This is a genomic window from Pedobacter sp. MC2016-15 (genome assembly GCF_026239695.1).
Taxonomy (GTDB): domain Bacteria; phylum Bacteroidota; class Bacteroidia; order Sphingobacteriales; family Sphingobacteriaceae; genus Pedobacter.
This window is the reverse complement of sequence record NZ_JAPIVS010000001.1, coordinates 461,372-519,042: the sequence shown is the minus strand read 5'-3', so window position 1 is coordinate 519,042 and position 57,671 is coordinate 461,372. Positions and strand designations below refer to the sequence as shown.

The 57,671-nt window shown below is 43.6% G+C and carries 51 protein-coding genes, 1 tRNA gene and 1 riboswitch (2 of these 53 running past the window's edge); of the genes, 38 read left to right on the top strand and 14 right to left on the bottom strand.

Annotated elements, in window-relative coordinates; genetic code table 11:
* Together OQY15_RS02385 and OQY15_RS02380 are read left to right on the top strand one after the other, a co-directional pair.
* Positions 1 to 1,354, top strand: the 3' portion of a protein-coding gene (locus OQY15_RS02385; RefSeq protein ID WP_265787242.1) for a hypothetical protein. 272 nt of this gene lie to the left of the window's left edge; only the last 1,354 of its 1,626 coding nucleotides appear in the window; the start codon falls outside the window, past its left edge; the stop codon is at positions 1,352 to 1,354.
* A gap of 16 nt (positions 1,355 to 1,370) precedes the next feature.
* Entirely contained in the window at positions 1,371 to 2,057 is a 687-nt protein-coding gene (locus OQY15_RS02380) for a hypothetical protein (RefSeq protein ID WP_265787240.1), read from the top strand.
* Here the strand turns inward: OQY15_RS02380 and OQY15_RS02375 are convergent.
* Complete coding sequence (locus OQY15_RS02375) at positions 2,040 to 5,423, bottom strand: DEAD/DEAH box helicase (RefSeq protein WP_265787238.1); 3,384 nt, start codon at positions 5,421 to 5,423, stop codon at positions 2,040 to 2,042. The genes OQY15_RS02380 and OQY15_RS02375 overlap by 18 nt on opposite strands.
* Before the next feature lie 181 nt (positions 5,424 to 5,604).
* On the opposite strand from OQY15_RS02375, the gene OQY15_RS02370 reads away from it, so the two are divergent.
* The 4 genes from OQY15_RS02370 to OQY15_RS02355 all read left to right on the top strand — a co-directional run bounded on the left by OQY15_RS02370 (position 5,605) and on the right by OQY15_RS02355 (position 8,236).
* Positions 5,605 to 5,675: transfer RNA gene (locus OQY15_RS02370), tRNA-Cys, on the top strand.
* A gap of 579 nt (positions 5,676 to 6,254) precedes the next feature.
* On the top strand, positions 6,255 to 6,782 hold the full coding sequence (locus tag OQY15_RS02365; protein ID WP_265787236.1) for a sigma-70 family RNA polymerase sigma factor: 528 nt from the start codon (positions 6,255 to 6,257) through the stop codon (positions 6,780 to 6,782).
* 31 nt (positions 6,783 to 6,813) lie between these two features.
* Complete coding sequence (locus OQY15_RS02360; protein WP_265787234.1) at positions 6,814 to 7,467, top strand: DUF4142 domain-containing protein; 654 nt, start codon at positions 6,814 to 6,816, stop codon at positions 7,465 to 7,467.
* Positions 7,468 to 7,609: 142 nt separating this feature from the next.
* Positions 7,610 to 8,236, top strand: coding sequence for an HAD-IA family hydrolase (locus OQY15_RS02355; protein WP_265787232.1), 627 nt, complete (start codon positions 7,610 to 7,612; stop codon positions 8,234 to 8,236).
* Between the two features lie 48 nt (positions 8,237 to 8,284).
* Here OQY15_RS02355 and OQY15_RS02350 read toward each other — a convergent pair whose 3' ends face one another.
* Positions 8,285 to 8,419 (bottom strand): alanyl-tRNA synthetase, encoded by a 135-nt coding sequence (locus tag OQY15_RS02350; RefSeq protein ID WP_265787230.1) that lies wholly within the window; start codon positions 8,417 to 8,419, stop codon positions 8,285 to 8,287.
* A 154-nt stretch (positions 8,420 to 8,573) separates the two neighbouring features.
* Between OQY15_RS02350 and OQY15_RS02345 the strand changes: the two genes are divergently transcribed.
* From OQY15_RS02345 to OQY15_RS02330, 4 genes are all read left to right on the top strand, one after another.
* Positions 8,574 to 8,759: a hypothetical protein gene (locus OQY15_RS02345; RefSeq protein WP_265787228.1), complete on the top strand. Its 186-nt coding sequence runs from the start codon at positions 8,574 to 8,576 to the stop codon at positions 8,757 to 8,759.
* 205 nt (positions 8,760 to 8,964) lie between these two features.
* A complete protein-coding gene (locus OQY15_RS02340; protein WP_265787226.1) occupies positions 8,965 to 9,189 on the top strand; it encodes a CDGSH iron-sulfur domain-containing protein in 225 nt (74 codons plus the stop codon).
* A gap of 184 nt (positions 9,190 to 9,373) precedes the next feature.
* Positions 9,374 to 11,275, top strand: coding sequence for a family 20 glycosylhydrolase (locus OQY15_RS02335; protein ID WP_265787224.1), 1,902 nt, complete (start codon positions 9,374 to 9,376; stop codon positions 11,273 to 11,275).
* Between the two features lie 27 nt (positions 11,276 to 11,302).
* Positions 11,303 to 13,606, top strand: a complete 2,304-nt coding sequence (locus tag OQY15_RS02330; RefSeq protein ID WP_265787222.1) for a family 20 glycosylhydrolase — start codon at positions 11,303 to 11,305, stop codon at positions 13,604 to 13,606.
* Positions 13,607 to 13,848: 242 nt separating this feature from the next.
* On the opposite strand, the gene OQY15_RS02325 is transcribed toward OQY15_RS02330, so the two are convergent.
* Together OQY15_RS02325 and OQY15_RS02320 are read right to left on the bottom strand one after the other, a co-directional pair.
* The gene (locus OQY15_RS02325; RefSeq protein ID WP_265787220.1) at positions 13,849 to 14,625 is read right to left on the bottom strand and encodes a DUF1080 domain-containing protein; all 777 of its coding nucleotides are present in this window, start codon (positions 14,623 to 14,625) and stop codon (positions 13,849 to 13,851) included.
* A gap of 72 nt (positions 14,626 to 14,697) precedes the next feature.
* A complete protein-coding gene (locus OQY15_RS02320; protein WP_265787218.1) occupies positions 14,698 to 15,612 on the bottom strand; it encodes a carbohydrate kinase in 915 nt (304 codons plus the stop codon).
* 229 nt (positions 15,613 to 15,841) lie between these two features.
* Between OQY15_RS02320 and OQY15_RS02315 the strand changes: the two genes are divergently transcribed.
* Together OQY15_RS02315 and OQY15_RS02310 are read left to right on the top strand one after the other, a co-directional pair.
* Positions 15,842 to 18,886: a SusC/RagA family TonB-linked outer membrane protein gene (locus OQY15_RS02315; RefSeq protein ID WP_265787216.1), complete on the top strand. Its 3,045-nt coding sequence runs from the start codon at positions 15,842 to 15,844 to the stop codon at positions 18,884 to 18,886.
* A 17-nt stretch (positions 18,887 to 18,903) separates the two neighbouring features.
* Complete coding sequence (locus tag OQY15_RS02310; RefSeq protein WP_265787214.1) at positions 18,904 to 20,415, top strand: RagB/SusD family nutrient uptake outer membrane protein; 1,512 nt, start codon at positions 18,904 to 18,906, stop codon at positions 20,413 to 20,415.
* Between the two features lie 57 nt (positions 20,416 to 20,472).
* Here OQY15_RS02310 and OQY15_RS02305 read toward each other — a convergent pair whose 3' ends face one another.
* From OQY15_RS02305 to OQY15_RS02290, 4 genes are read right to left on the bottom strand one after another with little or no spacing between them, the layout of a single operon-like run.
* The gene (locus OQY15_RS02305) at positions 20,473 to 21,126 is read right to left on the bottom strand and encodes a response regulator transcription factor (protein ID WP_265787212.1); all 654 of its coding nucleotides are present in this window, start codon (positions 21,124 to 21,126) and stop codon (positions 20,473 to 20,475) included.
* 3 nt (positions 21,127 to 21,129) lie between these two features.
* Entirely contained in the window at positions 21,130 to 21,915 is a 786-nt protein-coding gene (locus tag OQY15_RS02300; RefSeq protein WP_265787210.1) for an ATP-binding protein, read from the bottom strand.
* Positions 21,882 to 22,541, bottom strand: coding sequence for a hypothetical protein (locus tag OQY15_RS02295; RefSeq protein WP_265787208.1), 660 nt, complete (start codon positions 22,539 to 22,541; stop codon positions 21,882 to 21,884). The genes OQY15_RS02300 and OQY15_RS02295 overlap by 34 nt, the downstream gene beginning before the upstream one ends.
* A complete protein-coding gene (locus tag OQY15_RS02290) occupies positions 22,542 to 23,147 on the bottom strand; it encodes a hypothetical protein (RefSeq protein ID WP_265787206.1) in 606 nt (201 codons plus the stop codon).
* A gap of 213 nt (positions 23,148 to 23,360) precedes the next feature.
* On the opposite strand from OQY15_RS02290, the gene OQY15_RS02285 reads away from it, so the two are divergent.
* Together OQY15_RS02285 and OQY15_RS02280 are read left to right on the top strand one after the other, a co-directional pair.
* Positions 23,361 to 24,161, top strand: coding sequence for a HipA family kinase (locus OQY15_RS02285; protein ID WP_265787204.1), 801 nt, complete (start codon positions 23,361 to 23,363; stop codon positions 24,159 to 24,161).
* Complete coding sequence (locus OQY15_RS02280; RefSeq protein ID WP_265787202.1) at positions 24,139 to 24,522, top strand: DUF3037 domain-containing protein; 384 nt, start codon at positions 24,139 to 24,141, stop codon at positions 24,520 to 24,522. Before OQY15_RS02285 ends, OQY15_RS02280 begins: the two co-directional genes overlap by 23 nt.
* A 58-nt stretch (positions 24,523 to 24,580) precedes the next feature.
* On the opposite strand, the gene OQY15_RS02275 is transcribed toward OQY15_RS02280, so the two are convergent.
* Entirely contained in the window at positions 24,581 to 27,085 is a 2,505-nt protein-coding gene (locus tag OQY15_RS02275) for a M1 family metallopeptidase (RefSeq protein WP_265787200.1), read from the bottom strand.
* Between the two features lie 234 nt (positions 27,086 to 27,319).
* On the opposite strand from OQY15_RS02275, the gene sufB reads away from it, so the two are divergent.
* The 8 genes from sufB (at position 27,320) to OQY15_RS02235 (ending at position 36,604) form a co-directional block, all read left to right on the top strand.
* Complete coding sequence (gene sufB, locus OQY15_RS02270) at positions 27,320 to 28,765, top strand: Fe-S cluster assembly protein SufB (RefSeq protein WP_265787198.1); 1,446 nt, start codon at positions 27,320 to 27,322, stop codon at positions 28,763 to 28,765.
* Between the two features lie 21 nt (positions 28,766 to 28,786).
* Positions 28,787 to 29,560, top strand: coding sequence for a Fe-S cluster assembly ATPase SufC (gene sufC, locus OQY15_RS02265; RefSeq protein WP_265787196.1), 774 nt, complete (start codon positions 28,787 to 28,789; stop codon positions 29,558 to 29,560).
* A gap of 1 nt (position 29,561) precedes the next feature.
* The gene (gene sufD / locus OQY15_RS02260) at positions 29,562 to 30,893 is read left to right on the top strand and encodes a Fe-S cluster assembly protein SufD (protein WP_265787194.1); all 1,332 of its coding nucleotides are present in this window, start codon (positions 29,562 to 29,564) and stop codon (positions 30,891 to 30,893) included.
* Positions 30,894 to 30,904: 11 nt separating this feature from the next.
* Positions 30,905 to 32,128: a cysteine desulfurase gene (locus OQY15_RS02255; RefSeq protein ID WP_265787192.1), complete on the top strand. Its 1,224-nt coding sequence runs from the start codon at positions 30,905 to 30,907 to the stop codon at positions 32,126 to 32,128.
* 6 nt (positions 32,129 to 32,134) lie between these two features.
* Positions 32,135 to 32,557 carry a SufE family protein gene (locus OQY15_RS02250; RefSeq protein ID WP_265787190.1) on the top strand — a complete coding sequence of 141 codons (423 nt, stop codon included), beginning with the start codon at positions 32,135 to 32,137 and terminating at the stop codon, positions 32,555 to 32,557.
* 8 nt (positions 32,558 to 32,565) lie between these two features.
* Complete coding sequence (locus OQY15_RS02245; protein ID WP_265787188.1) at positions 32,566 to 32,877, top strand: DUF59 domain-containing protein; 312 nt, start codon at positions 32,566 to 32,568, stop codon at positions 32,875 to 32,877.
* Positions 32,877 to 33,512, top strand: coding sequence for a MarR family transcriptional regulator (locus tag OQY15_RS02240; protein ID WP_265787186.1), 636 nt, complete (start codon positions 32,877 to 32,879; stop codon positions 33,510 to 33,512). Before OQY15_RS02245 ends, OQY15_RS02240 begins: the two co-directional genes overlap by 1 nt.
* Positions 33,513 to 33,619: 107 nt before the next feature.
* Complete coding sequence (locus tag OQY15_RS02235) at positions 33,620 to 36,604, top strand: lantibiotic dehydratase (protein WP_265787184.1); 2,985 nt, start codon at positions 33,620 to 33,622, stop codon at positions 36,602 to 36,604.
* Here OQY15_RS02235 and OQY15_RS02230 read toward each other — a convergent pair.
* Both OQY15_RS02230 and OQY15_RS02225 read right to left on the bottom strand, forming a co-directional pair.
* Positions 36,588 to 37,307 (bottom strand): LytTR family DNA-binding domain-containing protein, encoded by a 720-nt coding sequence (locus OQY15_RS02230; RefSeq protein WP_265787182.1) that lies wholly within the window; start codon positions 37,305 to 37,307, stop codon positions 36,588 to 36,590. The genes OQY15_RS02235 and OQY15_RS02230 overlap by 17 nt on opposite strands.
* 5 nt (positions 37,308 to 37,312) lie before the next feature.
* Positions 37,313 to 38,380: a histidine kinase gene (locus tag OQY15_RS02225; RefSeq protein WP_265787180.1), complete on the bottom strand. Its 1,068-nt coding sequence runs from the start codon at positions 38,378 to 38,380 to the stop codon at positions 37,313 to 37,315.
* 117 nt (positions 38,381 to 38,497) lie between these two features.
* Between OQY15_RS02225 and OQY15_RS02220 the strand changes: the two genes are divergently transcribed.
* Together OQY15_RS02220 and OQY15_RS02215 are read left to right on the top strand one after the other, a co-directional pair.
* Positions 38,498 to 38,650, top strand: coding sequence for a hypothetical protein (locus tag OQY15_RS02220; RefSeq protein ID WP_265787178.1), 153 nt, complete (start codon positions 38,498 to 38,500; stop codon positions 38,648 to 38,650).
* A gap of 114 nt (positions 38,651 to 38,764) precedes the next feature.
* Positions 38,765 to 39,439 (top strand): lipid-binding SYLF domain-containing protein, encoded by a 675-nt coding sequence (locus OQY15_RS02215; RefSeq protein ID WP_265787175.1) that lies wholly within the window; start codon positions 38,765 to 38,767, stop codon positions 39,437 to 39,439.
* Between the two features lie 7 nt (positions 39,440 to 39,446).
* Here OQY15_RS02215 and OQY15_RS02210 read toward each other — a convergent pair whose 3' ends face one another.
* On the bottom strand, positions 39,447 to 40,343 hold the full coding sequence (locus OQY15_RS02210) for a helix-turn-helix domain-containing protein (RefSeq protein ID WP_265787173.1): 897 nt from the start codon (positions 40,341 to 40,343) through the stop codon (positions 39,447 to 39,449).
* Positions 40,344 to 40,483: 140 nt separating this feature from the next.
* On the opposite strand from OQY15_RS02210, the gene OQY15_RS02205 reads away from it, so the two are divergent.
* The 7 genes from OQY15_RS02205 to OQY15_RS02175 all read left to right on the top strand — a co-directional run bounded on the left by OQY15_RS02205 (position 40,484) and on the right by OQY15_RS02175 (position 47,693).
* Positions 40,484 to 40,813, top strand: a complete 330-nt coding sequence (locus tag OQY15_RS02205; protein WP_265787171.1) for an L-rhamnose mutarotase — start codon at positions 40,484 to 40,486, stop codon at positions 40,811 to 40,813.
* A 4-nt stretch (positions 40,814 to 40,817) separates the two neighbouring features.
* Positions 40,818 to 42,482, top strand: a complete 1,665-nt coding sequence (locus OQY15_RS02200; RefSeq protein ID WP_265787169.1) for an altronate dehydratase family protein — start codon at positions 40,818 to 40,820, stop codon at positions 42,480 to 42,482.
* 27 nt (positions 42,483 to 42,509) lie between these two features.
* Positions 42,510 to 43,274 (top strand): SDR family oxidoreductase, encoded by a 765-nt coding sequence (locus OQY15_RS02195; protein ID WP_265787166.1) that lies wholly within the window; start codon positions 42,510 to 42,512, stop codon positions 43,272 to 43,274.
* Between the two features lie 6 nt (positions 43,275 to 43,280).
* On the top strand, positions 43,281 to 44,141 hold the full coding sequence (locus tag OQY15_RS02190) for a fumarylacetoacetate hydrolase family protein (protein WP_265787164.1): 861 nt from the start codon (positions 43,281 to 43,283) through the stop codon (positions 44,139 to 44,141).
* A 1-nt stretch (position 44,142) separates the two neighbouring features.
* The gene (locus tag OQY15_RS02185) at positions 44,143 to 44,928 is read left to right on the top strand and encodes an SDR family oxidoreductase (RefSeq protein ID WP_265787162.1); all 786 of its coding nucleotides are present in this window, start codon (positions 44,143 to 44,145) and stop codon (positions 44,926 to 44,928) included.
* 18 nt (positions 44,929 to 44,946) lie between these two features.
* Positions 44,947 to 45,315, top strand: a complete 369-nt coding sequence (locus tag OQY15_RS02180) for a hypothetical protein (protein WP_265787156.1) — start codon at positions 44,947 to 44,949, stop codon at positions 45,313 to 45,315.
* Positions 45,316 to 45,386: 71 nt separating this feature from the next.
* Complete coding sequence (locus OQY15_RS02175; RefSeq protein WP_265787154.1) at positions 45,387 to 47,693, top strand: TonB-dependent receptor; 2,307 nt, start codon at positions 45,387 to 45,389, stop codon at positions 47,691 to 47,693.
* Positions 47,694 to 47,747: 54 nt separating this feature from the next.
* On the opposite strand, the gene OQY15_RS02170 is transcribed toward OQY15_RS02175, so the two are convergent.
* Positions 47,748 to 48,119 (bottom strand): VOC family protein, encoded by a 372-nt coding sequence (locus OQY15_RS02170; RefSeq protein ID WP_265787152.1) that lies wholly within the window; start codon positions 48,117 to 48,119, stop codon positions 47,748 to 47,750.
* Between the two features lie 449 nt (positions 48,120 to 48,568).
* Here OQY15_RS02170 and OQY15_RS02165 point away from each other — a divergent pair, with 449 nt between their 5' ends.
* Positions 48,569 to 49,780: a Myo-inositol-1-phosphate synthase gene (locus OQY15_RS02165; protein WP_265787150.1), complete on the top strand. Its 1,212-nt coding sequence runs from the start codon at positions 48,569 to 48,571 to the stop codon at positions 49,778 to 49,780.
* Between the two features lie 66 nt (positions 49,781 to 49,846).
* Here the strand turns inward: OQY15_RS02165 and OQY15_RS02160 are convergent, their stop codons facing one another.
* Positions 49,847 to 51,079 carry a TlpA disulfide reductase family protein gene (locus OQY15_RS02160; RefSeq protein WP_265787148.1) on the bottom strand — a complete coding sequence of 411 codons (1,233 nt, stop codon included), beginning with the start codon at positions 51,077 to 51,079 and terminating at the stop codon, positions 49,847 to 49,849.
* 164 nt (positions 51,080 to 51,243) lie between these two features.
* On the opposite strand from OQY15_RS02160, the gene OQY15_RS02155 reads away from it, so the two are divergent.
* From OQY15_RS02155 to OQY15_RS02130, 6 genes are all read left to right on the top strand, one after another.
* Positions 51,244 to 52,440, top strand: a complete 1,197-nt coding sequence (locus OQY15_RS02155) for a hypothetical protein (RefSeq protein ID WP_265787146.1) — start codon at positions 51,244 to 51,246, stop codon at positions 52,438 to 52,440.
* Positions 52,441 to 52,518: 78 nt separating this feature from the next.
* Complete coding sequence (locus OQY15_RS02150; protein WP_265787144.1) at positions 52,519 to 54,009, top strand: cobyric acid synthase; 1,491 nt, start codon at positions 52,519 to 52,521, stop codon at positions 54,007 to 54,009.
* Between the two features lie 4 nt (positions 54,010 to 54,013).
* Entirely contained in the window at positions 54,014 to 55,024 is a 1,011-nt protein-coding gene (locus OQY15_RS02145) for a threonine-phosphate decarboxylase (protein WP_265787142.1), read from the top strand.
* On the top strand, positions 55,009 to 55,944 hold the full coding sequence (gene cbiB, locus OQY15_RS02140; protein ID WP_265787140.1) for an adenosylcobinamide-phosphate synthase CbiB: 936 nt from the start codon (positions 55,009 to 55,011) through the stop codon (positions 55,942 to 55,944). The genes OQY15_RS02145 and cbiB overlap by 16 nt, the downstream gene beginning before the upstream one ends.
* 8 nt (positions 55,945 to 55,952) lie before the next feature.
* A complete protein-coding gene (locus OQY15_RS02135) occupies positions 55,953 to 56,492 on the top strand; it encodes an AAA family ATPase (RefSeq protein WP_265787138.1) in 540 nt (179 codons plus the stop codon).
* Positions 56,493 to 56,526: 34 nt separating this feature from the next.
* A riboswitch (cobalamin riboswitch) is annotated at positions 56,527 to 56,714 on the top strand.
* Between the two features lie 25 nt (positions 56,715 to 56,739).
* A protein-coding gene (locus OQY15_RS02130; RefSeq protein WP_265787136.1) for an ABC transporter substrate-binding protein crosses the window boundary here: on the top strand, positions 56,740 to 57,671 show its 5' portion. It continues 238 nt past the right edge of the window; only the first 932 of its 1,170 coding nucleotides appear in the window; its start codon is at positions 56,740 to 56,742; its stop codon lies off the right edge, out of view.

The following is a 57,671-nucleotide window of genomic DNA, read 5'->3' as shown; positions in this document are numbered from 1 at the left end:
ATTTGGTGTAATCAGGCATTATCTCGACTGGTCGAAACTCGAATCGGAAGAAGGAAAGTATACCTTCAACCCTGCGCATTCCGGAGATTGGAATTATGACATGATCTATAAATGGTGTCATGCTGAAGGGATTGATCTGCTTGCCGATATAAAAACTGTACCCGAATGGTTGCTGGAAAGCTATCCTGAAGACAAAAGGGACGGGGAGAATGTACCGGCTCCCTATGGTTTGAACAAAAGTAATCCCGCTTCATACATCAAACAGGCAAAGCTGGCTTTCCAGTTTGCAGCGAGATATGGCCGTAACAAATCAGTACCGGCATCGCTGGTGAAAGTGAATGCTACACCACGCTGGGCAGATGATCCACCTAATTTTGTGAGAATTGGCCTCGGCTATATCAACTATATCGAGTGTGACAACGAACGCGATAAGACCTGGAAGGGGCCGCAGGCACTGCAAAGCGCGGAGGAATATGCCGCAAACATGTCTGCCTTTTACGATGGACATATGGGTAAACTCGGGAAAAACGTGGGTGTTAAAACCGCAGATCCAACGATGAAGGTTGTCATGGGAGGGCTTTCCAATCCTGATCCCAAATATGTGATCAAAATGATTGAATGGTGTAAAAAAAACAGAGGTATGAACGCTGATGGTACAGTAAACCTCTGTTTTGATGTGATCAATTATCACGCCTATAACAATGATGCACTCTCCAGCGGGGATGCTGAAGTGGGAAAAGCACCGGAACTTTCACAGGCGGCGAGGTTAGCGGACGAGTTTGTGGCTATGGCAAAGAAATACGCCAATGGCATGGAAGTCTGGAATACCGAATCCGGGTACGATCTGAATCAGAAGAGTCCGCAAAGGGCTATTGCGATAGGCAAAAAACCGGTAGCCATTACGCAGGCCGACTGGATTCTGCGTTCCGCCTTTTTGTATGTGAGACACGGGCTGAGCCGCAGTTATTTTTATATGCTGGACGATGTGGATGAGAAGAGTGAAACGCAGTACAGCAGCTCCGGACTGGCAGAAGGACATAAAAAACGCCCGGTTACGGACTATTTCACACAGACAAAAAAGCTGATGGGTAATTTCCAGTTTAAGGAAAATTTAAGCACCGACCCGGTTGTTGATGTTTATGGTTTGAATGACCGGAAAATATTTGTGATGTTTGTACCCGACGAGAAGGACAGGAAGGCCGCCTATAAGCTGGACCTGGCTGGTGCCACTTCCGCTACGGTTTACACACTTGTGCCCGGAGCTGAGAAGATGTCTTCGAAAGTCGTGGCCACCCCAAAAGGGATATTAGAAATAACACTTACAGAAACGCCCGTTTTTGTAGAGAAAAATTAACAGGGCAGCAGAATGAATGGATAAGTCGGAAGTAGAATACGTATTGATCACAGTGAAGTCGGGCACAGAAGAAGCCCTGGACATCAAAATTTATAAAAATGGTATCCTGGCAAGAAGAGGATGCGGCGGCTTACCCGGAGTAACAATTTCAGGAATGAGCTTTACTCATAGCTCTGCCTATTTCGATCAGCTGATGCAAAGTGTGTCGCAGCAGATACTGGACGAAAATATCAACCATGAGGAAGAGATTAAAACCGGTTCTCTGGAATACCTGATTGCTTTTTATGGGCAAAGTGCGAATGGCGACCAGGGGGAGCGGGCAGAGTGGACAAAATCCACAGGATTGCGCTTCTTTATGGATGAAGGCACAAGTTTCAGGCACAACCTGCTCGGCTTTGCCGATGGATTTGCGATAGAAGCAATGAAACTCACAAACTCCTGGTACTTTGACATCGTGATGCTTGCACTGGAAAACATGCGTTCCGATGCACTTCCTGAACAAACGCTGGTAAATGCCCCAAAAACAGAGGAGGGACTGAACAAGGATTTTCAGAGTTATTTCGAACAGATCAGCAAAAAGGAATTACCAGAATTTATCAAAGATAAAAGGTATACAGATCATCATGGCAAAGCGCATCAGATGGCGATTGAGATTGAAGGGCAGTCGATCAGTTATAAATTTGGATCAACTGAACAAGTTTAAAAGCTCCTTTTTGGTCAGTGATTTCAGCATGGAACCATCCGTTTGTATGAGGTCGCTGACCAGCTCTTTTTTCGTTTCCTGAAGTTTCATGATTTTCTCTTCGATCGTATCCGGACAGATCAGCCGTACGGCGACGACATTCTTTTTCTGTCCTATCCGGTAACTGCGGTCTATGGCCTGATTCTCCACAGCAGGATTCCACCATGGATCTACGAGGTACACATAATCAGCCTCGGTAAGATTCAGTCCTGTACCTCCCGCTTTGAGGCTGATCAGAAAAACACGTACATCTGCATTGTTGCGGAAGTTCTCTACCTTGCCTTCGCGGTTTTTGGTTTGCCCTGTCAGGTATTCAAAAGGAATTTCCCTGTTCTGCAGTTCCTTTCGGATGAGGTCCAGCATGGATACAAACTGTGAGAAAACCAGTATCTTATGTTGAGGAGAGTGGCTCTCTATTTCTTCCATCAGGGTATCGATCTTGGAAGATGAAAGCCCATGCAGCAGATTGTCGCCCAGCAGGGCAGGAGAGTTACAGATTTGCCTCAGCTGAGTAAGTCCTTTGAGCATATGCAGGGTATGTTTTGGCAAATCCTCTTCCTTTTCGCCCATCAGAAAACGGATGTACTCGTTTTTGCAGGCATCATACGCGTTCTTCTGTTCGGTACCCATCTCGCAGTAGATGACCATCTCCGTCTTCTCCGGCAGCTCTGCGGCAACTTCCTTCTTCGTTCTGCGAAGGACAAAAGGACTGACCTTTTTCTTTAGTGCTATGGCCCGGCTGTTATCTTTAAAGATATCAATGGGTTTGGAATAATGATCCCTGAAAAATTGTTTGCTGCCGAGCAGACCCGGACAGGCAAAGGAAAGCTGCCCGTAAAGGTCGAAGGTGTTATTTTCAACAGGTGTACCTGTCATGGTGATTTTATTGCGCGACTGCAACAGGCGCACGGCATTGTAACGCAGGGAATCCGGGTTTTTTATGGTCTGTGACTCGTCCAGGAATACATAATTAAAATGATACTTTTTGAGCCAGCCAATATCGTATAACAAGGTTCCGTAGGAGGTAAGTATAACTTCGTAATCATCAAAGAGAGAAATATCTTTAATCCTGTCGGCACCATAGATGGTATATACTTTCAGGTCGGGTGCAAACCTTGCAATCTCCGACTGCCAGTTAAAGATCAGGGTAGTGGGCACAACCACGAGATTGGTATTCTGATGGTTTTTCCGGCGCTGCGAGAGAATAAACGCAATGATCTGTATGGTCTTTCCAAGTCCCATGTCATCTGCAAGACATCCCCCGAAACCAAATTCGTCCAGGAAGTTGAGCCAGTTCAGACCTTCCTTCTGGTAATCACGGAGTTCTGCATTCAGCTCCGCTGGAACCTCCAATTGCCCGACCTGCCTGAAATTCTTAATCCTGGCTTTATAAGTTGCCAGTTCCATTCTTACCTCAGCCGAGAGAACCTCTTTGTCGTACAGCTCTGCAATGCCCGAGAAATTCACTTTAGGTGTGCGCAGGGTATCATCCACAATTTCTGCAGCAGTAAAATAAGCGGTAAACTTATCTATCCATTCCTGAGGGAGGATGCCCATTGTTCCATCTCCCAGCTGAATAAATTTGTTTTTATTGCGGATGGACTTGTGCAGGTGTTTCAGTGAGACTTTCTGCGTACCAAACTTTACTTCGAAGGTACTGTCAAACCAGTTGAGGCCACTTCTGACTTCGATGGTAATCTTTACCGGGTTGGGATTGATGTTGTTTCCTTTGAGCTGGTTGAAACCGAGCACGGTAATCTGCTGGTCCTGCCATTCCTCAAACACGGATAAAAACCAGCCTTCATCAAGGAAGCGATTTTTATGGAGATACAGTGCTTCTCCGTCAAGCTGCTCAGAAAAATGGGGATGCTGACGGCTCAGCATGGTGATAAATCGGAGTTCATCCTCTTTATCCCTAGCTACGGAAAAAACATTGCCCGACTGATCGGTAGCGTAGATCTGTTTACGCGACAATACAGGGATTTCTACTTTGCCATATTTCATCACCGGGGTGATCAGCACATAGTTTTCGGAGTCTGACAGGTAGATGATTTTCTCTATTGAATGATCAAAGTCACTCTCTTCCAACTGTTCCGGTGTCGCAGGTTTCAGGTAGGAATAGCTGACGTTGATGCGGTTTTCAAGTTTTGAAATGATATCGTCCTGGAAAACACTGAACCTGGATTCATGGATCACGAGGTGATTATTGTGCTGTCTGAAGAAATCGATCACTTTAAGAAAATCGGCATGGTCAATCAGGTGCATTGTTCCATCGTAAAGGATGAAATACTTAAACTTGATATTGAGCAGGGCCAGGTCATAAGCTTTACCTTCAAGTACAACTTCAGCTCTGACAGTGTAGAAGTTCTTTTCCAGTGAAACATACAGGTTGATCTCTATCCTGTTATTCCTGACTTTAACAGGCAGTACCGAGCTGACGGTCAGGTTAGGGGAGATTTTTGCATCATGGTAGTAGCAATCCAGCTGTAGGGGGTTGTTGACCAGTGCTTTCAGGCTCTCAATTTCGATTTCTGCTTTCTCTGACTCATAATTTTGCTGAAACCTGGTAAGGGCGGTATAGAATTTCAGTTCTTCCATACTTTCCGTACGCCAGAGGAAATCCATTGTGTTGAGCTGCTGCAGCGGGTTTTTTAACTTCCCGTTGTTAGTTACTGTACATTCGAGCAGCTCTGCCTGGAAATGGTTGTAATATCTGTGTTGTTTGAGTACGAGTATTTTTTTTTTACTTTCATCACCCTTGCTGAGCCAGGGCGCGGTGTTGTCCGGGAGCAGCATTTCCCTGAGTTGGGTATTGCTATCAGGACTTATGGGGAGGAGATCCTTAACCAGGCAAATGATCTCATATTTTTTTTGCTTGTATTCCAGACCAAAGAAATTCTCCGGTTTCTTCTCATTTTCCAGTCCGTATGCTGTTGCAAATGCCCTGATTTTTTCCATGCGTAATTTTTCATCAAAAAATATACGGATTTCCTGTCTTTGCATCAGGTTGAATAATACCCGTACCTGGTGTTCGCAGAGCAATTGTTTGCCGGATGCACATCTGCAGGAGAGCATGATGGTATCCTGGTGTTGCCTGACAGATACCTGCGGAAAAAGAATCTGACTGCCGGGATCAGTAAAAGATGCAAAGTCGACAAAAATATTTTCCGGTTGGAGATCAAGAAAACCCTGAACTTTGGTGTCTACGGGCCCTGCACTATGCCTGAGTATTTCTACAGCATTCAAATCGTTGATTTTGAAATTGTTCCAGATAAAAGTATCAGGATTGCGGTTTGGAGATTCAGGAAAAATTGGCTTTTTCGGCATAGCTTGGCATCTAAGATAAGCCTTTCCCCGGAATGCTTAAAATCAGAATTAAATATTATTTGAAAATAAATACTACTATTTAAGTAGACATTATTATATTTGCTGTCAGTCGGGAATTTAAAGATTGTTGCTTTGCTGTAAACAGCATTATTGATTAAGCATTCTTTTAATTCTTTAAAATAGTCATGTGGCCGAGTGGTTAGGTATGGGTCTGCAAAACCTTTAACGGCGGTTCGATTCCGTCCATGACGTCAACTGTCAGCTTTGACAGAAAAGCATTAGATTTTTGGTTAGATCTAAGTTTTGTTTTGTTCATACCCCAGATTGGATAGTCTGGGGTATTTTTTTTTTGCAGCAAATGCTGGAGCAACTCTGCGTTTACCCCGGGAATTGCTGAGTTGACGTAATTTAATTTGATTAAACTGTTTACTTGCCTACGTTTGCAAGCAAGCTAGAATCAGATAAGTTATCTTACCGGTACTTGTTAAAGATTTTGCTCTCAAATTGGTGTGTTTGATATACTGGAGGGGATGAATATCCCCTTCAGGTATTTTTAAAGGTCCCTTTTCTAACCAAAAAATCTATTTCCCTCCAATGATCATGGCACGGTTATGTTCATGGTATAATTTAGACGTTTGACGTACTATTTTGTCGGTGAGTGTCCGTTATTTAAGACTGCCTAACATTTCCGAATAATAACACAGCACATATATGTGTAATAAAATTTGGCATATTGCTTTTGTTGACATTTTTGGTGATAATATTCAACAATTTGGCAGTTTTGGTATGTGCTTTGTAAACTTTCAGGTATCTAACTTGAAAAACAAAACTATGAGCACAAACGACTTCAACTACCAGCTTTACAGTTATAAAGACTCCCTGCAATCATTTGCAATATCTTTCACAAGAGATATTGAAGATGCAAATGACCTGGTTCAGGACACGATGTTAAAGGCAATCAATTACTCTACTCATTTTAAAGAGGGGACCAATTTTAAAGCTTGGCTGTACACAATTATGAAGAATACTTTCATCAATAATTATCGCAGAGCTACCAAAACAAATTCGATCATGACTGTTACTGATGAAATCACATCAGATAAACTGCATCACAGCGCAAGCGTCAATGATAGTGAAGGTAAGTTTGTGATGGAGGATATCTATAAAGCACTGGCAAAGTTACAGCCTGAGTATTATATTCCTTTTTTAAAGTATTTTGAAGGTTTCAAATATTACGAAATAGCAGAACAATTGGATATTCCAATCGGAACAGTAAAAACCAGGATACATGTTGCGAGACAACTGCTCAAAAAAAGTCTGAAAATGCACTATCATACTTTCTTACCAAAAGTAGCCTAATCTTTCCAATCCGCTATTAGCAAAAACATTTATGACTAAAACTAAAAATTTATATCTACTGGGCAGTATTGCGCTTTTTATGGCAGCATGCAGTTCCTCTGGTTCAGAAAATAAAGACGGTACCAGTACTTTATCCGGCGATACTGCAATTACAACAGTTTCTAAGGATCAGGCGAAAAATGATTCTTCGCGCTTACAGCCTTCAGAAACTGGCTTTATACAGCAGGTGGCAACTGGTAGCCTTATGGAAGTAGAGGCCGGAAGTCTGACCACTCAGAAAAGTAAGAGTCAGAAGGTGGTGGATTTTGCTAAAATGATGGTGACGGAACATAATTCTTTGAATAAAGAATTGAAAGAATTAGCACGTGGGCTGGGCATACAGCTGCCGGAAGCCTTGCCCTCGTCTGAGCAAAGTAACCTGGCGGCGCTGCGTCAGCTGCAGGCGAATGAATATGACCAGACTTATATGGATCTGGCAGTAAAGGATCATGCGAAAACCATTGATCTTTTTAACGGGGCTGTCAACTTCAAAAATGAAAAGCTCCGCGCCTTCGCGGAGAGGACACTTCCGGTTTTGCAACATCATAACGAGATGGCAATAGGAATCGATTCTGTAATCAGGGTGAAAAAGCCTGACAGCAGGGGCGACGACTTACCTAACGTAGATAAAAAACATAAAAACTAGTAGTTATTCTTATGTACAAGAAAAGGAGAGACAATATGATGTCTCTCCTTTTTTTGTATACAATAATGACAAACTTATACATTTATTTTCGGGACAATTGGCTAAGTTTACGATTATAAAATAACCTATAGATAAAATTACTATGGAATATCCGGAACCTAAGATCATTTTTTTTGACATTGGTGGTGTACTCTTAACCAATGGATGGGGCAACGACTCCCGTAAACTGGCGGCAAAAAAGTTTAATCTTGACTATGATGAGTTGAATACGCTCCATAATTATATTTTTAACGTTTTTGAGATTGGAAATATCACATTAGACGAATATCTGGATACCGTAATTTTTAATCATCCGAGAGAGTTTACCAGAGAAGATTTCAAGGAATTTGTGTTCTCGAGATCTGTAGAATTGCCGGGATTACTCAAATGGCTCAAGGAATGGAAGAAAAAAAATGGTTTCAGGATCATTTCCATTAACAATGAGGGTAAAGAACTGAATACTTACCGCGTAAAAAAATTCAAACTGCACGAATGTTTTGATGCTTTTGTCTCTTCATGTGACGTGAAGATGCGGAAGCCAGATCCAAATATCTTTACGCTTGCACTTGGAATTGCCCAGGCAAGACCTCAGCAGTGTTACTATTTTGATGACAGGATTTTCCAGGTAGAAACGGCAAAACGTATGGGAATGCATGCTTATCACCATACGAGTTTCGAAGAAACGAAAGCGATTCTGGAAAGTATATCGGTGGAAGCTGCCAAAGCTTAAAACGAAAGTATAAAGGAGAGAAGGTGCCTGCGTCCAGGCGCCTTTTTTTTATTTGAATACCCAGTAGCCCAGGGCCAGCCAGATCAGGCCTTTTACTAAAAAGAACATGAATCCCCAGAAGCCGATCCTTTTGATCCACTTGATGAAAATGTCCTTTTTTGAATCCTTATGTTCTGTATTCATAACGTTGTAAAAATAAACAAAAACTTGATATAGGCCTGCCGAAAAAAAATAATGATTCTTTTTTAATAAGAAAACGATTTAGTAATTTATTTTTTCAGAACAGCAAACTTTATGGCACAGCACTTGTTTTAATTCTATAAAAAACATCATTACAATGAAAGATCAGATAAAAATTCAGAGTGCAAGCGACAAATTTCTGCAAGAGACCTTATTTATCGGAGATCAGATGCAAAATCAGTACAATTCTACTTCATCATCGTTCAAAAATAACGACAATTTGAAGCGAGTATTGCCTTCGTCGTTGCAGAAGAAAATCAATCCAAGGTTGATGATTCTTTAAAGCCGAATGATCTGTTAGCGTCTTCTCTACACCATAATGGATGTAAGAACGAAAAAGGAGTTTCCAAGGATGCTCCTTTTTTTTGCGCCTGATTTTAGGATGTCTTGCCGGGTGATATGGCTCTCTTAGAGGAATGTTTCTAAATTGGAATCAGATTCCCGGGATTTGCAGCTTTGTTTTAGCTTTGCAGGAAACAAAAATATAGATGTCTACAACAAAACTAACCATTAATAATAACGGATCAGTGAAGATAGAGGGCGATTTTGAAATCGTTGACAAAGATGGTAACGCGTATGGCTTACAGGGCAGAACGGTATTGAGTATCTGCCGTTGCGGTATGTCGCAGAATAAGCCTTTCTGCGATGGTGCACACAAAGGTCATTTTGAGCACGAAGCTGTTGCCTTTGACCTTCCTCCAAAGAAAGTTTAAATTAAAATTTTAAGCCGTTTCCTTTAGCACGAAACGGCTTTTTTTTGCTTACGCAAAAAAGAATACCTCTTTTCTTCCCGCATGTGAAGGTGATAGGCAAAACTTATTAAAAAATTTAAAAAGAATAGGTTTTGCAAGAACTTTTGGCTTATTTCGGTTAACCTAAACCGAATAACCAAAAGATATGCGTAGATTTTCTCATTATTTCCTTCTGATTTTCATTTTTACAGCCAGCTTGCAGCAGCTAAAAGCTGCAGAACCACGCAGGGTACATTTAATTCCGGAACCAGTATCGGTTACAGAACAAAGCGGAGAATTTACGCTGGATAAATCTGTTACCCTTGAGCTGAAATCTAAAAATAAGGAACTGCAGCAAAGCCTGAAATGGTTTTCCGGCAAAGTTCAGCGTGCTACAGGCATTGATATCAGCAAATCAAGTGGCACGAAGAGAATCAGCATTCTGCTGAATACTGAAGTGGATACAGAAATAGGAAAAGAGGGGTATCGCTTAAAGGTGAGCCCACAGCAAATCACCTTAACTGCAAATACTGCTGCAGGTGCATTTTATGGGTTGCAGACGATCATCCAGCTGCTGCCTTCAGACATCGAAGCTAAACAGCAGAAAGCGGGGCTGGTATGGACTATCCCGGCTTTAGAGGTGACAGACTACCCGCGATTTGGATGGAGGGGTTTAATGCTGGATGTGAGTCGCCATTTCTTTACTAAAGAAGAAGTAAAAGCTTTTATTGATGAGATGGTGAAGTATAAATACAATACTTTTCACTGGCACCTGACGGACGACCAGGGTTGGAGGATCGAAATCAAAAGCCTACCTGAGTTAACAAAAAAAGGTGCCTACAGTGTGAAGAGAACGGGTCGGTGGGGAACTTTCCTGCCTGCCCTGGCGAATGAAGAATCTACTTATGGTGGCTTTTACACGCAGGAAGATATCAAAGAGGTGGTAAAGTATGCGCAGGACAGATACGTAACGATTCTTCCGGAAATTGATGTTCCGGGACACAGCCTGGCGATGATCACTACTTACCCTTCGCTGAGCAGTACACGCAAGCAGTACAGTGTAAACTCAGGTTGGAGAACGGACCCGCAGGATGACAATGCTCTCGATCCCTCAAATGAAGAGGTTTACAAAAAACTGGATAAGGTTTTTACGGAGGTAGCTAAGCTTTTTCCATCGCCATATATTCATGTGGGTGGTGATGAAGCATATAAGGGTTACTGGGAGAAAAATCCTGACTGCCAGAAACTAATGGCGAAAGAGGGGCTCAAAGATGTAGAAGAGCTGCAAAGTTATTTTATCAAGAGGCTGGAAAAGATCTTGCAGTCGAAAGGTAAAAAACTGATTGGCTGGGATGAGATCTTACAGGGGGGACTGGCGCCTGAAGCTACAGTGATGAGCTGGAGGGGGATGAACGGTGGTATAGAAGCTGCAAAGATGAACCACCCTGTCGTGATGACGCCCTGGGATTATGTGTATCTTGATCTTTATCAGGGGGATCCTCTGGCAGAGCCTGATACCTACGGATTGTGCCGCCTGAGTGACAGTTATAATTATGAACCTGTGCCGGAGGGGATTGATGAAAAACTAATCCTTGGGGGACAGGGAAATCTATGGACTGAATCTGTGCCTACCTACAGGCATATGGAATATATGATCTGGCCGCGCTCGATCGCATTGTCTGAGGTATACTGGAGTCCGAAGTCGAAAAAGAACTGGCCGGATTTTATGAGTCGTCTGGAAAATGAGTTTACGCGTCTGGATGCCGCGGATATCAATTACTCGAAAAGTTGCTATAATGTGGTATTTAAACCAACTAAGCAAGGTCGTAATGACGTATCCTTAACGATGGCGACTGAGGTGCCCGGGCTGGAAATCTATTACACCTTTGATAACACGAATCCTGATTTGCATGCGCCGAAGTATGATGGAAAGGTGCTTAATTTCCCTATGGGAGCTTCACAGATTAACGCGGTTACTTATCGTAATGGCAAACCTATCGGCAAACAGATCAATATTAAAAAGGAAGAGCTGATCAAAAGGAGCGAAGCTGCACGCCACGTATATTAATTGCAGACATTTAAATCAATCTTACAAATGAAGTTTTATTATTACCGTAAAACGCTTTGCCTTGCCCTGATACTGGCGGGTAGTTTTACTCAGTTTGCCCTTGCTCAGGAAGCAGATCCTAAGTTCGCATTAATTCCTTATCCTTCATCGCTGACCGAGGGTAAAGGTAGTTTTACCATTTCCTCCAGTACGGCAATTGTGTCCGCGGACCGCCGTTTTGACAATGAAGCTGCACAGTTGAACCTGCTGATTAAACAATACCTGAAAACACCACTGAAGCAGTTGAAGTCGGCCACTGCCGGGAAATCGATACTGCTGAAATACGATGGCTCAATTACTGCTCCGGAAGGATACCGCCTTGCGGTAACTGCCGGCGGGATTGTACTATCAGCGAAGGAACCTGCAGGTGCTTTCAGAGCAATAGAGACTTTAAGGCAGCTGCTTCCGGCTGAGGAACGCAGTGCGAAGGGTTTGAAGTCGGTATCAGTGCCGGCGGTGACAATCGCTGATCAGCCTGCATATGCATGGCGTGGGATGCACCTGGATGTTTCCAGACACTTTTTTTCTGTAGCGTATGTGAAGAAGTTTATTGATCTTTTAGCGCTGTATAAATTCAATAAATTGCATCTCCACCTCACGGACGACCAGGGCTGGAGGATCGAGATCAAAAAATATCCTAAGCTGACTGAAGAAGGGGCATGGCGAACTTTTAACAACCAGGATTCTGCGGTAATGGTAAAATCAAAGAACAATCCTGATTTTGTGATTGATCCGAAACATATTGTCCAAAAAAGGGGTAAAACGCTGTACGGAGGGTTTTATACACAGGAGCAGATGAAGGGTATCGTGGCTTATGCATTATCAAAACATATTGATATCATTCCTGAAATTGATATGCCGGGGCATATGATGGCAGCGATCAACAGCTATCCTTTTCTGACGGCAAACGGGGAGAACAAATGGGGCAAGCTGTTTACAACGCCTATTTGTCCCTGTAAGGAAACAACCTTCGAGTTCGCAGAGAATGTGTTTACAGAGATCATGGAGATCTTCCCGGGCAAATATATCCATATCGGCGGTGATGAAGTGGACCGCAGTTCCTGGGAGCAGGCGGAGAGCTGTAAGGAGCTGATGGCGAAAAACAACATTAAAACTACTGCTGAACTGCAGAGTTATTTCATCAACAGGATGGAGAAGTTCTTCAATTCCAAGGGGAGAAAACTGATCGGCTGGGACGAGATATTGGAGGATGGGATCAGCTCTACTGCGGTAGTGATGTACTGGCGCTCCTGGGTGCCTTACGCTCCGGTGAAAGCGGCAAAGAATGGTAATCAGGTGGTGATGTCACCAGGAAACCCTTTGTATTTTGATAATGAGCCGGATCGTAATTCACTATATGAAGTTTATCACTTTAACCCTGTTCCGGCTAAACTGACTGCGGCAGAAGCAAAGGGGATTATCGGTGCACAGGCAAATACCTGGTCGGAAAGAATTCCCTCTGAAAACCGCGCAGATTATATGATCTTCCCAAGGATGACGGCGCTGGCAGAAGTATTGTGGAGCAACAAAGACCGTTATGAAAACTATATGCAGCGTCTGAAACTGCAGTTCCCGCGCCTGGATGCGCTGGGAGTGAGTTATCGCCTGCCGGATATTTCTGGTTTGGTGGAACGAAATGTGTTTATTGACGAAACTGTTTTGAATCCGGTAAAGCCTTTGTCTGATATGAAATTCCGCTACACTACTGATGGTACACTGCCGGAACTGAGTTCTGCAGCACTGGACGGACCATTGAAGATCAATAAAAATATGGCTGTCAGGCTTGCAGCATTTACGACTGGGGGTAGAAGGAGTGATATCTACGACCTGCAGTATACACAGCAGGATCTTGCGGCTCCGGTAAATACTTTTGTCTCTAAGCCCGGGTTAAGCTGTAATTACTTTCCGGGGGAGTTTAAAAATGCAAAATCCATTAGCGGCGAACCGAAGGCGGTATTTACGGTGAAAAACATTGTGGTGCCCGCTGAAGCCAATGCACCAGCATTCTGTCTGAAATACCAGGGGTATCTGGATATTCCTGCTGATGGGATATATAGCTTTTATCTGAATTGTGATGATGGGGGGATCCTTAAAATTGCGGGCAGAGAAGTGATTGATAATGATGGTCCGCATGGTCCTTTTGAGAAGAGCGGACAGGTAGCGCTGAGGAAAGGTTTGCAGCCGGTTGCACTGGATTTTATTGAAGGCGGTGGGGGGTATACCCTCAAGCTTAAGTACAGTTTTAACGGTTCGGAGCCGGTAGAGGTTCCTTCATCCTGGTGGAAACATTAGTTATCTTCAGACTATCCTTAACTTTAGGATTACTTTAACTTGCTCCACAGGTGATCTTTACGTTTACTTTAACTTGCTCCTTAGAAGATCTTTAGGATTACAAGATCTTCAGCATTACAAGATCTTAGTTTACACACAAAAAAGAGTTAAGCCTCATCCCGACTGCATTAATTTGCTGCGCAAAAGAACGCTAGGTCGGGATGAGGCTTAACTCTTTTTTTGAGTTCGGAGCCGGAAACTTCTTAAAGTTCGCGGATCCAGATATTGCGGAAGCTCACTGGTTCACTCTTATCACCATGAGACTGCAGTTTGATAGGGAGAGGGCCGTGTGCCTGGCGATATGCAGCAGGACCTACGTATTGTGTCGGGCCTTTGAGCTCAAAGTTATTTTGTACCAGGACACCGTTGAAGAAGATCGTTACTCTTGCAGGAGTATTCACAGAACTGTCAGCTTTAAAAGTTGGAGCCGTCCAGATCACATCGTAAGTTTGCCATTCACCAGGTTTCCTGGAAGGATTAACGAGAGGAGTAGTTTGCTTATAGATACTTCCTGCCATACCGTTCGTGTAGGTTTTGTTATCAAAGTTATCCAGGATCTGCAGTTCATATCCCAGGTCGCCTTTACCCATCGATGCGAGGAACAAACCACTGTTTCCTCTGGCCTGTCCAGTTCCCGTGATATTCTGAGGAACGCGCCATTCCAGGTGCAACTGGTAATTGCCGAAGGACTGCTTGGTTTCAATGTTTCCGGTTTTTTTGTCGACAGTAAATACGCCATTGGCTACGGTCCATTTTGCAGCTTGTGACCTGTCGTCTGTCATTACCCATTTGTTCAGGTTTTTGCCATCGAAAAGCACAATAGCATCGGATGGGGCTTCAGTATTGGTTTTTGCTGCAGTAACCTTCTTAGGTACCGGAGTGTAGAATTCTGTATCCTCGTGTTTGGCCTGTGCTTTTGCCGTACTGAAGGCAAATGCTGCCAGGCAGGCTGAGGCAATGATTGTTTTGTGTAGATGCATGTTCAAAAAAATTAGTTTATAAAGGGTTTCAGGATGAAAGATAAGACTATTAATGTAATTAACTACCTTCATTTATCGATTTTGCTGATGCTGGCTGATAAAATGGTTAAGGTCCGCCAAAGTGTAATCGGGACAACCTCCTGGCTGACTGGCGATAAAAGCTCCGGTAGCCAATGCATAGTCCAGCGTTTCGCTGATTGGGGCTTTTGTAAGTTTTTTGTAGAGGAAGGCAGCGAGGAAAGAATCACCAGCACCTATCGTATCAGCCACCGTAACCGGGTAGGCCTTGCCGGAATAGGAGCTCTCGCCATCGTAATAGCTGGCGCCGTCGCCTCCTTTTGTGACAATAATATCTTTGAGCTGAAATTTTTGCTGCAGGTGGCTGATGGTCTTCTTTTCATTACTGCTGCCATCACAGAACCATTCGCTGAAAATCGCAAGTTCATCATTGTTCAACTTTAGCATGTCTGCTTTGGATAAGAGCAGCGCTGAGGTCTCTTTTGAATAATGTGGTGCCCGCAGGTTGATGTCCAGCACTTTGAATTTTGCTGTATCCAGTATTTCCAGAAGCGTCTCACGGGATTTGAGGTTGCGTGCTGCGAGGCTGCCAAAGACAAAGGCATCTGCCTGAGCGGCAAGGGCCAGGATTTCGGGGCTGGAGGCAATAAAATCCCAGGCGGCATCGGGCAGGATGTCGTAAACCACTTCATGGTTGCCGGTCACTTTTGCCACGACTTCTCCGGTGGGATAGTCAGGGTCAATTTGTAATAGTTTTGTGGGCAGGCCTTTGTGCCGGGAGAATTCAATCAGTTCCGTACCTGCTTTATCATCACCCACGCGGCTGATGAGCTGGCTTTCTGCGCCTGTGCGGTTAAGGTGATAGGCCACGTTCATAGGGGCACCGCCAGCGGTTCGTCCTGCAGGGAGGTTGTCCCAGAGGATTTCGCCAAAGCATACAATTTTTGGGGTATTTGGTTTGCTCGTCATATTAATCCAAAATAGGGAAATATTATTTATAAATTAGAATGCGTTATATGAAATAGTTGTGTATATTTAGCTATTACTATTAACCAGATAACTGTATGAAGAAATGCTTTAATCGCAAGGTCGCCCGACCAGATGCCTTTCACGTCATGCCATCCTTCCCATTTTTAAAAACCCGATCCCAAGAAACAGAAAGAATCCGATTAATTTTTTAACCTAACCAAATTTACTTATGAATGCGTTTGTACGACAAAAGTGCGGTGCCTCTGATGGCAGACCGCAGTATTTTCTATGGCAAAAAATCTTCCTTTTTTGCTTCCTCTCCTTGTCCCTTAATTTTTCATCCTATGCTCAAACGATTTTGCGCGGGGTAGTGTCTGACAACGAAAAAAATCCTCTGCCCGGAGCGACCATCGCTGTGGCGGGTGGCTCGGCCAAAGCAATGACAGATGTGGACGGAAAGTTCAGTATCACAGTGCCGGCAACCGCAAAACAACTGGTTGTGAGTTATGTAGGACTGCAATCCCAAACAGTGGATATTAACGGTAAAACCACAATCAATGTTGTGCTGACAGCGGGTACTGAGCTGGAGGTGGTCACCGTTGTGGGCTACGGATCAGTGAAAAAGAGTGATGCTACAGGTGCCGCGGCTACGCTGGCAGCCAAAGATTTTAATAAAGGTCCGCTAACAGCTCCTGATCAGCTGATCCAGGGTAAAGTTGCTGGTGTGCAGATGATCAACAACAGTGGTCAGCCGGGTGGATCTACCACCGTGCGTATCCGCGGAAATACAGCGATGACAGGCACGGGTCAGCCGCTGTATATCGTGGATGGTGTGGCACTGGACGGAAGGTCTGCGAGACCTAGTCCTACGGCTGGTGGAGCAGTGGGTGGTAGTGGCCTGGGTACGGCTACCGGAGGTAACCCGCTCAACTTTATCAATCCCTCAGATATTGCCAGCATGGAGATTCTGAAAGACGCTTCAGCTACAGCGATCTATGGTTCCAGGGCTGCTTATGGGGTGGTGCTGATCACTACAAAAAGAGGTCAGGCCGGAGAAACAAAAATCGATGTGAATGCATCAGCAGGTATCAGCAACATGGCCCGTACAATCGATGTCCTCAATGGTGATGAATACCGTGCAGCTTTAAATCAGTACGGTTTAACGTCCGGAGATTATGGTGGCAATGTAGACGCGATGAAAGCGATTACACGCACTGGCTATAACCAGAACTATAACATTGGTATCAGTGGTGGCAGCAATGGCAATACCTTCCGCGCTTCTTTTGGGTACCAGAACCAGCAGGGTATTATCATCGGTACCGACTTTAAAAAATATAGTGGCGCCTTCAACGGGAATTTCAAATTCCTGGAAAGCAAAAAACTGGGACTCGATGTGAGCATGATCAGCAACCAGTATACGGAAAGTATCGCGCCGATCACTACGGATGCAGGCTTTACAGGAAGTCTGATCAGTCAGGCGCTGAACTGGAACCCTACACGCTCGCTGTATAATGCTGACGGATCTGTATTTGTTGAAAAAGGCTCTACAATCATCAACCCGATTGCGATGGCCCAGGCTTCCAGTGATAAGTCGAAGGTATCTACGATTCTGGGAAGTGTTTCACCTTATTATAAAATTACGCCTTGGCTGGAGTACAGGATGCTGGCCAGTATCAACTACAGCACTGGTATCAGAAGACAATCGGTACGTAGCTTCCTCAACCTGCAGGGTGTACAGGCTGACGGGGATTTCCTCGGTGGTTTTGCCAGTCGCGCCAACAGCGAGCTGATCACGCAGCAATTTACGAATACATTGAATTTCAATAAGGAAATCGTTAGTAAGTTAAACCTCAATGCTATTGTGGGTTATGAATATACCAACTATATCAACAAAGGCCTGGTGAGCACCGGAAAGGGCTTTGGTGATATTCCGGTAGATTATACTGATGTAATGCAGGTGACTGCACCCGCCAACAGGGGTTTGTATTCTTACAATGACCCAAAAACACAGTTACAATCCTATTTCGCAAGGGCGATCTTCAATTACGATAACAAATATCTGCTAACTGCTACAGTGAGGGCTGATGGATCAACTAAATTCGGATCCGATAACCGCTACGGTTATTTTCCATCATTTGCTGCAGCATGGAATATCAAAAATGAGGATTTCATGAAAGGTGTTGAATGGATAGATCAACTGAAACTGAGGGCAGGATACGGACGCACAGGTAACCAGGAATTTCCTTCAGGATCTGCACAGCAACGGTATAATTATACCTATTCCAATGGACAACAGACTTTGGTGGGGGTGAATAACGAAAACCGGAGATTGAAGTGGCAGTCGGACAAACAAACGAACGTCGGAGTTGACTTCGGCTTGTTCAAAGGGGTGCTGACAGGTTCGGTAGACTTCTTTGACAAAACCACTACAGGACTCTTATTTCCGCAGATACCTTTCGCTCCGGCAAATCCAGGTGTAACAGCTACATGGGTAAACCTTCCGGGAGAGATCTCAAACAGAGGGGTAGAGCTTACCCTGAATACCAGCGTGATCAACAGGGAAGACTTTGCTGTTAACCTTGGCGGTAACGTGACCTTTATCAAGAATGAAGCAAAAAATATTGATGGTATCATCAAAACGGGTTCCTTAAGCGGACAAGGTTTAAGTGGTGTAACGCTGGAAGTGATTCAAAGCGGACTCCCACTGTTCGGAATGGTGACACGTGAATACCAGGGACTGGATGCACAGGGATTTTCTCAATTCAGAGATGATGGATTCACCTACTACTACCTGGGTAATCCGAACCCGAAAGTAGTGATGGGCTTCAATGCTGACCTGAGATATAAAAAGATATCTTTCAATGCCAGCTTCAACGGTTCATTTGGTCAGAAGATTTACAACAATACGCTGAATTCGGTACTGCCGCTTCCAAACCTGGGTACACGTAACATTTATTCCGGCCTGGTTGGAAATGCGATCCAGGAATCTCTGGCTAATCCAATTGCTGCTTCATCGCGGTATATTGAAAATGGTAATTACGTGAAGCTTGCGAATGCAACACTGGGTTATAATATAGGTAACATTGGTAAATCGATTAAGGCACTGAATATCTTTGTGAACGGCCAGAACTTGTTTGTAATCACTAAGTATAATGGATTTGATCCGGAGGTGAACGTGGATAAAAGCGTAGGTGGTGTTCCATCAGCAGGTATCGAATATGTACCTTATCCAACTGCACGTACCTTCAACTTTGGCGTAAACTTTTCTCTATAACCTAATACCTGACTGCAATGAAAAAAAATATATATATCACAGCTTTCGTGGCCCTTGGACTTTCTCTATCGGGATGTACCAAGCTTGACGAAAGTTTAAACGGACAAATTGGCAACCAGGGTGTTTCTTCAGGCAATGTTGCCGGTCTGCTGAATGCAAGTTACACCGCAATGCGTAACCCATATCAGGGCCCCTGGGGATGGTGGTCTCTGCAGGAATTTCCTTCCGATGAGGCTATTGTGCCTACAAGAGGGGGCGACTGGGATGATAACGGTGCCTGGAGGGCGCTGCACTTACATCGCTGGGCCGCAGACCATACCAGGATATCTGACGTATTCAGAGACCTGAACAGTGTAAGTTATGTGGCTACCAACGTTCTGCAGTTTAACCCGACGCCAACACAGTCAGCACAGGCAAGATTCCTGCGTGCCTTTGCACAATTTTCGATACTGGATGGCTGGGGCCAGGTGCCCTATCGCGAAGCGGGTGAGGATGTTACACAGCCTTCACGGGTGCGTCAGGCTCCGGAAGAAATTGCTTATCTGATTGCAGAACTCACAGCAATTTTGCCGGATCTGCCGGATGGTCCCAATTATAGTGCTACAAAAGATGCGGCAAGGATACTGCTGATGAAGATTTACCTGAACAAAGGTGCCTTCACTAACCGTACGGCGCCAACTTTTGATGCAACGGACATGGGACAGGTGATCACACTTGCAGATCAGATCATCAATTCAGGTAAATATGCCCTGAGCCCTTATTATGACAATTTTGTTCCCACGAATAACCTGCTGTCCAAAGAGAATATCTTTACCGCACAAAACATTGGCGGCTCGGATGCTGGTGGTGTGCGGGATATCTGGAATACGGGTTTGCACTATAATCAAAATCCCAGCGGTATCAATGGCTTTGCCACGCTATCTGACTTTTATAACAAATATGAAGCAAGCGATAAACGTCTCGGTGGGGCTTATCCTGGCGTAACCAATGTATCGGGTTTAAAAGTAGGGTTTTTAGTGGGGCAGCAGGTTGACCAGAATGGTGCACTGCTGAAGGACCGCCGTGGTAATAATCTGATCTTCACTCCGGAAGTCAGTATCATTGAGCGTGATCCAAACCATCTTGAAGTTGCCGGTATACGGGTAGTTAAATATCCTGTTGATTTCGCCAATACCGCGACGAACCTGGCAGAGAACGACTGGGTGTATTACCGCTACTCAGATGTTCTGCTCATGAAGGCAGAGGCACAGCTGAGAACCGGCATGGCCGGAGCGGCATTACCAATCGTAAATACCTTACGTGTAGCCCGAAGTGCTACTCCGTTTACGAACCTGACTTTGGATAACCTGCTCGACGAAAGAGGACGAGAGTTTGTATGGGAAGGTATCAGGCGCTCAGATCTGATCCGTTTTGGCAAGTTCCTTACTCCATGGCAGGAAAAGCCTGTTGATGATCCTAAATATCTGGTGTTTCCTATTCCTGATAATCAGTTGGGTAATACGAATCTCACACAGAATCCGGGATATTAAATTTAGGGTAGAAGATATACGAAGGTCAATGACTGCAGCAATGCAGTTATTGACCTTTTATAATTTAATCAGGTCGTTTTTGATGGCAAATAATACCAGACCTGTGCGGGATCTGATTTCAAACTTGTGAAATAGTGCCTCGCGGTAGTTGTCGATAGTATGGGGACTGAGGTTCATTTTATCCGCTATCTCTTTGTAAGTGAGCTCTGAGCAGGAGAGTTGCAGGAACTTTAATTCATTTGCGGAGATCTCGCTGATTTCTGATTTCGCAGGAACGGGATCCTGTAAGGATTTGATCAGTTTGCCTGATACCAGGTTGTTCATATAAAAGCCATGGCTGGCAATTGTTTTGATGGCCAGGACAAGCTCTGTGGTTTTAGATTCTTTGAGCAGGTATCCGCCAGCACCACTTTTGAGCATCTCAATGATCGGCTTGTCTTCATCGAACATGCTTAAGGCGAGGACCTTTACCGATGGATATGTTTTGGTGACCCATTTTGTAGCGGCGTAACCATCCATCTGTGGCATATTGATATCCATCAGGATCACTTCTGGCAGGTTTTCGGCATTGATGTTTTTCTTTAGTTCAAGTCCGTTTGAAGCGTCAAACAGGATTTCAACTTCATCTGATTCAGCGAGTAAGCTCATCAGTCCTTTACGGAATAAGGTGTGGTCGTCTACAATGGCAATAGCTGTTCTTTTGTCTTGCATAGGCTAAATATAAGGGATAGAAACTGAAATCTTTGTTCCAACACCTGTAACAGAATCAATACTGAAAGTGCCATCCATCATTTTGGCCCTTTTGCTGATGTTGAAAAGCCCCATACCTGCATTGGCCTCTTTCTTTTCTTCTACTATAAATCCTTTACCATTGTCTTTGACAACGAGCGATAAAAAGCGCTCCGACTGTTCCAGTACTATGGTAATCTGTGTAGCTTCTGCATGCCTGATGATGTTGCTGAGGATTTCCTGGAAAAGACGGAACAAGATAAGCTCTTTGTCGGCATGTTCCGGAATAGAGCGGGAGGTATGATCTGTAAACAGAACCTCATAATCTGTACCTTTCTTCAGCCAATCGAGTTCAAATGCAATGGCATGTCCCAGGTTCTTGGAAATCAGTTCCTTGCCACTCATCATCTTTGAAAGCTGTCTCAGTTCCTGTATGGCCCTGTGGACCAGCTCGCCGGCAGTGTTTACCTTGGTCTCCTGGAGACCTTCTGCTTTTACAGAGCTCAGTGTCATGCTCGTAAGACTCAGCAGTTGCCCGATGTTGTCATGGAGATTGGTGGCAATGGTTTCCATGGTATGTTCCTGTACTTCGAACTGGCTCCTGAGTAACTCCAGTTCGAAGGTTTTTCGCAGGGCTTCCTTTTCTTCAAAATGCTTTGCCTTTTTCTTGTTGTAATAGCTGACATACACGATCAGGAAGATAGGGGCAATCAAAAAGATAGCTGTTGTAAATGTGATCAGGAAGACAATTTCTTTTGATAATATCTGCATATAAAAGCGTAAGACCAGCAAGCGTACAAAAGTATGTTCAGTAAATTAAATATGATATATCTAATGGACAAATTTGGACTGATGCCCTTTTCATGGTTCACCAGATAATCATAAAATACATTACAGGCCGTACTGCCAAAGTAGAAAAATAATATCCCATTTACAATCCAGAAAGGAGGGTAGGTGCCGAGTTGCCTGAACTTTTCATCCTTGATAATCAGGAGGTAGAAATACAGGCTTGCCACAACAAATACCACAGACATAAAAGTTGCTGTCAAAGATGGAAATGATTTGAAGTGCAGGCTCAACATCTCTGCCAGATAGACCAGCAGAAAAAGGCAAATCCATCCATACAACATCCTTAATTTGTGATGATATCTTTTATAAATGTGATAAAAAAAGAGGCTGATCATCATACATTCAAACAGTAGAAAGATAGAATATACAAGATAGTTTCTCATGTGCTGAATGCGCAGATAAACCCCAATCGTCTCTGTAAGGCAGACGATAAACAAATACCCAATGAAGCTTTTCCAGACCGCGCTTTTATCTCCGGAAAGACAAAAAAGCGCGATCAGGAAGCAGATGATTTCTGCTGTAGTGTTTACACTCAGATAAATTGGCATTTAGTTTCCTAATAATAAAGCCCCCTGAAGAAAGCAGTCTGACGGTGGGGGACACAATTCACCTCTGTTTTCCGGAACCATACCAACGATAAAGCCCGGCTTGTTTTTACCTTTTGCTGCCATTGGAACATCCTGATCTGAAAAGTAATCTCTATGGTACACCTGGCCGTTGGCTACGCTGTCTTTAGTTGATACCATCAGCAGGGAATTATAGCCCCAGTAGTCGGGCTCTGGTGGCGGGTAGGAACCAACGCGGTTTTTTGTGTCATACTGATCATCATAGGTCATCAGGTAAAAACGTACCCCATCGCCTTTTTCTTTTTCCAGCTGCTGGAGCATTGCTGTCAATCTTTCTTTGCTAAACCAGATGCAGCGTGTGTCATCTTTGATGCCGCCTTTCTCTCCGGCAGCGGGATTCACAAATCCAGCATGGGGCGCGTAGTTTTTAACATAGTGTTTTGCAATCAGAAAAGGAACCTTGACAGAGTCAGGAATGACAGCCGCTGTAGTATCTGCACTGTCGTTTTTGTCTTTTACGGATTGGGGCTGGCAGGCCGAAATAAATAATGCTGCCAGCAGGATCAGTTGTGTAAAATTTCGTTTCATATCAAATTTTTGTATCGCTAAACTATAAAAATAAAACAATTTAGTCAATTCATCCCGGCCTTTATTTAAGGTGAAATAAATGGTTAAGAAAAGCTGTTTTTACCCTGTTGTTTTTCGCATTGTGTTTAGGAGACCCTGTTCGTTAACAGGTAAATTTTCTTCATCTTTGCAAGAAGGCCGGCAGCATGTCTTCCGGCCTGTTGATATAGGTTTATGACAGAAAATTTAGAACTTCAGCTCAGGACTGTAAACGTAACCCGTTATGTTACACCTCTTCGTGAAGGGGGCTCGATGCCTGCAATAGCTGAAGCCGATGACGACTTTTTATATGTACTGAAATTCAGAGGTGCAGGTCAGGGACAGAAAGCCCTGATCGCTGAGATTATTGGTGGTGAAATTGCGCGGAAACTTGGTTTTAAAGTTCCAGAGATTGTCTTTGCACACCTTGATGAAGCCTTTGGAAGAACGGAGCCTGATGAAGAAATCCAGGATCTCCTGAAAGCAAGTGTAGGGCTCAATCTGGCTTTGCATTATTTATCGGGGGCAATCACTTTCGATCCTGCGGTAACAACCATTGAGCATAAACTGGCTTCTCAAATTGTGTGGCTGGACTGCCTGCTGATGAATATGGACCGTACGCCCAGGAATACAAATATGCTGATGTGGCATAGGGAGCTCTGGCTGATCGACCATGGGGCTTCACTTTATTTTCATCATTCATGGCATAACTGGGAGGAGCAAGCGAAAAGGCCTTTTGTGCTGATCAAAGACCATGTCCTGCTGCCCCAGGCAACAATGCTTGAGGAGGTTGATCAGGAATTCACAAAAATCCTGTCTCCGGATCTTATTAAGGCTGTTGTGGATTTGATTCCCGGCGGGTGGCTGGGCGAAGATGGGGTGTTTGCTACGGCTGAAGATCACCGCTCTGCCTATGCGACCTTCCTGAATACACGTATTGCCAATTCAGAAATTTTTGTAAACGAAGCAAATCATGCAAGAACTACACTTATTTGAGTACGCGGTCATCCGCGTGGTACCAAGGGTAGAACGCGATGAATTTATGAATGTGGGGGTGATACTGTATTGTGCAAAAAAGAAATACCTGAAAGCGGTATTTCAGATCGATGAGCAGAGGCTGCAATCGTTTTGCCCAAAGCTCGATATTCCGGATATACAATGTCATCTGGACAGTCTCATGCTGATCTCGGCAGGGGACAGGGGCAGCGGCCCAATTGCCCAGCTTGATCCTCCTTCGCGATTCCGCTGGCTGACAGCGATGCGCAGTACCGTGATACAAACCTCGCGGGTGCATCCGGGATTTTGCCGGGATCCGGAATCCAAGCTGCTCGCTTTGTTTGAAGAGCAGGTTTTATAAAACATAAAAGCCGGTATGAAACTCATACCGGCTTTTATGTTAAGTAATATTCAGTTGGTTATTTTGCGTCATTCACTTGTTTTACAGCGTCTTCGGCTACTTTAGCTGAAGCATTGTCGTTCAGTTTCTGACGGAACTGTTTCAGTTGGTTTAATACTTCTATCAGCTGAGGAGCAAAGCCATTTGGCTTGTATTTGATCGCCATATCTTTGATGGCATTGATTCCCTGCTGGGCATAAACCGGGTTCGGGATGTGAGCAGTCATGTAAATGAAGTCCTTGGCCATATCAAATTTGGCCTGGCCTCCGGCTTCATTGAAATTAGCATAAACAAAAGGCCATTCTGCATCTGCACCACGCTGCGCGTAGACTGTGATCAATGCATTGGTTAAATCACCGGCACTATCCTTTTCAAAAGATTTTGCCAGCGTTAGTGCTTCCTCAGGTTTTACCGTCGCCATTGCGTTCAGTGATGCGCCAGCTATTGCATACGACTGGCTTTTCAGTCCTTCCTGATAAAGTGCAATTTGTTGTTCAGCACCTTTTGATGAGCCTACGACATTAATGGCAGCAGCTTTAACCAGGTTATTATCATCAGACTTTGCAAGTTTAAGAATTGCCGGTAAAGCAGCATCACTCAGCACAGTATTGGCTGGATCAATGGAATTTAAAGCTTTCAGTCGGAGGCCATAATATTTATCGTTCAGCGCTGCAAGCATGATTTTCTGTGCTGTCGCGTCCGTTGGTTTGGCAACAGCGGCTTCGATAGCTTCCAGTCTGTCCATATAAAGAGGGGCATTCTGGTATTGGAATAACAGCTCCTCCAGCGATTTATGGTCGGTCTTGCTGCTCAGGATAATTTTTTCGGCATCTACGTTAACCAGGGCTGGTTTAGCTGCGAGCTGATAAGAAATCGTATCAGATTTGCTGTCTATCCAGATCTGATGACGCTCTTTTTTGCCACCGGTATAGATATCTATCGCCATTGGTAAACGGAAAGCTTTTCCTTCCTGCGTCTGTTTGATATATACTGATTCCGTTTTCGATTGCTCATCCCATTTGTAACTGATGTCAAGCAAAGGGTGTCCTGCACCATAATACCATTGATTAAAAAACCAGTTCAGGTCTTTACCGCTTGCTTCTTCCATAGCCAGGCGCAGCTGCTGTGCTTCGCCATTTTTAAAGGCATTTGTTTTCAGGTAAATGTTTAGCCCTTTGAAGAAGGCAGGAGATCCGAGATAATGGCGCAGCATATTTAACACCCTTCCGCCTTTCTGATAAGAAACTGCGTCAAATACATCCTGCTGATCGTGGTAGTGGAAACGTACCAGGTCCTTTTTCGCATTCTCAGGACTGCGCAGGTAATTCTGAAGAGCTTCATTGTTGTGTTCGTCACCTGCATCCTGACCATATTTATGTTCTGCCCACAGCGTTTCACTGAAGTCGGCAAAAGATTCATTGACAGTGATATTGCTCCAGCTTTCTGCAGTTACGTAATCACCAAACCACTGGTGGAACAACTCGTGTACAATAGTGCTTCTTCCGGCATCATAATACCTGTCGGCCAGCTCCCTTGCGGTACCCTGTACATAAGAACCGTGTAGTGTTGCAGTAGTATTTTCCATCGCGCCGCTCACGTAATCGCGTACCACGATTTGTGCATATTTGTTCCATGGATAATCTACACCAAGGATTTTAGAATAAAATTCCATCACTTCAGGTGTAAAGCCGAAGATCTCTTTAGCGTAAGGAGCGTATTTTGGTTCCAGGTAATAGCTTACTTCCTTATCGCGCCATTTGTCCTTATAGATTTTAAAGTTACCCACCGCCATCATAAACAGGTACGGAGAGTGAGGTAATTCCATTTTCCAGGTATCTGTTCTCGTACCATCTGCATTTTTCTTTTGAGAGGCGAGTCGTCCGTTAGAGAGAGTTACATATTTGGCAGGGACAGTCATACTGATCTCGTCAGTAGTTTTTTGATTAGGCCTGTCGATTGTCGGGAACCATGCCGAAGAACTTTGCAGCTCACCCTGGGTCCAGATCTGAACTGGTTTATCCTTTACGGCACTGTCAGGATTGATAAAGTAAAGACCTTTGGCATCTGTAATCGCTGCACTTCCCTGCACTTTCAGTTCATCAGGTTTAGCTGTATATTCAATATATACCGTGTAATTTTCAGTGCTTTTGTACTCTTTATCCAACTTGATTGCCAGCGTCAGACTATCGTATTTATACTTGAGCGGCACGTTTTTTCCATTCTTTACGATGCTCAGCGTTTTGATATCCATCCCCTGTGCATCCAGTCGCAATGAATCAGTAGGGTAGGCGTGTGGCCTGATGGTCACCCATTCCTTTCCGTACATATGGCGTTTTTTGTAATTAAAACGGACATCCAGTTTGGTGTGCACCAGGTCGTTCACCTTAGTAGCGGTAGCCCGGTAGATTTTCAGCTGCGGGTCGTCCTTTTTGTCTTGTGCCAGCGCAGGGAGGCATGCTGCGACAGCTGTTACCATCAGCGTATGTGTTACGATATGGCGGAAGTTTTTCTTTCTAATATTCATGTTTAAATCTGTGTATGATCATGTAAAGCTATGAGGAGTATTTAGAAAAACAAACCCTGGTCCCTTATAATGTATTTTAAATCAGTCAGTGACCCCAAAAAAAGCCTTTTTATTGTAATTAGATGGTAATAAACAAAGTAAAGGCTTGGTTTATTATCGCTGTTGGTTATCTTTGTACCGCCGCTTATTACATACTAATATTACAGGAGGCTATAAGCGTAAAATTGAATAGAGATGGAAAAAGATGATATGATGCTAGATGAGTTGGCAAACAAGGAATACGAGTTTGGATTTGTCACAGACATTGACATGGATATTTCGGAAGTCGGACTCAGCGAAGATACGGTACGATTTATATCTGGGAAAAAGAATGAGCCGCAATGGCTGCTTGACTGGAGAATGAAAGGCCTGAAGGCGTTTCAGAAAGAAGAGATGCCTAAATGGCAGAATTTTGAGATGCCAGAGATTGATTTTCAGTCGATCTCCTACTATGCTGCTCCAAAAAAACAGGCTAAGTATGCTTCACTGGACGAAGTGGATCCTGAGTTGCTGAAAACTTTTGAGAAACTGGGAATCCCGATGTCTGAGCAGAAACAACTTGCCGGTGTTGCCGTGGACGTCGTATTTGACAGTGTTTCTGTGAGTACTACCTACAAAGAGCATTTGAATGAAATGGGCATCATCTTTTGTTCCATCAGTGAAGCGGTGAAAAACCATCCTGATCTGGTACAGAAATACCTTGGAACAGTTGTTCCGCATACTGACAACGTTTTTGCATCCCTGAATACAGCAGTTTTCTCTGATGGTTCATTTGTGTATATCCCTAAAGGTGTACGCTGCCCGATGGAGCTGTCTACGTATTTCAGGATTAATGCTGAAAATACAGGGCAGTTTGAGCGTACGCTCATCATTGCGGATGAAGACAGCTATGTGAGTTATCTTGAAGGATGTACGGCGCCAATGCGTGATGAGAATCAGCTGCATGCGGCCGTAGTGGAACTGATAGCCATGAAGGGTGCAGAGATTAAATATTCCACTGTACAAAACTGGTATCCTGGTGATAAAGACGGAAAAGGGGGTATTTTTAACTTCGTAACCAAACGTGGTGCATGCCGTGGCGAACATTCCAAAATCTCATGGACGCAAGTAGAAACTGGTTCTGCAATTACCTGGAAATACCCAAGTCTGATTCTTCAGGGAGATTACTCTTCTGGTGAGTTTTATTCAGTAGCGGTGACCAACAATAAACAAATTGCTGATACAGGAACAAAAATCCACCACCTGGGAGCCCATACCAAAAGCCGCATTATCTCTAAAGGTATTTCTGCGGGTGAAGGACAAAACAGCTACCGTGGTCTGGTGCAAATGGGCAGCAAGGCCAAAAATGCGAGGAATTTCACACAATGTGATTCATTGCTGATTGGTGATCAGTGCGGTGCACATACATTCCCGTATATCGAGTCAAAAAATAATACAGCAACGATAGAGCATGAGGCTACCACCTCCAAAATTGGTGAAGACCAGGTGTTTTATTTAAACCAGCGTGGAATTGATTCTGAGCAGGCTATTGCATTGATCGTAAATGGTTATGCAAAAGAAGTACTGAACCAGTTACCAATGGAATTTGCTGTAGAAGCGCAAAAATTACTCTCTCTTACACTGGAAGGTAGTGTAGGATAATCATACAAAACAAACCAAAATATGTTATCAATAAAAAATCTTCATGCTAATATTGAAGGAAAGGAAATATTAAAAGGTATTAACCTGGAAGTAAAGGCTGGCGAAGTACATGCGATCATGGGTCCTAACGGATCTGGTAAAAGTTCACTTTCTTCGGTACTTGCGGGACGCGAAAACTACGAAGTAACTGAAGGTGAAGTATGGCTGGACGGTAAAAACCTCCTGGATATGAAGCCTGAAGAACGTGCCCGTGAAGGTGTGTTTCTTGCTTTTCAGTATCCGGTAGAAATTCCCGGAGTTTCTAATATCAACTTCCTGAGAACAGCATTAAGTGAGATCCGTATTCACCGTAACCTGCCACCACTTTCAGCGAAAGACTTCCTGAAAATGACTAAGGAAAAGCAGGAACTGGTAGAATTTGAAGCCAAGCTGGCTAACCGTTCTTTAAACCAGGGTTTTTCCGGAGGCGAGAAAAAGAGAAATGAAGTTTTTCAGCTGGCGATGCTTGATCCTAAACTGTCTATTCTTGATGAAACAGATTCAGGTCTGGACATCGATGCATTGAGAATTGTTTCCAATGGTATCAATAAATTAAGGACTGCAGATAATGCTTTTGTGCTGATTACCCACTACCAGCGTTTACTGGAATACATCGTGCCTGATTTTGTACATGTATTATACAATGGACAGATCGTCCGCTCGGGAACAAAAGAGTTAGCTCTTGAGCTCGAAGAAAAAGGATATGATTGGCTGAAAGAAGAATTGCGCGGCCAGGAATCAATAAACATTAAATAAGATGCTCAATCTAATGACAGCTCCATTGTACGACAAATTGATCGCTGAGTTTGAAGGCTCTGCAGGCATGAATAGTGCAAATGGAGATTTATCGAATATAAAGAATACTGCTTTTAACCTGTTTAAGGATAAAGGTTTCCCTACAACAAAAGATGAGGACTGGAAATTCACAAATCTAAGCCCTTTTCTGAATGATGATATTTCTTTTGTTACAGCAGAGGCGACTGAGGATGAAATAATTGCAGCTTTGAATAAAGCCACTATTCCTGGTCTGGATGCTTATTTGCTGGTGTTGCTGAACGGTAAGATACAGCCTGCATTATCAGTTTTACCGGATGCAGATAAGTTGACTATCCATAGTACAGAAAGCATTAGTGACAGCAGCCTCTTCTTAGAATTTGCAGCCCTTGATGCCAATGAAAATAACCGCATGCTGGCATTAAATACAGCATTGTTTACTGATGGATATTTTCTGGAAGTACACAAAAATGTGGTATTGGATAAGCCCATCCAGATTGTCAATCTGTATGCTGCTGATGACCATGCGTTTTTTCAGCCAAGACATCTGGTGATTGTCAATAGAAATGCAAAAGCAGAATTGCTTGAATCCAGCATTTTTATCAATGATGGCAACCATTCGGTATTAAACAGCGTATTCCAGGCAGATGTGAAGGAAAACGGACAGCTGGTGCAGTACAACATCCAGAATAATCTCCCTGATGAACGTCTGATCACTTATAATCACGTCAAGCAGGAGCAGAATAGCCGTTACGATAACTTCACTTTCAACCTTCCGGGAGCGGAACTGATCCGTAATAACCTCGAAATTGAACTGAATGGCAGTAATACCGAAACACATATGTTTGGTTTATATCTTGTAGGCGGACAGCAGTTAACAGATAACCATACGGCAATACATCATAAATTCCCACATTGTGAAAGCAACGAGGTGTATAAGGGAGTATTGCTGGAAAATGGTAAAGCCGTTTTCAATGGTAAAGTATTTGTAGAGCGTCCTGCCCAAAAGACCAATGCTTTTCAGCAGAACAACAACCTGCTGCTTAGTGATAAGGCACAGGTATTTGCCAAACCACAGCTGGAAATTTTTGCGGATGACGTAAAATGCAGTCACGGTTGTACGGTAGGACAGTTTGATCCTGAATCATTGTTCTATTTGCAGGCAAGAGGAATTAGTGAGGAGTCTGCACGTAAATTACTGGTAGAAGCTTTTATGTTTGACGTAACGCAGAAGATCAGCAATGAAGTAATTAAAGAATATGTACAATCTTTAATTTACAGCAAGATGGAAAATTCATTTTCATCGATCGGTTAATCTGAAAGATCATGGGAAAATTAGCAATTGAAACGATAAGGAAAGATTTTCCTATACTTGATACACAGGTTTTTGGTAAGCAGCTGGTCTATCTTGATAATGGCGCTACCACGCAGAAACCTGTGCAGGTACTGAATGTACTCGAAGAATATTACGAGCGCTATAACAGTAATGTGCACCGTGGTGTACATTCACTGAGCCAGCAGGCTACTGCAGGATATGAAAAAGCACGTCATACCGTTGCCGCATTTATCAATGCAGCGAGCAGTGATGAGGTGATCTTTACCAAAGGTACGACCGATGGTATTAACCTCATTGCTTCCTCTTTCGGCAGGAAATATCTTCAGCCGGGAGACAGCATCCTGATTTCTGCACTGGAACACCATTCCAATATCGTTCCCTGGCAGATGATCTGCGAGGAGCGCGGGGCAACCTTAAAGGTGATCCCGATGGATGAGGACGGCGTGCTGAAGATTGAGCTCTTACCTGAATTGCTGGATGAAAGTGTGAAACTGTTATCCTTCACCTATGTTTCCAACTCTTTGGGCACCATCAACCCGGTGAGGGAAATGATCCGTCAGGCACATGCTAAAAATATTCCCGTGATGATGGATGTAGCGCAAGCGATCCAGCATATGCCTGTTGATGTGCAGGAACTGGATGTAGATTTCATGGCTTTCTCCGGACACAAGATCTATGGGCCTACGGGTATAGGCGTTTTGTATGGTAAAGAGAAATGGCTGAATGAACTTCCACCGTACCAGGGTGGGGGCGATATGATCAAAACGGTTACTTTCGAGAAAACTATCTACAATGTATTGCCCTACAAATTTGAGGCAGGAACACCTGATATTTCCGGAGCTATCGGATTGGGAGCAGCCATAGAGTACGTAAACAGTATTGGGCTTGACGCTATTGCCGAAGCTGAGCATGAATTGCTGAGTTATGCGCTGGAGCAGCTTGCTGACGTACCGGGCATTCAGTTTATTGGTAAGGCTGCAAACCGTTCCAGCGTAATTTCGTTTTTGATTGAGGGAGTACATCCATACGATCTTGGCGAGCTCTTGGATAAACAGGGTATTGCAATCCGTACAGGCCACCATTGCACAGAGCCGGTGATGGATTTCTTCGGGATTCCTGGTACCTGCCGTGCCTCTTTTGCTTTTTATAACACTACTGCTGAAATAGATTTACTGGTTGCCGGCATTAAAAGAGCCGCGGCCATATTGATATAACTGAGAATGACGATCAACGAAAAACAGGACGAGATTATTGAGGAGTTTGAACTTTTTTCCGACTGGATGGATAAATATGAAAATATCATCGAAATCGGTAAAGAGCTTCCTTTAATTGACCCGAAATATAAAGTGCCGGAGAAGCTGATCAAAGGCTGCCAGTCGAGCGTATGGCTGCAGCCTGAAATGATTGACGGTAATGTAGTTTTCACTGCTGATAGTGATGCCATAATAACCAAAGGACTGATCAGCATGATGGTGCGTGTATTATCAGGTCACACTCCGCAGGAAATTGTTGACGCTGATTTGTATTTTATTAATGCCATAGGCTTACAAACTCATTTGTCGCCCAACCGTTCTAACGGTTTGCTTTCCATGTTAGGCCAGATGAAATCGTATGCTGCTGGTTTTGTTGCACAGGATAAATAATTGATAACATGTCAGAATTGTCTTTGAGAGATAGAATTGAAGAAGCCTTGCGGACGATCTATGATCCGGAGCTGCCGGTAAATATTTTTGAGCTGGGGCTGATCTACAAAATCCAGATGATGGAAAATAATGGAGTGCATATCTATATGACGCTAACAGCGCCGGCATGTCCTGCAGCAGGAGAGATTATGGGTGAAGTAGAGACTAAAGTGAAAGCGCTGGAAGGTGTGGGCGACGTAGAAGTACGCCTGACTTTTGATCCGCCCTGGGACAGAGATATGATGAGCGACGAAGCTAAGCTGGAGATGGGCTTTTTGTAATGGAAACCGAACAACATAAACTTCCATTCAGGGAACGTGCTGTAGAGCTGCTGAAAACCAGTGGCCCTCAGTCTTTATCGTCACTTGCCACTGAGTTTCAGGTGACCGTAGAGGGGGCACGCTTTCAGATGCTGAAGTTAGAAAAAGAAGGTATTGTCACCTCCAGCAAAACCGTAACCGGAAGAGGCAGGCCGCAACAGTTGTGGTCGCTCACCAGTGTCGGACAAAACCGCTTTCCCGATACCCACGCTGCGCTTACCGTCAAGCTGATGGAAGTGATGAAAGAAACCCTGGGTGAAAAGGCGGTGTCCAGAGTGATCCATGCCAATGGAGACCGGGGTACCAGCAGGTACCTTGAAGCACTCAAGGGAATTACAGATCTTGAAGAAAGATTAACCGCTTTTGTAAGCATTCGTACAGGCGAGGGCTACATGGCCCAGTTTATTAAAGATGATGATGGATTTATTTTCATCGAAAATCATTGCCCAATAGGAGCAGCGGCCCACGCTAATCCTGCAATCTGCAGTGCAGAATTCAAGACACTGCAAACTGTTATCGGAGAACATGTAGCTATCAAACGGATAGAATACATCGTTGAAGGTGGCAGAAGATGCGCCTACCGCATATTTTCTTAGTAGATTTAAGTTATTCATTCTTTTCTGTCATTGTTAGAAAAAACCTTTAAAAAAATGGTTATAAATTGCCGTACAATTATTTTGGTGTAATCTTAATTAACCTAATTATGCGACAATTACAAATCGATGCCTTTTTGCTGGTGCGCTCCCCGGCTTACAGTTACCAGGATTTTAATGAACAGTATTTAAAAGAAGTGTTGCAGACTGATTTTTTCAGGGCAAGCTTGTTTTTTGCGAGTCAGACCTTGTATACTGAACTTCGTAAAAAAGATTTTGACTATGATCAGTTTAATCCCTCTGCCCGTATTACACTGTGGAAGTATCTGAACAGAATGTGTTTCAGAGCATTGCCTTATGGGTTTTTCTCCTCATACTCTTCTGGGGGCTGGGCAGACGACATGGAGGGGAAGTTTTGTTTTTCCGGTGAGGATGAGCTGATTGTGCATCCGGATTTTAAAGTGATGCTGGATTATATCTCCGGTCTGAATACTGACACTTTTGATCAACTCAGGTATTACACCAACAATTCACTGTATCAATCTTCCAGAGAATTGCGGTTTATCAGTCAGGCTTATTCAGCGCAGAAGAAATTTGCAATTGTGCAGGTAAAAGTCTCATCAGGCTTGAATAAACTACTAAAATATATCAATAGCGGCAGAACTAAAACGGAGATTATGAATTTCCTGCAAAATGAATATGGAGAGGATGCTCCCCTCGAGGAGTATTTCCAGGGTTTGCTCAGTGCGCAGGTAGTTGTTTCAGCCTTAACTCCCAATGTCACAGGTGAAACCTTCAATGAACGATGCCTCAGGCTGCTGGAAAACTATCCCGGTATAGATCTCCGGAGTTTACGCTCATTCAAGTTCAGGCTGAATAATGGGGCTGATCTCTCTGACCTTAATGAACACATGCATTACCTCGCAGACCGAAATCAGGAGAATGCGGGTTATAGTTTATATCATCGTTGTCTTGAAGGAGGGTTAAGCAGAGCAGTGGAGCAACATCTGCTGACATTAATCAGGCAGATGGATCGGCTTATTGCAGATTCTCAGGCAGATCACATGCGTGAATTTAAAAAGGAATTCAGCCAGAAGTACGATCAGCAGGAGGTGCCCCTGATGCTTGTACTTGATCCCGGCTCGGGCATAGGTTATGAAAATATGGCTTCGGCCTTTGATGCACAGAATGACGATTTTATCGATGGGCTGCGCAGCAAGCAGGAAGGGGAGCCCGCCGCGAAATGGGGTAATCTTGAGAAGCTCATTTTTAAAAAATGGAATGCCCTGAAGACAGCAGGTGCTGATAAAATAGTGATTACTGAGCATGATCTTGCTGAGCTACCGGCAAGCAGTCAGCCCCTGCCCCCCGGGATATTTGTACTCTTCAGGAATATCGACCGGGAGATCTGGATCGATGGTATTGGCGGAGTTTCGGGTATCGAGCTTAGCGCGCGCTTTAGTGTAGCAGGCTCAGAGATGGAAGCATCACTAAAAAAGATCTGTGAACAGGAGATGCTGATCAATGAGGATTTTGTGTTTGCTGAAATTGCCTACTCGCCAAATGACAGAACCTCCAACATTAACCAGCGCGGCCACTATTATCCCTATGAAATCCCTGTGCTTACCCATGCTGTGCGACCAGAGCGTTACAACATCAAATTGAGTGACCTCGTGATTTCTGTCAGGGATAACCAGGTTTTGTTAAGATCCCTGAAACTGAACCGGTATATTATACCGAGGTTATCATCAGCATACAACTATAAGATTTCCAGCATCCCTGTATTCAGGTTTTTGTGCGACCTCCAGTACCAGGGTATCAAATCAAGTTTGTCCCTATCCCTAACCAGTCTCTTTCCCGGAATGGACTATTACCCGAGATTGCAAGTGGGAGGGGCAGTGTTGTGCGCAGCGACATGGATAATCAATGAAGAGCAGATTCACAAGATAAGTATGGAGGAAGGTCCTTTGAACCCCGACTTAAACCTTCCTGATCGATTCAAATTGCTGGAGGGTGATAACTTTCTGGTGTTTAACCAGCAGGATGCCAATGACCTTTCCATGTTCAGGAAGTGTATCAGGAATAAAAAAACAGTAACTTTAACTGAATATGTCTCAGCGCTGCAAGCCGATTTGCAGGACCAGCAGGGAAAACCCTATGCGAGCCAACTCATCGCATGTGTAATCAACCAGTCTAAATCATATCATCTGCCAGCAGGTCCTGTCATGCAGCATCCAAAGCAAAAACTGAAAGTTAAACGCTCCTTTCTGCCCGGCGAAGAGTGGTTGTACCTTAAATTGTATGCTCATTACTCTTTGACAGATGAAATTCTCTTAAATTTTATCAGCCCTGTGCTGAAGAAGTATAAGAAAGATAATCCGGATTTTAAATGGTTTTTTATCAGGTATCTTGATCCGGGACATCATCTTAGACTGAGATTTTATACCGGCAATAAGCCTTCACATGAATTACTGAACGACCTGATACACAAACTGCAGCCCTGGTCCAGGGAAGGAAAAGTATCAGATGTAATTTTAGATTCCTATCAGCGGGAACTGGAGAAATACTCTGTAGCGCTGATGGACGATGTAGAATCATTTTTTTACAGGAATAGTGAATTCGTCCTTTCCATATTCAGCAGCAATGAACTGAATACCACCTTTAAGCTCAGCTTTGCAGTAAATAGCTCGCTGCAGATTTTACAGTATTTTATCAGCGATAAAAAAGAGCGTACAAACTTCCTGAATGAATCTTTGCAGAACATGTCAGCCGAGTTTAACAGAGATAAGGAAGTGGTTCGTAAGCTGGATGTAAAGTACAGGAACTTTCAGCAACAGCTGATTGACAACCAGAAGATATTAGCCTTACAGAGAAACAGGAAAATTAACCGCGAGTTCCGGCTGATGATGAACATGCTTGTGCTGAAACTTGACAGCTGGACCAGGGAAGCCAGGTATAACCTGCTGATTAATCTCGTGCACATGCACATCAACAGGATATTTGAAAATACCCCCAGAGAATATGAATACCTGATTTATCATTTTATGAGAAAACATCAGGCCTTTCTGAATTATACCACTACCGATGGGTCTTGATAATATTGTTATTAATTTTTTTCAGTAGTTTATCTTTATAGGAGGATCCAATGGGGAACACCATCTTATTGATCATGATCTTGTTGCCTTCCATCAGGGTCACTTTATTGATGTTTACGATATAGGATTTGTGGACACGGATAAAGATTTCAGGTGGCAATCCTGCCTCCATTTCCTTCATCGTGAGATACACGATATGATTATTTGGAGGGGTATGAATAACGATATAGTTGTTCAGCCCTTCTATGAATTCCACATCGTTAAAATTGATCTTCAGCATTTTACCCTTTATGCCCGGGTTGACAAAGAAATAGGTGTCATTTTTAACTTCCTCCTGCATCTTTTTCTCCAGCTGAGTGATCACTTTAGTCAGTGATTTCATAAATCTGCTGAATGAAATAGGTTTAAGCATAAAATCTGAGATGTTCTTTTCAAAGCCCTCCACAGCATAACCCGCATGCCCCGTTGTAAAAATGATCGCCGTATTCTGATAGATGAGGTCTGCGACATCGAGGCCGGACATTTCGGGCATATCAATATCCAGGAAAGTTATATCAATCTCTTTGTGTTCATTAATAAACTTCACCGCCTCCAGTGGATTCTGAGAAGTACCAATGATTTCCAGCTGGCCGCTGTCCTTGGCATACTTTTTTAAAGTTTCGATGGCATGTGATTCATCATCAATAATAAAACATTTATACATAAGGCTTATAATGTTATTTGAAGTTCAAAAATAAAATCATCATCACTCTCGGATACATGGATACGATGTGCATCGGAGTAATAGGCATCTAAACGTAGCTTCAGGTTCTTTAATCCAACGCCATTACTGGGAATATGTTTGCGTGATTTCAATTTCCTGTTACGGCTGATGAGATGCAGACGGTTTTCCTTTATCTCCAGGTTAATCGTTGCCGGGTGGCTGCTATTTTTGAGATCTCCATATTTGAAAATGTTTTCTACAGGCGTGAGCAATACAAGTGGTAGGATCAGTATGTCTGAAGTGTCGCCGGAAACATTGAACGAAAGTTGCAGATTATGATCAAACCTGAACTGATTTAAACTGATAAAAGTATTGATCTGTTCAATTTCATCATCCAGGTTCACTTTTCCGGTTTTTGGTGTATCAGTAATAGCATAACGCATAATATCTGACAACAACAAGATGGGTTCTGCCAATTTTGGGGCAGTATTCAGCGACGAGTTGTAGAGAAAATTAAGTGTATTAAAAAGGAAATGAGGGTTGATCTGCGCTTTCAGGAAAGCGATTTCAGAATCTGCGAGTTTCTTGTGGAGCTGTTCCTGTTCGAGCTGGCTGCGCAGTTTACTTTTTTCAAGGTCAGACACCTTTTTCCTTTCTACGATCGTGTTCAGTGCAAACCAGTAACCTGTACTCAGGCCGACAAAATAGATCGTGCGCCAGATCGTATTGATCAACCATGTACTCAGGTGTTCAAAAATACTTGTCGTGGTGATATGCAGATACAATGAGATTTCTGCGAAGCCATATTTCAGTGCTGTAACAGTACTGATTTCCAGGATGACCAGAAAAATAGTAAGGTAATATCTTTTTTTATTCCAAAAGGGAAGAACGTAATGGGCATTAATATAAAATAGAGCGACATTAATAAAATACGCATTAAAATAATCTAAAAGTGTCCAAAATTTACCGGACATGAATGTCGTGATCAGCGACTCATATGCAATAAATACCAGCCATACCAGTAAATGGGTAAGGTAGAATCTGCCGGATTTATGGTTTTTCGTCCCAATCATATTTTCAAATATAAGGCATAATATGGTCATTTACCTTTACATTATTGGCGTTCGCGTAATAACTTTTATAATGACTTGAGACACACTTAAAATTGATGTAAACCAAAACCATACATCATGAAAAAGTCATTCTCAAAATCCCTGAAACTCGAAATCAAACCAGTTTTCCAATTTTCTGCTACAGAAACAAATGGACAGAGCCCAAGTGACCCGACCACAATCACCATTACCACAACAACCTACATTATGCATAAACCCGATCAGAGGTAATCTCTCAGGTTGATGAAAAAGCCAGAATTTGCAGTCCTGCCAATTCTGGCTTTTATTTTGTTCTTAGAATCACCGGAAGCCTGGCTTCGGTATTTAAAAACAAAATAAAAAAATATGAAAACCGCAAATTTTAAAGGAGCTCTGCTGGTATGTGCCGGATTATTGTTTGGTGCATCGGCTTATGCCCAGGATAAAGAACAGAAAAAAATTGAATCGGCAACAACCGTGCTGACGGATTTTGCTGCGATGAAGGAATCCATACCTTCTGAGCTGCTGGTCGTTACGCAGGGGATTATCATTATCCCCAAAATGATTAATGCGGGACTGGTAGTAGGTGCAAAAAGAGGGAAGGGTATTGCCATGGTTAAAAATGCCGATGGTACCTGGAGCAATCCGGCATTTGTGACCATGACCGGAGGCAGCGTTGGTGCACAGATTGGTGTGCAGTCTGTAGACCTTGTCCTCATATTCAGACGCAGCAAAAGTTTGACAGAAATTAACAAGAGCAGTTTTACTCTTGGCGGAGATGTTTCTGTTGCCGCTGGTCCGGTGGGCAGAAGTTCTACAGCCAACACAGATTATAAACTGGAGGCAGAAGTCTATTCCTATTCAAGAAGCAAAGGCCTTTTCGCCGGGATCTCCCTGAATGGTGCTTCGCTTGATTTTGATGCAACTGCTAACAAAAACTTCTATGGAAAACCAACTACGGCAAGCGCAATTTTCAAAAGCCCGGCCAGTAAATCTGAAGAGGTAACCACATTAAAGTCTACCTTGTCAGCAATGAAATAATTGAGGGTCAGATCATCAGGGAAGAAGATTCTTTTCTTTCCTGGTGAAACTCCCGCTGATAGTTCATCGGGCTTTTGCCGGTGATAGATTTAAAGTATTTATGGAAGCTGGCAAAGTTATAAAACCCACTTTCATAACAAATCTGCTTCACGTTGATCTTGTTCTCGATCAATAGTTTACAGGCATGGCCGATCCTGATTTCATTGATAAACTGCGAATAAGTTTTTCGGGTTCTGGATTTAAAATAGCGGCAAAAATAATTGATGCTGACGTGAGCAATCTCCGCTACCTCTTCGGTAAGGATCTTACGCTTAAAATTCGCCAGGGAAAATTCATAAATCGCATGGATCCTGTCATTCTCCGTTTCTTCAAAATTATGTCTGAAACCCATTGAAGATAACAGCTTGGTCTGGTTGCTATTACCAATCGCGGTCAGTGCTTCCATTAAAAGAATAATCTTCTTGGTACCTTCTGCCTTCAGCAGCAGCTCCAGGATATCGCCAATATCATTTTTGATTTGTCCGCCAATCTGAATTCCCCTGCGGGCTTTCTCTAAGGTCAGCTTCATCAGCTTATTCTCCGGCAGGTTCAGGAAAACATCGCCCCAAAAGTTTTCATTAAAATGTATCACTCTGACATCCGCTGCTGTATCTACATTTTCATCAAAATATACATCATCGAAGCGCCAGTAATGCGGGAGGTTGGCACCAATGAGAATCACATCCCCGGACCTGAATCGTTTGATGCTGTCGCCGATAAACTGAGTACCATTTCCTTTTTTAAAATGAATGAGCTCCACCTCGTTATGGTAATGCCAGCGGTTGTTGATATAAGGTACATTGTCCTGTCGTGCACTAAAGGAAGTAACAGGGGTGGTGGAAACTTTTAAAAGCTGTGGCTTCATTAATATTGTTAAAAAAGATAGAGTATGATCGGTAAATATGCCAAAATCATTTAATCTTTTGTTCAAATCATAAAAAATATCCTGTCAATTTTACCTTCCTTTGGGTAACTGAATATACATCACATCTAAAATTACAGATTATGAACAGATATTGTCTAACCCTTGATCTCATCGATGATCCGGAATTAATTGCAGAATACGAAAGATTACACCAGCAAATATGGCCGGAAATCTATATCAGTATCAAGGAATCCGGAATAGAAGAGATGACGATCTACCGCTTAGCTAACCGCCTTTTTATGATCATGGATGTCAACGATAGTTTCAGCTTTGAGAAGAAATCGGCCATGGATACTGCCAATGCTAAAGTGCAGGAATGGGAAACGCTGATGTGGAAATATCAGCAGGCCTTACCGGGAGCAAAACCGGGTGAGAAATGGATGTTAATGAATAAAATTTTTGAACTCTAAATTTATGCCGGCAACACAAGAAACGTCGTATATACAAATTCATCCGCTGGACAATGTTCTGGTGGCCCTGGTGGATCTGCCTGCAGGTACTACCATTAATTTCAATGGCCAAAGCTTTGCGCTGCTGACTGCGGTATCAGCGAAACACAAGTTTACCCTTACGCCGCTGGCTCCCGGTGAGCAGATCCATATGTATGGGGTGCTGGTAGGTAAAGCCAGTGAGCATATTGCTCTTGGTACTGCAATAACCGTGGATAATGTAGTACATGCAGCTGAAGATTATGCATTGGGCGAAAGAAAAACTCAGTGGCAGAAGCCAGATGTATCTGCTTTTGCAGAACAGACATTTATGGGTTATCACCGTGAAGATGGCAGCGTAGGAACAGCCAATTACTGGATTGTCATCCCACTGGTATTTTGTGAGAACCGCAATGTAGAAGTGCTCAAAGAAGCGCTGATCGGCAAACTGGGTTTTAAAAAACCCAAGAGCTATGAAAATGAAGTAGACAGCCTTATTGCGCTGTACCAGACCGGTAAGTCGGTAGAGGATATTCTTAATGCAGACCTGCAGCGTTCTGCAACGCCCAAAGTTGCGAACCAGCTGTTTCCAAATATCGATGGCATCAAATTCCTGAACCACGATATGGGCTGTGGCGGTACCAGGATGGATTCTGATACCCTTTGCGGTTTACTCGCCGGATATATTACCCATCCTAATGTTGCAGGCGCTACCGTGCTTAGCCTCGGTTGTCAGCATGCACAGGCAAGCATCCTGCAGGATGAGATCAAAAAAAGGGATCCTGATTTTAAAAAGCCATTGGTGATCCTTGAACAGCAAAAGCTGGGTACAGAGAGTAAGTTACTGGAAGAAGCTTTAAAGCAAACCTTTGCGGGACTGATGCAGGCGAATCTGCAGGAAAGAAAACCAGCTCCTTTATCTAAGCTGTGTATCGGTCTGGAATGCGGAGGCTCAGACGGCTTCTCCGGAATTTCTGCAAACCCTGCCCTGGGTCATCTTTCAGATCTTCTGGTGACGATGGGCGGGAGTGTGATCCTGGCAGAGTTTCCTGAACTTTGCGGGGTAGAGCAGGAGATGAGCGATCGTTGTGTGGATGTGCCTACTGCTGAACGGTTTATGGGACTAATGACAACCTATAATGCCCTGGCAGAAGCTACAGGATCTGGTTTCTATGCTAATCCTTCACCAGGGAATATCAAAGACGGCCTGATTACAGATGCCATCAAGTCTGCCGGTGCTGCTAAAAAGGGAGGAAACTCTCCCGTTACAGCAGTATTGGATTATCCTGAAAAGGTAAGCAAGCCAGGACTGAACCTGCTGTGTACTCCGGGAAGCGATGTAGAGAGCACTACAGCCGAAGTGGCTTCAGGAGCAAATATTGTGCTTTTTACCACCGGTCTTGGTACACCTACAGGTAACCCTGTGGCCCCTGTGGTGAAGATTTCTACCAATACAGCGCTGTACACCAGAATGCCTGATATCATTGATATCAACTGCGGAACTATTATTGAAGGAAAAGAAAGTATTGAGGAATCTGCAGAGCGTTTACTGAGATATGTGATCGAGGTTGCCAGCGGAAATATTAAACCTAAAGCTGTAGAACTCGGCCAGGATGACTTTATTCCCTGGAAAAGAGGTGTGTCATTATAATTTTAGAAATTCATTAACATTGAATATATGTTTAGTTTAGAAGGAAAAACAGCAATTATCACTGGAGGTGGAAGTGGTATCGGAAAAGCGATTTCGGTGCTTTTTGCCGCACAGGGTGCACATGTGCATATCATCGAACTCAATGCTGCTGCAGCTGAGGAGACGGTAAATGAGATCAGGGAAAAACAGGGAACTGCCTTTGCCCACGGTTGCGATGTGAGCAGGCAACAGGATGTGGTAAAGATCTTTAATCAGATTGGAAAACTCGATATTCTGGTAAATAATGCCGGCATTGCCCATATCGGTAAAGCCGATACCACAAACGAAGAAGATTTTACGAAGGTATTTGATGTCAATGTAAAAGGGGCCTACAATACGCTGTTTGCGGGAATTCCGTTATTGAAGAAAAGTAAAAGTGCAGCGATTCTGAATATGGCTTCGATCGCTGCCGTAGTAGGGATCACGGACAGGTTTGCCTATTCGATGAGCAAGGGTGCCATCTACGCGATGACAATGTCCGTTGCAAGGGATTATATGGCCGAGGGTATCCGCTGTAACAGTATTTCTCCTGCGAGGGTGCATACACCATTTGTGGATGGTTTTATTGCTAAAAATTATGCGGGACAGGAAGAGGAGATTTTTGCTAAACTCTCTAAAAGCCAGCCCCTGGGGCGAATGGGCAGACCGGAGGAGGTAGCCTCACTGGCCTTATACCTGTGTGCCGAAGAATCCGGATTTGTAACCGGAAATGACTATCCGATTGATGGAGGATTTATAAAACTTAATAACTAAAAAGATATGAAACTAATAAGATGGGGTGCTGCCGGTAAAGAAAAAACTGGTGTGATCATAGATGATGTGAAATACGATACTTCTGCCTTTGGCGGAGATTACAATGAACAATTTTTTGAAGATAACGGACTGGAAAGACTTGAAGAATTTGTCAAAGCCAACAAAGGCGATCTGATTGAAATACCTGCCGGTTCCCGTTTGGGTTCTCCGATTGCGCGCCCTTCAAAAATTGTGTGCATCGGATTAAATTATGCGAACCATGCCAAAGAAACCAACGCACAGATTCCTGCTGAGCCAATCATATTTATGAAATCTACGACCTCATTGGTGGGACCAAATGATCCTATCGTGATCCCTAAAAATTCGGTGAAAACTGATTGGGAAGTGGAATTGGCTGTGGTAATCGGCAAAAAAGCCTCGTATGTGGATGTTGCTGATGCATTGGATTATGTGGCAGGTTATACCTTGCATAATGATGTTTCTGAGCGTGAGTTTCAGTTGGAGAAAGGTGGCACCTGGGATAAGGGTAAAGGTTGTGATACGTTTGCACCAATGGGACCTTTCCTGGCTACGCCTGATGAACTGGAAGATGTAAATAACCTTCGCCTCTGGCTGAGCGTGAACGGAAAGATGATGCAGGATGGCAACACGTCTGACTTTATCTTTGATGTTCCTACAGTTGTTTCTTACCTGAGTCAGTTTATGACGCTGCTTCCGGGTGATGTGATTTCCACCGGTACACCTGCAGGAGTTGGATTAGGCTTTAATCCACCAGTCTACCTGAAAGAGGGTGATGTGGTAGAATTGGGAATTGACGGATTGGGCACTGCGAAACAGGAGTTAAAGGCATATGTAAAAGAAGGATAAAATGGATCTGCAGTTAAAAGACAAAATAGTGATCGTTACCGGCGGGGCAAAAGGAATTGGAGAAGGTATCGTTCGGCAGCTGGCGAATGAGGGTGCTATCCCGGTGATCGTTGGGCGTAACGAAGCTGATAATAACAGGATCCTGAACGACCTCCATGCACAGGGGCTGCAGGGATTCCAGGTAGTTGCAGAACTTACTGATCCTGAACAGGCGGGGATGACGGTAAATAAGGTCATTGAACAATTCGGAAAGATTGATGGTCTTGTAAATAACGCAGGTGTAAATGATGGCGTAGGTCTTGAAAGCGGAAATTACGATGCTTTTGTTAGCAGTTTACATAAAAATGTGATCCACTATTACATGATGGCGCAGCATTGCCTGCCCTGGTTAAAGAAAAGCAAGGGTGCTATTGTAAACATCGGATCAAAGGTGGCGGAGACAGGACAGGGAGGAACTTCTGCCTATGCTGCATCGAATGGGGCCAGAAATGCGCTGACCAGAGAATGGGCTGTTGAGCTACTACCCTACAGTATCCGCGTGAACGCTGTGATTGTCGCAGAATGTTACACACCTTTGTATGAAACATGGATCAATTCACTGCCCAATCCTGAAGAGAAGCTAAAAGCTACGCTGGATAAGATTCCTCTGGAGAACCGTATGACCACTGCAGAGGAGATAGCCAATGCCGTCCTATTCCTGTTATCAGGAAGATCAAGCCATACGACAGGACAATTGGTTTATGTGGATGGTGGATATGTTCATTTAGACAGATCGGTTAGTGCATAGTTTTTATATATTTGCAAAATGTTGAGAAGCATACTTGCACATATATTGATCTTTACGACACTTGCAGCTAACTTTAACCAGCTGTTTGTATATGCAGGTTTTGAACTGAACGAAAACTTTATTGTATCCGAACTCTGTATCAACAAAGATAAGCCTCAGCTGCACTGTAATGGCAAGTGTTACCTGATGCGGAAACTGAAACAGGCGGAACAAAAAGAAAAAAGCAGGGACCGTGAAAATCAACGGTCGTTATTCCAGGTCGGAGTGGTAGTAGAGAAACTATCATTTTCACCTTACGTGATGCAGATCGCATCAGTATACCAGAGCGAAATACCTTTTCGCCTGCCTGAGTTTGCAGCTGATATCTTTCAGCCTCCACGCGCATAAAATCCTTATCGTATAACACCGGTATCAAAAGATACCGGTGGTTTTTTTATGGACTTTTATTTCGCAACTTAATGAATATCATCAGATACATCATTGTGCTTGCTGTTTTCGCGATGTTTTCTATCGGCGTGCAGGCACAGGATCAGGCTGTAACAGGCAGCATTTTCGACTCACAAACTAAACAGGCTTTGGCCGGTGTAATGATTAAAAACAATAAAGATCAGGTTCTTGCGGAGTCTGATCGTAACGGACGTTTCTCTTTTCAGTTTTCCGCAACGGATACCAGGCTCAAATTTGTGCTTATAGGTTTCAAAACCCAGATCGTAAACATAGGAGCAAAGGCTGATATGCTGAATATCCAGCTGGACGCAGATGAGGCAAACCTCAATGAAGTACGGGTAACGGGTTTTGCCGGCAACCGTACAAAGAAGGAAACTGCAGGAGCGATTGCGCTGATCACCAGCAAAGACATCAATCGCGGTAGCGGAATGTCCTTTCAACAGGCCCTAAATTCTATCCCAGGAGTAAGGATGGACCAGAGTACGCTTTCAGAAGGCAGGATTTCGATCAGGGGCAATGGTGTCCGCTCTTCTTTCGGACTGAGAAATATCAAAGTATATCTCAATGATATTCCTGTAACAGAAGCTGATGGTACCACACGTATCGAGGCTTTGGATGTGAACAGTATCGGCAGGGCTGAAGTGATCAAAGGTCCTGCCTCCAGTATTTATGGTGCCGGAACCGGAGGGGTAATCAACTTTCAGCTGCAACGCTCTCCATATGCTGAGCAGAGTTTTGAAGGTTCTGCGCTTGCGGGGAGTTATGGGCTACACAGGCTTGCTGCGACATACCGGAGCGGTGGCGACAAAATCAACAGCTACGTTTCTTACGGCTGGCAGGAGTTTGATGGGTACCGCCAGCACAGTAATGATATGAGAAGATTTCTCTCAGGAAACTTCCAGCTTTTTCCCAGTGATAAAAGGATCATCACGCTGTTGCTGAACAGAACCACACAATATTCGCAGATCCCCGGTTCATTGACCGCCGATCAGGTGGCTGCTGATCCGGAACAGGCCAATGCCAGTAACCTGGACAAACAGGCAGGACGCTATCAAACCTGGACAAGGGTAGGATTGGGGCAACAGTACAAATTCAATGACCAGTTTTCAAACAGCACAAGTGTATTCACCTACTCTTACGACCTGGACCATCCCCTTCCATATGCTTATCTGAGGAATTTTTACCAGAGCTACGGCGGAAGGACAAGTTTCAGCTATGATGCCGGATTTGATATCCTGCCTACTAAATTTATTGCAGGGATGGAGTTTAACCAGGGCCTTACCAAGGGCACGCAGTATGTAAACAACCAGGGCAAAGAAGGAGCACTGACGGCAAATATTGATTACCGGAATACCCTATACTCACTTTTTTATCAGTCGGAAACAAAGTTGGGAAGCCGGACGCTACTCACGCTGGGCTTAAGTTATAACAGTTTGAAATATGATGTTTCCAACTATCTGGTACCTGCACAGACGGGAATCAAGGATTTTAAACCTCAGGCTACACCACGTGTTGCACTGAGTCATAACTTCTCTGAGGCGCTCAGTCTGCACGCCAGCGTAAGTTCAGGTTTCTCGCCTCCTTCAAGTTCAGAAGTGAAAAATGTTGACGGCTCTATCAATCCCAATCTTCAGGCAGAGAAAGCACTTAATTATGAGATCAATGCCAAAGGAAATCTTTTCCATTCGAGATTGAGTTATGATCTGGCAGTCTTTAAAATGGATATGAAAGGTGAACTGATTGCGCAGTCGGTTCAGCAGGGCATTACCATCTATAATAACGCGGGCAAGACCTCGCATAATGGTGCTGAGCTAGCCTTGTCCTGGCAGGCATTTAAACCTGAAGATGAGCATGCAATCGCCAGTTTGAGGCCATTTGTAGCACTCACTTACTCAGATTTTAGTTTTAAGGATTACCGGATCCTGAATGCGGCGAACCAGGTTACAGCAACATATGACGGGAATGAACTGACCGGAGTGGCTCCATGGGTGCTGAGTGCAGGGCTGGATCTGGAAATGCGTTCAGGTCTATATGCTAATCTGAATTATTACTACAATGATCAGATACCCCTGAATGACAGTAATACAGCCTATAACCCCTCATATGGGGTTGCAGGAGCTAAGCTGGGTTACAGACGAAAATTAGGACAGTCATTTGAGCTGAATATTTACGGAGGTGTTGATAATGCTTTCAATGCATCTTATAGTTCGATACTATCACTGAATGCGGCAATTGGTGCCGGAGGGCAGTCGCCATATTTTAATCCCTCCCCGAAGAGAAACGCATACGCAGGTTTTTCTCTAAAATATTTTCTTTAAGGCGGGAACTTTAATAAAGAGAGTGATCTTCTGATCACTCTCTTTATATTGAAATCAGGCAGTAGTGAGCCACCAGGTATTACCAAATGGGTCTTCTACGCCACCACTTCTGCCATAATCCATATCAGAGACCTGTTTCACAACTGAGGCTCCGTGAAATATCGCTCTGTTGAACGCTTCATCGGCATCACCGACATATATAAAGAAATTTCCTACAGCTTTTCCATATTTATCTTTTGCTTCCGAAAGTAATATCACCGTATGCCCAATCCTGAGCTCAGCATTCAATACTGTCCTGTTGTCGTCGGCCAGATTGTTTAAGAGTATCTCCGCACCAAACACTGTCTGCACAAATTCGATAAATTCCAGTGCATTTACCAGCATCAGGTAGGGAATGATAGTCTGTTTATCTTTGTAATTTTTCATTTTTAAATTCTTATCATCAAAGCATAACAAATATTTTCATTAAGGGTTTGTTTTATAAAATGTGAAGGGTTGCAAATCGCTTTTATGCAATTTTAAATCAATTTAGCACTTAAATATTCAATATTTTTTGATGTCTTATAAGGTTAATTACTTGATTTGTAATATATTTTGCGGCTAATATTTAACTATTTACAAGGTTTTGAAGCCTCTTTTTGCGAAATTGATTAAGCAATCTAATTTGAAGTCAAATCATTAATTTCTATACGTCCTGACTATGAAGTTAAAGTTGTCAGAATGTCAAATTTAATGTTCATCACATTCATTTTACGGATATTGGCAAGAATCATGAGGAAAATTGTAATCTGATTTCTATTTTTGTCATGATAGGATGGAGAGATTCTGCCATAAATATTCGCCATCCTACAAATTATGAATAACCCAATTCAAGAATGCAAAACCAGGAAAAAAAAATCAGAGTTGCAATTTTAGGCGTAGGCAATTGCGCAAGCTCACTCGTTCAGGGTGTAGAATATTATACAAAATTTAGTGATAAAACATCAGGCCTGATGGCTGATGATATCGGTGGCTATAAAGCTGCAGACATTGAATTCGTCTGCGGGTTTGATGTGGATGAAAGAAAGATTGGCACACCCTTAAAAGAAGCGATTTTCGCCAAACCAAACTGCACCATGGTGCTCAATGCAGACATTGCATCTGAAGCTCCTATTTACAGATCGCCAGTAATTGATGGGGTTTCCCCACAAATGGCTGCTTATCCTGAAGCAAACAGGTTTGTGATCAAAGACGAACTTAAAAATACAGATATCCTGAAAGACGGCGTATCTTATGATAAGAACGAGGTTAACGCCTTGCGCGAAGAGATCATTGCACAACTGCGTGAGCATCAAGCGGAAGTATTGATTAACTACCTGCCGGTAGGGTCACAACAGGCAACTGAGTTTTATGCTGAGATCTGTCTGGAACTTGGCATTTCTCTGGTTAATTGTATCCCGGTATTTATTGCTTCAGATCCTGTTTGGGAGCAAAGATTCATTGATGCGGGTATTCCGATCATTGGGGACGATATGCGTAGCCAGTTTGGTGCAAGTATCGTATCTCAGATGCTGCAGGAACTTGCTTTTGAACGTGGCCATCATGTGAAAGCACACATTCAAAGAAATGTAGGCGGTAATACAGATTTCCTGAATATGGAAGATAAAAACCGTCTGAAATCTAAAAAGATCTCTAAAGAAAATGTAATCAGGGCTCAGAATGATATCAGAGGTATCTCTACAGAGGACAGTTTCTTACATGCCGGTCCATCAGAGTATATCGCTTTCTACGGAGACAATAAAGTAGCAAACTTCCGTTTGGAATTAGAGGGTTTCATGGGGGCGCCTGTAGTATTTGACGCACAGCTTTCGGTTCAGGATTCTCCAAACTCAGCAGGTGTGGTAATTGATGCTATCAGATATGTATATGTGGCAAGGGAACTGGGTCTGGTAGGCGCATTGAGAGGTCCTTCAGCCTCTACGCAGAAAACTCCGCCTGAGCAGATGATGTTCAGTGATGCGATCTACGAATGCCATGCATTAGCTAAACGTGAGCTGACAGCATCTACAAGAAAACAATTAAAAGTTGCAGTAGCTCAGGCTATCTAAAATTCTTCATACAAAAGAAAACCCCGTCCAGGTAATTCCGGGGCGGGGTTTTCTTGTAGAAAGGGATTAGCCTTTATTCTCCAGAAGCTTGTCCATTTTCCTTTCAAACTCTTCCTTGAACTTGATGTAATAATCGCCTGTTCCCGGACCAAAGAAATCCGTGGTAATCTCTGATATCTTACCACTGCGATCTAAAATCAGTGTCGTAGGGAAGACTTTAATATTCGTCAGCTGCGGCAATGTTTTCTCCGTACGTTGCGGGTCAGACACCGTTACCGGTGTGATCAGCAATGGGTATTTTACGTTAAAACGTTTTTTGAATTTGCTGAGACTGGCCTTTGAACGGTTGATGTCAGTGGTATATTCATACGCCAGACCAACCATCTCAACGCCGCGCTGTTTATTTTTATCGTAATAGGCACTCATGAACTCCGTTTCGTCCATGCAGTTAGGGCACCATGATCCCATGAGCTGGATGACTACAACCTTGCCTTGAAAACGTTTGTCTTTGATCGACACCTGCTTGCCTTCAAGATCTACGAAACTGAAATTCAGTCTGCCATCTTCTCCATCCTTTAATTTGGTCAGTTTCTCCTCAGGCAGTAATACATTAGGATCTTTTAATGCCGACCATTCCTGAACCGGAGCTTTGCCACTGTACATCTTTGCCTCCGCAAGTGTATTTCCACCTTTAACCCTGGCGCTGAAAAACATGGCATGTACGCCATCGAAAGTAGAAAGTTGTAAAAGGTCACCCGTAACGCTTCCTGCGAGGAAACGGTAATCACCTGAAGTAGTCAGAATGGATCCGGTAACGACATTTCCTTTTTGCGAGAAATTACCTATAGCAGGCTCATGACCATTCTGGAAATCGATTTTCCATTTGCCATCAACGTTCTCTGCAGCATTGCCGTTGACCGGGGCAAAGCGGTAGTTCTGTTTTGCAGTGGCGCTAAAAGGCATTTCCAGGTCTTTAACCGATCCTCTCTTGTACCAGGTTCCCGAAATACTATCTTTTGATATGATTTTAACCTTGAATGAAGATTCAAAAACCGGCATCTCTATAAACAGGGAATCATTCACTGCCCTTACATCTTTTACCAGCATCCTTTCCTGGCCATTCACAACATATAGCGTAGTTTTGCCTTTCTGATGTGTCACATCCAGATTGAAAATGATGTGATTGCCATCTTCCCTTATCAGGGAGGCACGCCATGTACCATTCTGGAGAACAGGGTCTGCCACAGCGCCGAAGGTCAGCGTAGCCAGTACGCCTAATATGGAGAACGTCTTTAACATATCGAATAATTTTAGTCTTTGATTTTTTATAAGATACGAAGATAGTAGTTTTTATAAACTCTACTGATCTTATAGGGTAACAGTAATGTCACTATTATTATTTGATGATTTAATCATCTGCATATCAGGATAATTTCGTATATTGAATAGACCAGATTATTACCATGAACAGCTTGAATGTTTTGTTTTTCACTATACTATTGTATACCGGACTTTCCGGTCTGCATGGACAGGTGAAGACTGTACCGGTCGACTTCTATGGTCACAATTTTTATCTGGCAGCAGATAGCAGCTTATCAGTACAGCTACCAAAAGATCCATCAGACAGCCAGGTTAAAAAGGAATTCCAAAAGTTGAATGCGGGAAACTTTCAGCCGGTAATTGATTCGCTTGCTGCTTACAAATCAAAATATGAACTTAACGACTGGTTATTCTACCAGCTGGTGCGTAAGGTTGCCCAGCAGCTTTGTCCCAAGGAACAGAACTACGGAAATTATACCTTATACAAATGGTTTCTCCTTGCAAAATCAGGTTATGATGCGCGGCTTGCACTTTCGGGACACAGAATAATATTTTATGTGTTCAACGATGAGGATATAGCTGATATCCCTTTTTTTGAAGTTGATCATAAAAAATACATGTGCCTGAACTACCACGATTATGCTGATAGCAATCTGAATGATGATCCGCCGGTACCTGTTCAAATCGACATCCCTGAGGCTAGAAAGGCATTTTCTTACAAGGTTACCCGTATGCCGGATTTTAGTCCGGCCAATTACGTGCAGAAAAAGCTAAACTTCACTTATGAACATAAACAATATCACTTTAATATCAAGCTCAATGCAGCGGTTAAAACAATTTTTGCCAACTATCCAGGTGTAGATTTTGAAACCTATTTTAACATCCCCCTCAGTAAAGAAACTTACAGCTCTCTCATCCCATTACTCAAAAAGAACATTGGTAAGATGGATCAGAAAAAAGGAGTAGACTACCTGATGCGCTTTACCAGATATGCCTTCCTCTATGAAAATGATCAGGAAAATTTCGGTAAGGAGAAACGGATGTCGCCAGAACAAACGCTTTCTTCCACTTACAGTGATTGTGATGATCGTGCGGCATTGTTTTTCTATCTCGTGAAGGAGATCTATAACCTGCCCATGATCGCGCTGTTGTATCCAACACATATTACCATGGCAGTGGCGTTTAGCAAACCCGTTGGCGAACCTATCTGGTACAGGGGCAAGGTCTATTCTGTCTGCGAAGCCACACCGGAAATTGAAGATCTGCCGGTAGGTAAACTGGCCTCAAATCTCAAAAACATTCCATACAATATTGTTTATCAGTACGATCCGCAATACTGATCCTTTAAATGAATTATTTTTTGATAGAATTAAATATCCACTTGTAAGCTGCCTGATAAAAGTGTACAATTGCAGTTGATGGAAATGCAATATAAACTCAGGCCTGTCATGTTCGTGGGAACATCATCTGATGTAGGGAAAAGTGTAATCACAGCGGGATTTTGCCGGATATTTAAACAGGATGGTTATGCCCCTGCGCCATTCAAAGCGCAGAATATGTCGCTCAACAGCTATGCCACTCCCGAAGGACTGGAAATCGGTCGCGCGCAGGCCGTTCAGGCAGAAGCTGCGGGCATACCCTGTCATACTGATATGAATCCGGTACTGCTGAAACCAACCACTGATAAAACATCACAGGTGATCCTGAATGGCAAATTCATTGGCAACCAAACGGCAAAAGAATATTTTATGTCGGGCGACCGTGCCGCATTATTTGAAGAAGTAAAACTGGCTTATGGCCGACTCGCATCGCGCTATCATCCCATCGTGATGGAGGGGGCGGGGAGTATCTCTGAATTGAACCTCAAAGCCAGGGACATCACAAATATGCGCATGGCTATAGCAGCCGGAGCAGCAACTTACCTGATTACAGATATTGACAGGGGGGGCATCTTTGCGAGTTTGTACGGTACAATGCAGTTGTTGCAACCCGAAGAAAAAGCCTGTATCAAAGGAATTATCATCAACAAGTTTCGTGGAGATGCCGCCTTATTTCAGGAAGGAAAAAAGATCATTGAAGAACTTTGCGGAGTGCCGGTAGTTGGTATTCTTCCATACTTCAGGGATATCCATATAGAAGAAGAAGATGCGGTAGCTTTACAGCAGAAACGCAGAAATGCCGTCAGTGGAAAGGTTAACATCGCCGTGGTGCTGCTGGGTAGAATGTCTAATTTTACTGATTTCGACCGTCTGGATAAGGATCCCAGAGTAAACTTGTATTACACCCATACGGAAGATGGGCTCAGCGGTGCAGATATCATTATTCTGCCCGGAAGCAAGAATACGATTGAAGATCTTATAGAATTGAAAAATAATGGGCTGGCCGCGGCGATCCTGGATGCACATCAATCTGGTAAAACGGTGATCGGTATTTGCGGAGGTTATCAGATGATGGGAGAAATGATCGCAGATCCGCTGAAAGTGGAATCCTCAAAAGGTGAAATTGCCGGTCTTGGTATATTGCCTGTAACAACCACATTGCTCGCTGAGAAAACTACAAGGGTATGCGAATTTACCTATCGCGGCTACCCTGAACTATGCAGGGGATATGAAATTCATATGGGTGAAACCAGGATGTCCAATAACAATGAAGTAAGCAGTGCCGCTACTGCAATTTTCGCAGACGGACACGCTGATGGGTATTTCGTTTCAGAAAAATGCTGGGGTTCTTATCTTCATGGAATACTGGATAACCCTGTGGTGATCAATGACATTGTTGCACCTTATACAGATGAGAAGGTAGATACAAAGGATTATTCATCCTTCAGAGAGGAACAATATGATAAATTAGCTGATTTGCTGAGGGCGAATCTGGATATAGACCTGGTTTACCAGCATTTAAAATTATAAATCAATGCTTCAGGGACACGGAGACGACGGATATTTACAGGGGAAGCCTATACTAGCTGATTTCAGTACAAATGTATACCATGGGGGGGCACCAGCAGGCTTAAAGGAACATTTGTTTGAGCACTGGGATAAAGTACAGCGTTACCCTGAGGTAATTGCAGAAAGTCTTGCGGAAAAGATCGCTGCTCATTACGGTGTATCAGATCAACATATTCTGGTGACCAATGGAAGCACAGAAAGTATTTATCTGATTGCCCAGGCTTTTAGGCACAAAAGATCAGCCATAGTCATTCCCTCTTTCGCAGAATATGAAGATGCCTGTCGCATGCATGGGCATCAGGTTGAGTTTGTCAGCTGGAACGATTTTCCGGCCGGAACAGAGCATTCAGATCTTGTGTTTATCTGTAACCCCAATAATCCAACCGGTACGGTTTATACTCAGCTGGAGCAGGTAATCAAGGCAAACGAAAAAACATTGTTTGTTGTAGATGAGGCTTTTATAGAGTTTACCCTGTCTTTTACTTCTGTCGTGGAGCTCGCGAAAAAATATGAGAACCTGATCGTCATGCGTTCTATGACCAAGGCTTATGCGATCCCCGGACTGCGTCTCGGATACATTGTAGCTGCCCCTTCAGTAATCAGTTTGCTCAGCTCTGAAAAGCTACCCTGGACAGTAAATGCAATGGCAATGGAAGCAGGGCATTTTATTTTTGATCACCTGGACGAGATTACGCTGCCGCTGTCCGCTATCCTGAAAGATAAAGAGGATTTTATCAGAGGACTCACATTGGCACCCATCAGGATATATGAGAGTCATACCCACTTCTTTCTCGCAGAAACACAAATACAAAATGCAGCACGTTTAAAGAGCTTCCTCCTGGATAAATTCAATCTTTTAATCAGAGATGCCAGCAATTTCAGGGCACTTTCTCCAAACCATATCAGGATTGCGACGTTAAGTCCTGTAAAGAATGAAATGTTGATCACTGCTTTATCAGAATGGAAACATATATAATCATCATCATTCCATTGCTGGCGGGATACCTGCTTGATCTGGTCCTCGGAGATCCCTACCGTTTACCTCATCCGGTCAGGTTTTTTGGTACCCTCATCGGCATTGCCGAAAAACACTTTAATCAGGGAAAAAACAGATTTCTAAAGGGTATGGCCACCACACTTGTCTTATGTGCAGGAACTTATCTTTTCTTTTATACGATCATCCATTTTTTACTGCTTTATGCGGTGCCGGTATATTTTCCTTTCGCGACGATATTCATCTTTTACGGACTTGCCAATAAAAGCCTGATTACTGAGGGTAAAAAAGTATTTGATGCCTTACAGTATGAGGGGCTTGAGGAAGGAAGGAAACGTCTTTCATGGATTGTAGGGCGCGATACATCACAGCTTGATGCCCAGCAAATCCGCAAGGCTGTATTTGAGACCATGTCTGAAAACCTGAGCGATGGGGTAGTAGCTCCTTTGTTCTTTTATTTTATCGCAGGCGTGCCGGGCATGCTGACCTATAAAATGATCAATACGCTGGATTCTATGATCGGCTACAGGAATGACAGGTACGAGTATTTTGGTAAGTTTGCTGCCAGGCTTGATGATGTGGCAAACTTTATCCCTGCGAGGATCACGGCGATTTTGATGTTATTGGTCACATTGAGCTTCAGGGGCTGGAGGTTTGTTCTACATTACGGTCACCAGCATAAAAGTCCGAATTCCGGTTATCCTGAAGCAGCTCTCGCGGGCATCCTGGATGTGCGGTTTGGAGGCCCGAATATTTATCACGGAACATTGGTGACCAAGCCTTATATTGGCGCCAACGAAAGAGATATCCTGCATGAGGAATTTAAGGTAGTGAGCAGTATTAATCACGGGGTCTGTCTGATAGTGGTGCTGTCCATCAGCATTTACTTTGTGCAATTTTAGAAGGGTTTATGGAGCTGTATACAAAAAGATATGTCATCACGGGAGGTCCCGGTTCCGGGAAATCCACACTTGTAGAAGAGCTCGAAAAAGCAGGATTCAGCTGCTCTGCTGAAATTTCCAGGGAAATGATCAAGGCAGAAGTTGCCAAAGGCTCAGACTGCCTTCCCTGGTTGGATATTGCATGTTTTTCAGATAAGGTAATCGCTGAAATGAGCACAGCCTGGTCTCAACATGCAGGAAATTCCATCACTTTCTTTGACCGCGGTATTCCGGATGTAATTGCTTATCTCAAGCTTGCTGATTTGCCTGTTCCGCAAAACTACCTCTCTGAGTTATCCCTTCATCCCTATGAAAAACAGGTATTTATACTTCCGCCATGGAAAGATATTTACGTAAATGACGCCGAACGCTGGCAAAGCTTTGAAGAGGCCGAAGCGATTTACCGGGTCATCAGGGCAACCTACACTTCGCTTGGATTTGAACTCCTGGAGTTGCCAAAGGACACAGCATCCAGGCGGGTTGAATTTATAACAGATTATCTAAAATAATTACGGTCTGGTTGATCATTGTTGAAAATTTTCTCTTAGGTTTGCATGATTAGGTCGTATTTCTAAGGAAATACTTTAATAGGGAATGCTGGTGTAAATCCAGAACAGTCTCCGCTGCTGTAAACCTCATATCATATCACTATCAAAATGCCACTTTCTGAAAAGGAGGGAAGGCGATAGTTAGAGGAAGTCAGAAGACCTGCCTGATAATTGTTTACTTACGCTTTCGGAAGAAAGGCTAACAGTTATGATGAGAAAAATAAACTATCCGCTGCTGACAGGTATGTACACCTGTTTGCTGGCTTTCCTGTTGCTGAGCAGTTCCTGCAGACAGGCAACTAATCACAAACAGCATCATTCCGCAAAAACGGGAAGTGCTGAGATCAAATATGCCAAAGGTTTCGCTATAGATTACTACGATGGATATAAGCTCGTGAGTGTTTACTCTGGTTTTGGTCCTACAGCAGATACTGCACAATACGTTTTGCTGGCAAAGGGGGCGAAGGCACCGGAAGGATTTCCAAAATCACAGCTGATCAGCATTCCTGTTAAAAGACTCGTAGCGATGTCTTCCACACATGTGGCCCAGGCAGATTTTGCAGGTGTTTCTGACGATATCATAGGACTGGGTAGTTTCAAATATATCAGTTCAGCCGTGGTCAGAAAAAACATTGCAGCCGGTAAGGTCAGGGATGTTGGGGTAGACGGTACCATGAATGATGAAATGCTGATCAGTATGAAACCCGGACTGGTGATCGTGATGGGAAACCCGGATGCGAAATACAGTAAGTACGAAACACTTACCAGGGCGGGAGTGCCGGTCATGCTCAACTCCGAGTGGCTGGAAACATCTCCGCTGGGCCGCGCAGAATGGGTTAAAGTTATGGCTGCCCTCACTAACACTGAGGATGTGGTCGACCAAAAGTTTGATGCCATAGAAAAAGAATACCACAGGCTGGCAGAAATTGGCCGTCATGCTAAAGATAAACCTACCCTGATCAGTGGGATGCCTTTCAAGGGAGTATGGAATGTGCCTGACGGCGACAGTTACATGGCAGAATTTTATAAAGATGCCGGAACGAATTACAAATGGCGTAATGTCAAAGGAAAAGGCAGCCTTGCACTGAACTTTGAAACTGTAGCGCCGGAAGCGCTGAAGGCTGATTACTGGCTAAATGT

Bases quoted from the DNA above. Each gene is read 5' to 3' on its own strand.
- OQY15_RS02380 (WP_265787240.1), top strand. From the start codon at position 1,371: ATGGATAAGTCGGAAGTAGAATACGTATTGATCACAGTGAAGTCGGGC.
- OQY15_RS02375 (WP_265787238.1), bottom strand. From the start codon at position 5,423: ATGCCGAAAAAGCCAATTTTTCCTGAATCTCCAAACCGCAATCCTGAT.
- OQY15_RS02365 (WP_265787236.1), top strand. From the start codon at position 6,255: ATGAGCACAAACGACTTCAACTACCAGCTTTACAGTTATAAAGACTCC.
- OQY15_RS02360 (WP_265787234.1), top strand. From the start codon at position 6,814: ATGACTAAAACTAAAAATTTATATCTACTGGGCAGTATTGCGCTTTTT.
- OQY15_RS02355 (WP_265787232.1), top strand. From the start codon at position 7,610: ATGGAATATCCGGAACCTAAGATCATTTTTTTTGACATTGGTGGTGTA.
- OQY15_RS02350 (WP_265787230.1), bottom strand. From the start codon at position 8,419: ATGAATACAGAACATAAGGATTCAAAAAAGGACATTTTCATCAAGTGG.
- OQY15_RS02345 (WP_265787228.1), top strand. From the start codon at position 8,574: ATGAAAGATCAGATAAAAATTCAGAGTGCAAGCGACAAATTTCTGCAA.
- OQY15_RS02340 (WP_265787226.1), top strand. From the start codon at position 8,965: ATGTCTACAACAAAACTAACCATTAATAATAACGGATCAGTGAAGATA.
- OQY15_RS02335 (WP_265787224.1), top strand. From the start codon at position 9,374: ATGCGTAGATTTTCTCATTATTTCCTTCTGATTTTCATTTTTACAGCC.
- OQY15_RS02330 (WP_265787222.1), top strand. From the start codon at position 11,303: ATGAAGTTTTATTATTACCGTAAAACGCTTTGCCTTGCCCTGATACTG.
- OQY15_RS02325 (WP_265787220.1), bottom strand. From the start codon at position 14,625: ATGCATCTACACAAAACAATCATTGCCTCAGCCTGCCTGGCAGCATTT.
- OQY15_RS02320 (WP_265787218.1), bottom strand. From the start codon at position 15,612: ATGACGAGCAAACCAAATACCCCAAAAATTGTATGCTTTGGCGAAATC.
- OQY15_RS02315 (WP_265787216.1), top strand. From the start codon at position 15,842: ATGAATGCGTTTGTACGACAAAAGTGCGGTGCCTCTGATGGCAGACCG.
- OQY15_RS02310 (WP_265787214.1), top strand. From the start codon at position 18,904: ATGAAAAAAAATATATATATCACAGCTTTCGTGGCCCTTGGACTTTCT.
- OQY15_RS02305 (WP_265787212.1), bottom strand. From the start codon at position 21,126: ATGCAAGACAAAAGAACAGCTATTGCCATTGTAGACGACCACACCTTA.
- OQY15_RS02300 (WP_265787210.1), bottom strand. From the start codon at position 21,915: ATGCAGATATTATCAAAAGAAATTGTCTTCCTGATCACATTTACAACA.
- OQY15_RS02295 (WP_265787208.1), bottom strand. From the start codon at position 22,541: ATGCCAATTTATCTGAGTGTAAACACTACAGCAGAAATCATCTGCTTC.
- OQY15_RS02290 (WP_265787206.1), bottom strand. From the start codon at position 23,147: ATGAAACGAAATTTTACACAACTGATCCTGCTGGCAGCATTATTTATT.
- OQY15_RS02285 (WP_265787204.1), top strand. From the start codon at position 23,361: ATGACAGAAAATTTAGAACTTCAGCTCAGGACTGTAAACGTAACCCGT.
- OQY15_RS02280 (WP_265787202.1), top strand. From the start codon at position 24,139: ATGCAAGAACTACACTTATTTGAGTACGCGGTCATCCGCGTGGTACCA.
- OQY15_RS02275 (WP_265787200.1), bottom strand. From the start codon at position 27,085: ATGAATATTAGAAAGAAAAACTTCCGCCATATCGTAACACATACGCTG.
- sufB (WP_265787198.1), top strand. From the start codon at position 27,320: ATGGAAAAAGATGATATGATGCTAGATGAGTTGGCAAACAAGGAATAC.
- sufC (WP_265787196.1), top strand. From the start codon at position 28,787: ATGTTATCAATAAAAAATCTTCATGCTAATATTGAAGGAAAGGAAATA.
- sufD (WP_265787194.1), top strand. From the start codon at position 29,562: ATGCTCAATCTAATGACAGCTCCATTGTACGACAAATTGATCGCTGAG.
- OQY15_RS02255 (WP_265787192.1), top strand. From the start codon at position 30,905: ATGGGAAAATTAGCAATTGAAACGATAAGGAAAGATTTTCCTATACTT.
- OQY15_RS02250 (WP_265787190.1), top strand. From the start codon at position 32,135: ATGACGATCAACGAAAAACAGGACGAGATTATTGAGGAGTTTGAACTT.
- OQY15_RS02245 (WP_265787188.1), top strand. From the start codon at position 32,566: ATGTCAGAATTGTCTTTGAGAGATAGAATTGAAGAAGCCTTGCGGACG.
- OQY15_RS02240 (WP_265787186.1), top strand. From the start codon at position 32,877: ATGGAAACCGAACAACATAAACTTCCATTCAGGGAACGTGCTGTAGAG.
- OQY15_RS02235 (WP_265787184.1), top strand. From the start codon at position 33,620: ATGCGACAATTACAAATCGATGCCTTTTTGCTGGTGCGCTCCCCGGCT.
- OQY15_RS02230 (WP_265787182.1), bottom strand. From the start codon at position 37,307: ATGTATAAATGTTTTATTATTGATGATGAATCACATGCCATCGAAACT.
- OQY15_RS02225 (WP_265787180.1), bottom strand. From the start codon at position 38,380: ATGATTGGGACGAAAAACCATAAATCCGGCAGATTCTACCTTACCCAT.
- OQY15_RS02220 (WP_265787178.1), top strand. From the start codon at position 38,498: ATGAAAAAGTCATTCTCAAAATCCCTGAAACTCGAAATCAAACCAGTT.
- OQY15_RS02215 (WP_265787175.1), top strand. From the start codon at position 38,765: ATGAAAACCGCAAATTTTAAAGGAGCTCTGCTGGTATGTGCCGGATTA.
- OQY15_RS02210 (WP_265787173.1), bottom strand. From the start codon at position 40,343: ATGAAGCCACAGCTTTTAAAAGTTTCCACCACCCCTGTTACTTCCTTT.
- OQY15_RS02205 (WP_265787171.1), top strand. From the start codon at position 40,484: ATGAACAGATATTGTCTAACCCTTGATCTCATCGATGATCCGGAATTA.
- OQY15_RS02200 (WP_265787169.1), top strand. From the start codon at position 40,818: ATGCCGGCAACACAAGAAACGTCGTATATACAAATTCATCCGCTGGAC.
- OQY15_RS02195 (WP_265787166.1), top strand. From the start codon at position 42,510: ATGTTTAGTTTAGAAGGAAAAACAGCAATTATCACTGGAGGTGGAAGT.
- OQY15_RS02190 (WP_265787164.1), top strand. From the start codon at position 43,281: ATGAAACTAATAAGATGGGGTGCTGCCGGTAAAGAAAAAACTGGTGTG.
- OQY15_RS02185 (WP_265787162.1), top strand. From the start codon at position 44,143: ATGGATCTGCAGTTAAAAGACAAAATAGTGATCGTTACCGGCGGGGCA.
- OQY15_RS02180 (WP_265787156.1), top strand. From the start codon at position 44,947: ATGTTGAGAAGCATACTTGCACATATATTGATCTTTACGACACTTGCA.
- OQY15_RS02175 (WP_265787154.1), top strand. From the start codon at position 45,387: ATGAATATCATCAGATACATCATTGTGCTTGCTGTTTTCGCGATGTTT.
- OQY15_RS02170 (WP_265787152.1), bottom strand. From the start codon at position 48,119: ATGAAAAATTACAAAGATAAACAGACTATCATTCCCTACCTGATGCTG.
- OQY15_RS02165 (WP_265787150.1), top strand. From the start codon at position 48,569: ATGCAAAACCAGGAAAAAAAAATCAGAGTTGCAATTTTAGGCGTAGGC.
- OQY15_RS02160 (WP_265787148.1), bottom strand. From the start codon at position 51,079: ATGTTAAAGACGTTCTCCATATTAGGCGTACTGGCTACGCTGACCTTC.
- OQY15_RS02155 (WP_265787146.1), top strand. From the start codon at position 51,244: ATGAACAGCTTGAATGTTTTGTTTTTCACTATACTATTGTATACCGGA.
- OQY15_RS02150 (WP_265787144.1), top strand. From the start codon at position 52,519: ATGGAAATGCAATATAAACTCAGGCCTGTCATGTTCGTGGGAACATCA.
- OQY15_RS02145 (WP_265787142.1), top strand. From the start codon at position 54,014: ATGCTTCAGGGACACGGAGACGACGGATATTTACAGGGGAAGCCTATA.
- cbiB (WP_265787140.1), top strand. From the start codon at position 55,009: ATGGAAACATATATAATCATCATCATTCCATTGCTGGCGGGATACCTG.
- OQY15_RS02135 (WP_265787138.1), top strand. From the start codon at position 55,953: ATGGAGCTGTATACAAAAAGATATGTCATCACGGGAGGTCCCGGTTCC.